Raw genomic sequence first — 57,671 nt, forward strand, 5'->3', positions numbered from 1 at the left:
TCTGACCCCTACTTAGACGAAACAAACTATAGGCGCAAAGAAAAAGGCAAACCATGCTTATCTGATTAAGATGGTTTGCCTTTTACACTTACATTAGCTCTCTTGTGCATCGTATGCTCTTATTATTTTCCCAACAAGGGGATGTCTTACTACATCTGTTTCAGACATATAACTGAAGGTTATCCCTGAAACATTATTTAATATATGCTCTGCTGCCACTAAACCGGACTTAACACCCTTCGGCAAATCAATTTGAGTACGGTCACCAGTAATAACCATTTTTGAGCCGAATCCAAGTCTCGTTAGAAACATCTTCATTTGTGCTTGTGTCGTATTTTGGGCCTCGTCCAAAATAACAAACGCATCATCCAATGTTCGTCCCCTCATATATGCGAGCGGAGCAATTTCAATTGTATTTCTCTCAATCAAACGCTGAGTATGCTCCATTCCAAGTACATCATGCAAAGCATCATATAAAGGGCGGAGATACGGGTCGACTTTTTCCTTCAAGTCACCTGGCAAAAAACCAAGACTTTCCCCCGCTTCAACAGCAGGCCTTGTCAGGATGATTCGGTTCACCTTGCCGCTTTTAAGGGCGCTGACCGCCATTACAACAGCTAAATACGTTTTACCCGTACCAGCTGGTCCGATCCCGAAAACTAAGTCATTTTTTTTAATGGAACGGATATATTCACTTTGTCCAATTGTTTTAACCCTGATAGATTTTCCCTTAATTGTTTTCGCAATTTCTTCATCATAAAGTGCTCCAAAATACTCCAAGGTTCCTTTTCTGGCCATTTCAATTGCATAACTGACATCGCGCTGGCTAACGGAAATACCTTTCCGTATTACCTGCAAAAGTTTTTCAACAATGTCTCCAACCAATTCAATGCTGTCTGGGTTTGTAGAGGAAACATGCAAAGTTTCGCCTCTTGTAACAATTTGGCAATCTAATTCCTTTTCGAGGATTTCCAGATTGCGATCCCCTGTTCCAAGCAAGGCTACTGCCTCTTCTGGGCCATTTAATTTTACATTCATTGTCTTTAAATCTTCTGTCATTCCAAGTCTCCTTGAGTTATAGGTTGTACTTCTGCAATATTTTCAATTGTTGTGAAATCTATATTCAGTATTACTTTACCATTCTTTACCGATTGTCGCAAAATTTTTTCTTTCTTAATTTTTCCGTCTTCGCCAATTTCCTTTTGCACATCCTTACGGGCTTTTTCCTTGCCTGCTTTAATGGCTTCTTTTTCCGTATAGCTTCTCGTCACTTCTTCCTTTTCCCTGTATGTCTTATTTGTAACCTTTATTGGCAGTTCCCATTTCAAGAACTTAAGATTTTTTTCGTTTTCCTCTTTTTCATATTCCTTGTACTCTACCTTCCCAAAACCCCAAACAGGAATTTCAAAACCGCCTACTTTAAGGTAATGCTTTTGCTTTTCATTGCCATTAAAAACTTGGAAGGTACTTTCTAAAGGAATTGTCACAGTGGAGCTGTACCAGGTTTCTCCCCATATCTCCCCTCTGGCTGAGACGGTTTTTGTATCTTTATCTTTCCCATATGTTCCGGTTACTAATAATTGACCTTTTTTTACCACATCATGAACGCTGAAAACTTGGTCTCCTTCTTCAATGAAGTAATCTACAATGGTTGCTTTTTTAGCCGCGATAAGATTTTGCGGTTTTTCCTCTTCTACTTTATCAGGCTCATTCTTTTCCACTACTTGAAAGTGGTAAGTTGTCCCTTTTAACTCCACGCCAATCCAGGTGATTGCGTCAATATTATTGGTCAGTTCAGCTTGTATCTCGTCCAATTCTTTTGCGAAAAATTGAAATTCCCCAATTTTAATATCCATTTTATCCAGTTGCTTGCGGATTTGATATTCAGTTGCAGGATTAGCTCCCTTAATCTCAATGCCCCATACCATATTGGAAAGGGTGAGAACTAGTCCTAAGAATAAAAAGACACCAATCGCAAAGCCGCTGTTTTTCAGTATTCTTTTATAAAGAAAGGGAGCTCCAGCGCCACGCTGAAACTCTATTTTGATGCCACTCCCTCTTACAACCTCTCGGAACTTATGGATGCTTTTTAAGCCCATTTGAAACGTGATAGAGTGAGGGCCGTGTTTTTTAACACTCCAGACAGCAATCTTCTTTCTCAGCAGATTATTTAAAAAACGCTCCAGCCCTTTCCCTGTTGCTTTAACTGTTACAATCCCAGTAAAAAATTCTATCCAATGATTTTTCATAGCTTCCTCCCATGTTATTCGTTTATGTACATCACCTGATCTATTTTTCCTTCCAGCAGTATTTCCTCTGGCAAGATCGTCTTTATGACAAAGCCTTTGCCCTTTATTAAAAGCTGTCCCTGTTTTAAGAGCAGCCTTAGCTCTTTGTCTGAAAAAGTCAGCAAACCACGGTGGTTCTCAATATAAATATGGATTTGGCCAATCATTGTGATCCTGGGTAAGTCCATCATGACATCTTGAGGAAGCTCTAGGTTTTTAATCATCCAGTTCCGTACCGTATTTCCCCATTTTTTAGCCATAAAAAAAGAACCCCCTTTCATCTCATGTGTATGAGAAAAAGGAAGGTTCTAGCACCTATTTTTTAGGAAAATTCAGCATTGCTGCTAAATATTTTTACTGTTTAATCATTTGCTTCTTGCGGGTTGCAGGATGGGGCCGTTTAGCCCTTGGAGGCCCAATAATTTCCGAAAGAATGACCGCCTCAGCAAGATTTGAACCGTTAAGCAGGTCTTTTGATTCTATTGGCAGAATCTCCTGCTGTTTGTGCTCGTGCTGGCTTCGTGCGATATTTCTTTCCATCAGCTTCAGCCTCTTTTTGAGGGCATCTCTTTCTTTTTTAATGGCATCCAATTCATTCGGCACTGGCACTGTTTCTTTTCTCACAGGTTCTTCCAATGCCTGCTCCACTCTTTTCATTACTTGCTTCTTAATATCAGGCATATTAACAGGCGCGGTTTTCTTCTTCGCCTTTTTGCCATTATCCTCCTGTTTTTCTTTCTCTTTTTGGAATAAGGAGAACAGGAAGCCTACTATCACGATAATAATTGAAATATATTCCAAGAGAGACTACTCCCTTCAGCGTGCCTTACTTTTTATCTTCATCTTTATTTTCATTATTTACTTTGCCGATTGAACCTCTCATTTCCGTATCTGCGGTAATGTTCTGCAAGTTCATATAATCCATAACACCCATATTTCCAGAACGAAGAGCGTCAGACATCGCCATTGGAACTTCTGCTTCTGCCTCGACAACCTTCGCGCGCATTTCCTGAACTTTGGCTTTCATCTCTTGTTCTTGTGCAACAGCCATTGCTCGGCGTTCTTCCGCTTTCGCTTGTGCTATCTTCTTATCAGCTTCTGCCTGTTCTGTCTGTAATTCAGCTCCGATGTTTTTGCCTATATCCACATCCGCAATATCAATGGATAAGATTTCAAACGCTGTTCCAGCATCTAGACCTTTTGACAATACAGTCTGTGAAATCATGTCTGGGTTTTCGAGGACCTTCTTATGATTATTCGATGAACCGATTGTTGAGACAATTCCTTCACCGACACGAGCTACAACTGTTTCTTCTCCAGCTCCCCCTACAAGGCGCTCAATATTTGCGCGAACAGTAATTCTAGCTTTTGCTTTTACTTCAATTCCATCCATTGCTACACCGGCAATAAATGGCGTTTCAATAACTTTCGGGTTAACACTCATCTGTACCGCTTCGAGAACGTCACGGCCAGCCAAATCGATTGCAGCACAGCGTTCAAACGAAAGCTCAATATTTGCCCTGTGTGCAGCTATCAATGCATTGACAACTCTGTCGACATTACCACCAGCCAAGTAATGGCTTTCCAATTGATTGATTGTTACATTAATTCCAGCTTTATGCGCCTTGATTAACGGATTAACAACACGGCTAGGAATTACCCTTCTCAACCTCATCCCAATCAATGTAAATATGCTGATTCTTACGCCTGCTGCTAATGCTGAAATCCACAGCATAACTGGGACGAATGTCAACAGGATTCCAAGCAAGATAATTCCAATCACTACTACTGCAACCCAAAAGATTGTCGTTGCGCTTAATGCTTCCATTAATTTTCCTCCTTGTGCAGATCAATATCGGTGAATTCTCTAACGACAATTCTTGATCCTTCTGCTTTTACAATTTTAACTTTTACATCTTTTCCAATAAAGTTACCTTCACTGACCACATCAATTCGTTCGTCTCCAATAACAACCGTTCCTGAAGGACGAAGCGCAGTCATAGTTATACCTGTCTTGCCAACAAGATCATTTCTTGTTTTATTGGAAACATATCCTTCTTCCGTACTCGTAGAGTCTCTCAGCACAATTTTTTTGAAGAATTTCATTTTTCTACCAAACACCTTTACTAAAAGAATAGTGGCGATAATCGATACAGCTATCGCAATACAAATGCTAATGGCAATATGATAAGCATTCCCTCCGGCAAGAAAGATACTGCCTATAATTGCAACAATGCCCAATGTTCCAGCTATTCCGCCGACTATAAAGAACTCCAGCAGAACAAGAAGTATCCCTACAGCAAACAGAATGATTGTTTCATATCCTGCAAGCCCTGAAACAAGGTGGCCATAGAAGAACAAAAGCAGAGAAGAGATTCCCACAAAGCCAGGAACACCAAAACCTGGAGAAAACAACTCAAATATCAAACCAAGACTGCCAATTGATAACAAAATCGGAATAATGAGCGGATTTGTCACAAAGCGTGCCACTTTGTCGGCAAAGCTTTCATCCATTCTTTCGACTTTTGCATTTTCCATGCCCAGCTCACCAAGCAGTTCATCCAAATTAGAGACTGTTCCATTTGAATAATCAACGTGAAGACTTTCTGCAGCTGTCAATGTAAGAAACTCATTCTCATCATCACCGAGCTCTGGTATGGCAATCGATTTATCAGCCATAGCCATCGCATAACGAGGGTCTTTGCCTCCTTTTTCAGCGGCTCCTCTCATCGCAGACAGCCAGTATGATTGCGCTTTTTCGCCGGCAGTGTTTCCTTGTCCATCTATGATACCAGCTGCCCCGAATCTTCCGCCCTCATCCATATAAATCATATCTGTATTTAAGGCAATATAAGAGCCTGCAGAGATAGCATCCTGATTGATATATGTGACTGTCTTTATCTTTGTTTCAGAAATCATCTTTCCGATCGCAGCAGCTGCATCAACTGCTCCCCCAGGTGTATCCATGTCAAAGATAATAACGTCTGCCTTTTTTTCTTCTGCCGTTTTGATCCCCCTGTCGATAAACTCACTCAGGCCTTTTTCCACTGTATTCTTTATTGGAATGATATAGACTAATGATTGGTCGTTAGCAAAACTGACTACAGGAAAAAAGGATAATAATAAACTAAAAAGAAAAGGCAAAATCAATATTTTTTTCCTATTCAAGTTCCTCCTCCTTTCCTGAACATCGTGGCTATAGTAAATATACGATTAACTTTTAAAAAAGTTTCATACATTTATTATTATTATAGACTTCTTCATAACTTTCCAACACAATGTAAAAAGGCTGCAGTCTGAGACTGCAGCCTTTAAAACAATTTCATTTATGAAAGGTGTTGTTGTACAAGTTTATTTACTAGTGAACCATCTGCTTTACCTTTAACCTTTGGCATTAAAGCAGCCATCACTTTTCCCATATCTTTCTTTGAAGAAGCTCCAGTTTCTGCAATTACAGAAGTAACGATTTCTGTTAACTCCTCTTCTGAAAGCTGTTCAGGCATATATATTTCAACATGCTTTAACTCCGCACGTACTTTGTCAACAAGATCTTGGCGACCTGCTTTTTCAAACTCATGGAGGGAGTCCTTGCGTTGTTTCACTTCGCGAGAAAGGACAGTTAACTCATCCTCTTCAGAAAGATCTCCGCCAATCTTAATGCTTTCATTTTGAATGGCAGCTTTCAGCATTCTGATATTAGTGAGTTTATCTTTATCTTTGTTTTTCATCGCTTGCTTCATATCATTGTTTAAGCGTTCGAGAAGACTCAATTAATACACCCTCTCTTAGAACTTACGTTTTCTTGCTGCTTCTGATTTCTTCTTACGTTTAACACTAGGCTTTTCATAGAATTCGCGCTTTCTAGCTTCCTGCAAAGTACCAGTTTTTGATACTGAACGTTTGAAGCGACGAAGAGCATCTTCAAGCGATTCGTTTTTACGAACGACGGTTTTAGACATTCTCTTTCCCTCCCTCCGAAACACAACACACTAACATCAACATGGATTCCATGTACCTTGACATTATAATATATCAAGGAAGCAAGGTCAACTGTATTTAGCCTTGTACCGAAAATTGTTTTCATTTTTTTTGTGATTTCTAAACAAGTATCCCTCATTGTCCATCCTCACACTTATATATTACCACAAAATAGAACTTTAAATCTTGTATATTTCTATCATTTTGCATTTTTAGCATGTCCATTTCCTTTCTTTCATATATTTTTTTGAAGGAGTGAACATTCATGCTTTATATTGGACTATTTATCATCATGATATTGTTATTTATTTATGGAATGACGTTGCTGCGGACAGGCCTTTTCAACCTCTCTTCCCATTCACTTAAAGCCTTATTAGAGAAGCTTACCAATAAGCCTTGGAAGGGCATGGTTGCTGCAATAATCATCACTGCTGTCCTGCAAAGCAGCTCTGCTGTTATGGTGCTGACAATCGGATTAATTGCTGCACGGGTATTGACCTTTCCTCAGTCAATCGGCATCATTCTCGGAACAAATATCGGCACGACCTTTACGACGGAATTTATCACCTATGATATTAGTGACTTTTTGCTTCCATTAGCAATAATCGGAGCTGTTTTCATACTAGTCAACAAACATAAACTAAGAAGTATCGGGTTTGTATTATTCGGGATAGCGATTGTCTTTACGGCAATGAAAGGATTTAAACATTTTGCGTCCATCATTCAAGACAACCCTTTTATGCAGACCTTCCTCGCTCATTTATCTGACCGGATTATTTTGGCTTTAGCTGTCGGAATTCTCCTGACAGCATTAATTCAGTCAAGCACCGCAACAATCGGAATTATCATGGGCTTTTTGACTGCTGATATGCTGAGTATTGAAGCCGGAATTGCAATTATGCTTGGCTCTAATATCGGCACCTGTATAACCTCCTATCTTGCATCTATCGGCGCCGAAAAGCAGGCAAAGCTTTGTGCATATGCTCATATTTGGCTTAATGTCGGCGGGGTGCTTCTGTTCTACCCGTTCATTGGCCAATTAACAGATGCTGTGGAATATATGACGAGTGCTAAGGACGTTCAGCTTGCACATGCAAGCCTTTTATTCAATGTGCTGTCCTCTATCCTTGTCCTGCCGTTTGCTGAACAGTTCGGGAAATGGATTATGAAGCTGCATAAGGTTTAGACGCAATAAAAAAAGGATGGACCCTAATGGGTACCATCCTTCTTCTTAGTAGTCGCTGTTGCTTGTTAGTCCGTTAACAATCGTAACACCAGAACTTGCGCCAATGCGAGTAGCTCCAGCAGCAATCATTTTCTCCGTATCTTCACTGCTTCTTACACCACCGGAAGCCTTAACACCGATATCTGGTCCAACTGTTTTTCTCATAAGAGCAATATCTTCAACCGTTGCTCCACCTGTTGAAAATCCAGTAGATGTTTTCACAAAGTCAGTTCCTGCTTCGACTGCTAAAACACATGCTTTTTCTTTCTCTTCATCAGTCAGCAGACTAGTTTCAATAATTACCTTTGTAAGTGCTTTGCCTTTTGCTGCATCCACTACTGCTTTAATGTCTTCTTTCACAAGGTCATAGTTCTTGTCTTTAAGTGCACCAATATTAATAACCATATCAACTTCCGTTGCTCCATTTTCAATAGCATTCGTTGTTTCAAACGCTTTTGTTGCAGAAGTAGTTGCGCCTAATGGGAAACCGATAACAGTGCACACTTTTACTTCCGTGCCTGCCAATAGCTCACTAGCATATTGAACCCAAGTTGGGTTTACGCATACTGAAGCAAAGCTGTATTGTTTTGCTTCCTCACATAATGTTTTAACCTGTTCTTTTGTTGCGTCTGCTTTCAATAAAGTGTGATCGATCATTTTTGCAATTTGGCTGCTCATCATTAATGGCTCCTTTTACATGGTATGTATGATTTTTGTCATTAGAAAAGCATCGCTTCAGATGCTTTTCCACTCTTTGAAACTGTTGTACTGCTGCTAATTATACAATCGCTTTTTCTGTTTCTGTATATTCTTCCAATAATCGGACGAATTGACCTTCGTTAACTGGATAGCCTGCTTTAGTAATTTTCACTTTTACGATTTGGCCAACCATCTCTTCTGTTGCCGGAAATACTACTTTCAGATAGTTATCTGTATAGCCGACATACAAATCGCCGTTTCCAGATTCCTTATATACTTCCTCTGGAATCACTTCCACGACTTCGCCTTCGTAATTAGAAGCATATTCTTTAGCAAGCTGGTCTGAAAGGGCAATCAGTCGATGAACTCGTTCGTTTTTCACATCTTCATCAATCTGGTCTTCCATTCTAGCTGCAGGAGTACCCGTTCTTTTTGAGTAAGGGAAAACATGAAGCTCAGAAAACTTATGCTCTTTAATGAAGTTGTAAGTTTCCATAAATTCTTCTTCTGTCTCTCCTGGGAAGCCGACAATTACATCAGATGTGACAGCGAGACCAGGAAGCGCCTCTTTAAGACGAGTGATTCTTTCTGCGAAGAACTCCATTGTATACTTTCTTCTCATTCTCTTCAATACAGTATCAGAACCGGATTGAATCGGAATATGAAGATGATTTACAATTATTTTCGAATCATTAAGAACCTCAATGACCTCGTCCGTAATTTGGCTTGCTTCAATGGAAGAGATACGAAGTCTCTTTAATCCTTTTACTTGTGATTCTAAATCACGAAGCAATCTTGCAAGATTATAGTCTTTCATATCCTCGCCGTAACCGCCTGTGTGGATACCTGTAAGAACAATCTCCTTATAGCCTGCATGTACAAGCTGTTGAGCTTGTCTGATTACTTCCTGCGGATCTCTTGAGCGCATTAAACCTCTAGCCCATGGGATGATACAGAATGTGCAGAAATTATTACAGCCCTCTTGGATTTTCAAAGATGCTCTCGTTCTGTCCGTGAAAGCTGGAACGTCTAATTCCTCATACACTCTGTTTTTCATAATATTGCCGACTGCATTAATCGGCTGGCGTTCTTCTTTATATTGCGTGATGTAATCAAGCATTTTCACACGATCCTGTGTTCCAACAACGATATCTACACCAGGAATAGCCATGATTTCTGCCGGCGATGTTTGCGCATAGCAACCAGTAACACAAATGACTGCGTCGGGATTTTTGCGAACAGCCCGTCTGATTACTTGACGACTTTTTTTGTCTCCTGTGTTTGTAACCGTACATGTATTAATGACATAAACGTCAGACATGTTCTCATAATCTACTCTTTCGTATCCTTGCTCTTTAAATAATTGCCATATAGCTTCTGTTTCATAATGATTTACTTTACAACCTAATGTGTGAAAAGCAACTGTTGGCATTATATTTCACCTCATCCATTCATTAATTCAAAATGATAGGAAACAGCGGAAAGCAAATACAATGGTGCTGTTTCCGTCCTTAATATTCTTGGTCCGAGTCCACAGGCAATAAAGCCGTTGTCTGTCAGAAGCTCGACTTCCGTATCTGTAAGGCCGCCTTCTGGGCCAAATACAGCAAGAATCGACTGCCCCTTCTTCATAGAGGAAAGCGCTCTCGCTAGATTAGCTGATTCTAAAGCCTTAGCTTCTTCCTCATAGGCAATGATTAATACATCATAATCAGCGGCCATCTTTATTAACTCTTTTGGCGAAACCGGGGCTATTACATTGGGAATCGCAGCGCGGTGTGACTGTTCTGCCGCTTCTTTTGCAATCTTGTTCCAGCGGCTGATTTTTTTATCGGACTTTTTTGCGTCCCATTTAACAATCGAGCGAGATGCAATAAAAGGGATAAACTCGTGCGCACCTAATTCTGTGCCTTTTTGGATAATCCATTCTAGCTTATCCCCTTTTGGCAGGCCGCTTACTATTGTTACCTTGACAGGGAGTTCAATGTCTTCCTCTACCCATTGTATCACCTTTGCCACTACTTCGTTTTCGGTAATATTTTCAATTTTACAGCGGGCGGTTTGCTGATTTGAATTGACACAATAGATTTCTTCATCAGGCTTCATGCGCATGACCCTTGTAATATGATGGAAGTCATCTTCTTTTATTAGGAATGTGTCCTCTACATTTTCCGCAAAATAACGTTGCAATGCATAAAACCTGCCTTTACATATAATCAGGAATAATTTGACAAAGCACTACTTAAGCATTATAAGCATGCTAAAAGAAGTTTGCAGTGTATCAAACAAACTTCTTTTTTACCTTACTTTCCTTTTTTCGCTGTGATGCTGATCCAATCTTCCATTTGAACCGTTTCAACAATTTCAAGACCTGATGCTATAATCGCTGCTTTCACTTCTTCTTTTTTCTGAAGAATGATTCCTGATGCGATAAAATAGCCATCCTGTTTTAATAAACGGTAAACATCATCCGTAAAGCGGACTATCACCTCAGCAAGGATGTTCGCCACAATGACGTCTGCCTCCTCGCTGATACCGTCAAGCAAATTATTCTGCTGAACATGAGCCGTTTCATGCACTTTGTTCAGTTTAAGATTAAGTTTTGCTGACTGAACAGCCACTTCGTCTAAATCAAGGGCAAGAACAGATTTAGCTTTAAGCATAGCTGCTGCAATGCTCAGAACACCTGAACCTGTGCCGACATCAATGACAGCATCCCCTTTTTTTACTATTCTCTCCAAAGCCTGGATACATAATACAGTCGTTGGATGTGTCCCCGTACCAAATGCCATGCCTGGATCCAATTCAATGATTAGTTCATCACTGTGAACTGGTGAATAATCTTCCCAAGTTGGCACAATAGTGAATTTCTCCGAAATCTTAACAGGATGGTAATATTTCTTCCATGCTGTTGCCCATTCTTCTTCATTCACTTCCATAATGGAAACTTTATTTAAACCAATATCAATATTAAAAAGGATCAAATTATTGATTGCCTCTTTAATTTCCTCTACCGTTTCTCCCAAAAAGCTGTTGATGGGAAGATAAGCTTTTACCAATACGCCTTCTTCTGGATAATCGTCAGGATTGAGTTGGTAGATTTCGCCAAAACGGTCTTCTCTTTCTTTAATCAAATCGAAGGGATCTTCAATTACCACCCCGCTTGCACCTGCTTCATGCAATATGTTTGAAATAGGTTCAATCGCTTCATTTGTTGTATGAATTGTGATTTCAGACCATTTCATTTTCTACCAACTCCAATCAATCTTTATTCACCTTTAAAGGCTCTTTTAACTTTTGAAAAAAAGCTTTCTTCTTCTTCCCCTTGAGGAGCATTTCCTGTTACCTCTGCAAATTCCTGCAGCAATTGTTTCTGTTTATCGGATAGTTTTGTCGGCGTAATCAAGCGGACAATAACATGCTGATCCCCTGTACCGTAGCCGCGCACATTGGCAATACCTTTACCTTTTAGACGGAATTTCGTTCCTGTCTGTGTTCCTGCCGGCACTTTCAATTTCACTTTACCGTGCAGTGTTGGTACTTCCACTTCATCACCAAGAGCTGCTTGTGCAAACGTAATAGGCATTTCGCAGTATACGTCCTCTCCATCACGCTCAAAGAACTCATGTGTTCTAACATGGAACACCACATATAAGTCCCCTGCAGGTCCGCCATTAACGCCTGGTTCCCCTTGGCCGCTGACGCGAAGCTGTTGACCGTCATCAATTCCAGCAGGAATTTTCACTTTAATCTTACGGCGTTTTTTCACTTTACCTGTTCCGCCGCATGTTCCGCATTTATGTTTAATTTCTTTACCAGTACCATTACAATGCTGACAAGTTCTTCTGTTAACAATTTTTCCGAATGGCGTATTTTGCTCCACATTCAATTGCCCTGTACCACTGCAATGTTTACATGTTACAGGTTTTGTTCCAGGCTTAGCACCTGTTCCGCTGCATGTTTCACAAGTTTCCTCACGCGGAATTTCAATTTCTGTTTCTTTTCCAAAAGCTGCTTCCTCAAAGGACAGAGTCATTGTGTACTGCAGGTCTGCTCCTTGTCTTGGTGCATTCGGATCACGTCGGCGTCCGCCGCCACCAAAGAAACTGCTGAAAATATCTTCAAAGCCAAAGCCGCCGAAGTCTCCAGCTCCACCACCAAAGCCTTGGTTAGGATCTGTGTGGCCAAATTGATCATAATGGGCACGTTTTTGATCATCGCTAAGTACTTCATACGCTTCTTTTACTTCTTTAAACTGATCATCTGCTCCCGGATCTTTATTAATATCCGGATGATACTTTTTTGACAGCTTACGATATGCTTTTTTGATTTCATCCTTGGAAGCCGTTTTTGCAACTCCAAGGACTTCGTAGTAATCTCGCTTATCCATTTATGATTGCCACTCCCCGATTCTTTTCACATAGATGATATTGTATCATTTTGCATTTCTAATGTACAATAGTTTATTCTAAACGATTAAAAAAAGCCTTTACTTTTATAGGTTAGAAAGGAACGCTAAAAATTAGCTCTCATAAAGAAAAAGCCAAAGCCAAGGATAACCTGACTTTGACTTTTCGAAAATTAGTGCTTATTTGTTGTCGTCATTAACCTCTTCGAATTCTGCATCAACTGCATCATCGTTTTTGCCAGCAGATTGACCTTCAGCACCTTGTGCTGCTTGTGCTTGTTTAGCTGCTTCTTCATAAAGCTTTGCAGAAAGGTTTTGAACGATTTCTTGAAGCGCATCTTTTTTCGCACGAATTTCTTCTAATTCGTTTTTCTCGATTGCTTCTTTAAGCGCATCTTTCGCTTCGTTCGCTTTTGCAACTTCGCTTTCGTCCACTTTGCCTTCCAAGTCTTTTAGTGTTTTTTCTGTTGTGAACACTAATTGGTCAGCTTCATTGCGCAATTCTACTTCTTCTTTGCGCTTTTTATCAGCTTCTGCGTTTTCTTCTGCTTCTCTAACCATTTTATCGATTTCTTCATCAGATAATCCTGTTGAAGACTTGATTGTGATAGTTTGCTCTTTGTTTGTTCCAAGATCTTTCGCACGAACATTCACAATACCGTTTTTATCGATATCGAAGCTAACTTCGATTTGTGGAATTCCACGTGGTGCTGGCGGAATGTCAGTCAATTGGAATCTACCTAATGTCTTGTTATCTGCAGACATTGGGCGCTCCCCTTGAAGAACATGAATGTCAACAGCTGTTTGGCTGTCAGCAGCAGTAGAGAACACTTGTGATTTAGATGTCGGAATTGTTGTATTGCGTTCAATAAGCTTTGTGAATACGCCGCCCATTGTCTCAATTCCCAATGAAAGTGGTGTTACGTCAAGAAGAACTACGTCTTTAACATCACCAGTGATAACTCCACCTTGAATAGCTGCACCCATTGCAACTACTTCATCAGGGTTAACGCCTTTATGCGGCTCTTTACCGATTTCTTTTTTGATTGCTTCTTGTACAGCAGGAATACGAGTAGAACCACCGACAAGAATTACTTTATCGATTTCAGAAGCGCTTAAACCAGCATCTTTCAACGCTTGACGAGTAGGACCCATCGTGCGTTCAACTAGATCAGAAGAAATTTCTTCGAATTTAGCGCGGGACAATGTTACTTCCAAGTGAAGCGGTCCAGCTTCACCAGCAGTGATGAATGGAAGCGAAATTTGTGTAGATGCTACACCAGACAGATCTTTTTTCGCTTTTTCTGCTGCATCTTTCAAACGTTGAAGCGCCATTTTATCCTTGCTTAAGTCAATTCCGTTTTCTTTTTTGAATTGATCTACTAGATAGTCAATGATTACTTGGTCAAAGTCATCTCCGCCAAGACGGTTGTCACCAGCTGTAGATTTAACTTCGAATACGCCGTCACCCAATTCAAGGATGGAAACGTCGAAAGTACCGCCACCAAGATCGTATACTAGGATTGTTTGATCTTCATCTGTTTTGTCTAGACCATATGCAAGTGCTGCTGCAGTAGGCTCGTTAATGATACGCTCTACTTCAAGTCCAGCGATTTTACCTGCATCTTTGGTTGCTTGACGCTCAGCATCGTTGAAATAAGCAGGAACTGTGATAACAGCTTTTGTTACCTTTTCACCAAGATACTCTTCTGCATAGCCTTTCAAGTATTGAAGGATAATCGCAGAAACTTCTTGAGGTGAATAGTTTTTGCCTTCAACTTCCACTTTATAGTCTGTCCCCATATGACGTTTGATGGACATGATTGTGTTAGGGTTTGTAATAGATTGGCGCTTTGCCACTTCCCCAACTTGACGCTCTCCATTTTTAAATGCAACTACGGATGGAGCAGTGCGGTTACCTTCTGGATTCGGGATAACTTTTGGTTCTCCGCCTTCCAATACAGCAACACATGAGTTTGTTGTACCTAAATCGATTCCAATAATTTTACTCATGGAAAAATTCCCTCCAATTCATTTATGTAGACCTTACTGGCTAACCTTAACCATGGCTGGTCTGATTACTCTGTCTTTTAATTTGTAGCCTTTTTGGAACTCTTCTACTACAATATTAGGTTCTGTATCTTCCACTTCTACTTGCATTACTGCTTGATGAAGATGAGGATCAAATTCAGTTCCGACAGACTTGATTGTTTCAACACCCTCTTTTTCAAGTGCATCCAACAATCCTCTGTAAACCATTTCCATGCCTGTATATAGGCTTTTCGCTTGTTCTTCTGTTGCTTCTACCTTCAAAGCTCTCTCAAAGTTATCGATAGCTGGTAGCAAATCCAAAACTAGGCTTTGTGCTCTATATGTTTGCGCCGCTTCCATATCAAGCTTCGCTCTGCGGCGGGAATTATCAAAGTCTGCTTGCAGACGCAAATATCGGTTTGTTTCACTCTCTATTTTCGCCTCTAGCTCAGCAATTTTAGCATTTGCTGCTTCGAGATCCTCAGCAAGTGAGTTTGTGTTTTGAGCATCAGCAGTTGTTTCATCTTGCTGAACTTCTTCAAAGACCGCTTCCGTATTCTCTTCAGCATTGTCCTCTTGAATCTCTTCATTCATTGTTGTTTTATCTTCTGCCAACTTGTTCACCTCCCTCAAATGAATTAAATCTTTGTAAATAGTCTTCACAGTGAACTATTATACATAATCAACTTATATAAAGCTTCCAATAACTATCATTTTTTTTAAATGGTTTCCCTACTACCGTTTATCACTGATAATAGGGAGTTACTACATATTAACTATATCCTTCGCTGCTAGTTTTGATACAGCTTTGTCAACACTTTTGTGAGATCATGCGCCATCAGATTTAGCAGGCTGACTACCCGTGAATATTCCATTCTCGTTGGTCCCAATATGGCAATGGACCCTAGCTGCTTTTCCCCTAATGCATAAGAAGCGGAAATAACACTGCAATTATCCATTGCGGTAATATTGTTTTCTGTCCCAATCTTAATGTTGATGTCTGTTGTGTTATTACGGATTAAGTCATGGATGCCTTCCTCTTTTTCAATCATATTGAGCAAATCGCGAATTTTGCTGACATCATGAAATTCCGGCTGACTCAGCATATTCGTCTTGCCGCCGAAGAAAAGCTTCTCATGTGTGTCGATTTTAACAGCATCATAGATTGAATTCAAAAACAAATCATAATGGTTAATATGACGTTTTAAGAGTGTGGCAACTTCCTTATATATTTTGTTGTGCAGCTTCTCAAGAGAGACTCCTGCGAGCCTTTCATTAAGAATATTCACAAGCTTTTCAATTTCGTTTGCATCTGTCGATTCCGGCAAATGAAACATTTTATTTTCGACATGCCCAGTATCTGTGATGATAATGGCAATGGCTGTCTGGGCATTTAATGGCACAATCTGAATTCTTTTCAGTTTGTTTTCCTTTACAGCTGGCCCCAGCACTATTGTCGTATAGTTCGTTAACTCTGAGAGTATTTTTGCTGATTTTTGGACGATGTTCTCCAACTCATAAATCTTCTCAGCAAAAACAGAATTCAGTGTTAACACCTCTTCTTTACGAAGCTTTTGCGGCAATAATAAGTGATCGACATAAAATCGATAGCCCTTTTCGCTTGGAATTCGTCCAGATGAAGAATGGGTCTTTTCCAGATATCCCGATTCCTCCAAATCCGCCATTTCATTTCTAATTGTGGCAGAGCTAAAGGATATTTCCGGTTTTTTCGACAAGCTTCTAGAACCAACCGGCTGAGCAGATGCTATAAAATCATCAATAATCACTTGCAATATCAATAATTGACGATCTGTTAACACATTCATCACCTCTGTTAGCACTCATTAGCACCGAGTGCTAATTCTACTTATAAATTATCAAATAAAAGGGGAGTGTGTCAATAATTTGGTTTTTATTTCGCAAAAGAAATTCTTTCCTAATTAAACAGACAACCTCCCCCTATTTTAGGAGGAGGTATTGTTAAAGAATTCCGATGAAAGATTGAAATACTTCATTTCCTAAAAAACGGCCATTATATGTGAGTTTTAAATTCCCATCCTCAATGGAAATTAATCCTCTTTCCAATAATTTCTCCAGTTCAGCAGCAAACAGCGTCTCAATGTCTTGCTTATACTTTTCCTTAAACACAGCGAGACTGACGCCACTGTTTTTTCTCAGCCCTAAAAACAGCTCCTCTTCCATCATTTCTGCTAAAGTAACCTGATGATTGTCGAGAAGAGGCAGACTTCCTGCAGCCAAAGGCTCCATGTATTTTTTTAATGGGCCGAAGTTAGAGCGGCGGTAGCCATTAACGTAACCATGTGCTCCTGCACCAAATCCGTAATATTCTTCATTATTCCAATACGTTATGTTATGGATGCTTTCATAGCCCTCTTTTGCGAAATTACTAATTTCATACTGCTTGTAACCATGCTGTGCCATCTCCTCCATAAGCAGGCGGTACATGCTTGCTTCTGCATCTTCACCAGGTGTAAGCAGTTTGCCCTTGCGGAGAAGATTATAAAATACTGTCTTTGGCTCAATGATCAGCGAATAACCAGAAAAATGCTGGATATCTAAAGTAAAGGCCTGCTTTAAGGTAGCGGCAAAATCGTCTAATGTCTGACCTGGCAGACTGTACATTAAATCGATGCTAATATTGTCAAACCCGATCTTTTTGGCAGCCTCTACCGATGTGAAGACATCTTTAGCTCTGTGCGTTCTGCCTATCCTTTGCAATAGGTCATCATTAAATGATTGCACACCGAAGCTCAAGCGGTTGACTCCACCTTCATACAAGGCTTTCAGTTTATCTGGTGACAAGTCTCCAGGGTTTGCCTCAAATGTATATTCAGCATTTTCTGCTAAGTGCAGATTTTCACTGATAATCGCACATAACCTCTCCAGCTGCTTAGCATTAAGGCTTGTTGGTGTTCCGCCTCCGACAAAAACGGTTTTAAGCGGGGCATTATTTTTACTTGCCGTCAGCTTTATTTCCTGTTCCAGTGCATCCAAATATTCGTCCACAGGCTGGCCTTTTAAAAACACTTTATTAAAATCACAATAATGACATATATGTTCACAAAATGGGATATGGATATATGCTGCTTTAATCAATATGTCACAGTCCTTTCTCTTTGCAAAAAATAAGAAAAGAGGTTAGCACTGCTCTAAAGCTGCAGCCTAACCCCGATTTTAGCTCATTAATTATTTTTCGTCGTGTTATTGTCATCCATGCGCAGTACAGCCATGAACGCCTCTTGCGGTACTTCTACGGAACCGACTTGCTTCATCCGCTTCTTACCTTCTTTTTGCTTTTCAAGCAATTTACGTTTACGGGAAATGTCACCGCCATAACATTTTGCCAATACGTTTTTACGCATAGCTTTAATCGTTGAACGGGCAACAATCTTTTGGCCGACAGCAGCTTGGATAGGCACTTCAAACTGTTGGCGCGGAATAAGTTCCTTCAGCTTTTCAACAATGATTTTTCCTCGTTCATAAGCAAAGTCCTTATGGACAATAAAGCTTAATGCATCGACTTTTTCTGCGTTAAGGAGAATATCCATTTTTACAAGCGTCGACGTTTTGTAGCCGATTAGCTCATAATCAAAGGATGCATAGCCTCTTGTATTTGATTTCAGCTGGTCAAAGAAATCATATACAATTTCAGACAGCGGAATTTCATAAATTATTTTAACGCGCGTCTCGTCCATATATTGCATATCAATGAACACACCGCGTTTTAGCTGGCAAAGCTCCATGATTGCACCGACATATTCGTTTGGCGCCATCATTGTTGCTTTTACATACGGTTCTTCAATATGATCAATTTTTTGCGGATCTGGCATTGCCGATGGGTTATCCACCTTCAATTCCGTTCCGTCTGTCATAATTACATCATAAATAACACTTGGAGCTGTCGTGATTAAATCGATTTTGAACTCTCTTTCAATTCTCTCTTGGATAATTTCCATGTGCAGAAGTCCTAAGAAACCACAGCGGAAACCAAACCCTAACGCCTGCGACGTCTCTGGTTCAAATTGAAGGGCAGAATCGTTCAGCTCTAATTTTTCTAATGCTTCGCGAAGGTCATTAAATTTCGCACTGTCGATTGGATACAATCCGCAATATACCATCGGATTCAGCTTGCGGTATCCAGGCAGCGCTTCTACCGCTCCGTTCTTCGCACTTGTAATTGTGTCCCCGACACGTGTATCGCCAACGTTTTTAATTGCTGCTGTAAGGTATCCAACATCACCAACAGACAGCTGATCTGTATTGACAGCCTTTGGCGTGAAAACACCGACCTCAATTACTTCAAACTCTTTGCCTGTTGCCATCATTTTAATCTTATCCCCAGGTTTAACTGTACCTTCGACTACACGAATATAAGTAACAACACCTCTATAAGCATCATAAAGGCTGTCAAAAATAAGCGCTTTAAGCGGCGCTTCCGGATCTCCTTGAGGAGCAGGAACCTTTTCAACCACTTGTTCAAGGATATCTTCGATTCCAATACCAGCTTTCGCAGAAGCTAGGACTGCTTCAGAAGCGTCTAATCCAATAACATCTTCAATTTCATTGCGGACACGTTCTGGATCTGCACTTGGCAAATCAATTTTGTTAATAACAGGAACGATCTCCAAGTCATTGTCAATTGCTAAATATACATTCGCAAGTGTTTGTGCTTCAATTCCTTGAGCAGCATCGACAACTAGCACAGCTCCTTCACAAGCTGCTAAACTGCGGGATACTTCATAGGTGAAATCGACATGTCCCGGTGTGTCAATCAAGTGCAGTGTATAAATTTCACCGTCTTTTGCTTTATATTTAAGCTGGACAGAATTCAGCTTGATTGTAATTCCGCGCTCTCTTTCTAAATCCATCGAATCAAGGAGCTGGTCCTTCATTTCACGGGCTGTCAGCGCATTTGTCTTTTCTAATATTCTATCTGCTAAGGTAGATTTTCCATGATCAATATGAGCGATGATGGAAAAATTACGGATTTTTGATTGTCTTTTAAGCATTTCTTCTCTGTTCATCTAGTTCACTCCTACAATAATCGCGCATATACACTATTTCTGATTATAGCAGTGTGATGGGTAAGATTCAATGAAATTATCTGCAAGAAAAAGCATTCATAGACACTTTGTCAGCATTCAATGGATTTTTCGCACCTGCTATTATGGCTGTTCACCGCTGTCTTGGCCCTTATTCATAAAACCGCCCACCAAATCAACCCCTTTTTGCGCAAGGGAAGAAACACCGTCAGCGACTCCCTTCCCAATCCCTGAAAGAAGATTAAAGGTTTTCATCTCCTCCATCTGCTCTTTCTTCTTTTGCAGATCATGGCTTGTTACATCCGTCCCTAGTATCGACGCCTCTAACCCGCCCTGCTCATTGCTGATTGATAGTGCACTGTTAAAGTTTTTATCTTCATATCCTTTCAAGCTTAGGATACCCCCATTTGCCTGCTGCATGCCGAATAACACACACGCAAACATTAATAGCGCAATCCCAACTGCCCGCAAAGTAAACATCTTCACGTATTAACACCTCTTTCTAAAACGCAAGTTTAGCCGCCGTTCACACTTTCTGCTTTCCAATAGTACTCACTGAAAGCATCAGCTAACGCCTTCGATGTTCGATTTAATTCTTCAAATGTATTATCAACACCGCCGATTTCGACCAACATGCTGTTCTCTGATAAATCCTGATTAAATTTTCCGTTTGTATAAGCACCTTTTTTTAGAATGACTCCTCGAGACAGAGATTTATATTTTTTCTTTAAAATAGAGTGGAGCTCTTCAGCGAGCTGCTGATTTTTTTCAAAATTATTATTGTTTCCGCCGATGACGAAGGCGATTTTCGCATAATCTTTTCCGTCTATTGTCGTCGTTGTGTTTTTTCGTCTCTGGGAATCACGGTGCACATCTATTAGGTAGCTTAAATCCTTATTGTCAGTCATCGCCGCTGTTACTACTTCTCTTGAACCTTGATAGGATTGAGTATAAGTCCAGCCTTTTTTATCTAGCAGTTTTTGAATATCCTGTTTTTCGACTGTTGTGCCAATCCCCTTCATTTCCAGTTCTTCCTTGATGACATCCCCTAATTTTGTAATGTTAATTTTAGAATGCTGAGCTAAGTTAGGATCTGTGACTCCTTTGAGGTACGGCAAAAATGATTCTCGGTTATGGGAAAAGTATAGATAGACAATTTTTTTGTCGCCAGTTGTAGGAGCGGCCGCAGGTTTTTGTTTCTCTTGCTCTTCCAGTCTTTTAATTTCATCTGTCCGCTGCAATGCCGCTTCTTTTCCAGCCTCAATAAATGGCTGAGGAGGTGCTGATTCTAGAGGCAGGTTCGTATAATTGGTTCCATCCCCAGCTACTAGTATTTCACTGTCATATAAGGAAAAGGCGGGAAGCTCTCTTCCTAATAAACTGCGGGGATCATCCAAATTTATATTTGTTGCTAGTTTTATAAACACTTGGCTGAAGCTTGTATTTCTCTGTTCTTCTGACAGTACGGACAAAAAGTGATGATTTTCTGCACCAAGCAGAGAATAAAAGAAGCTCCCATCTATTTCGCTAGGCGATTTCTCAAGTAAGGTTGAACTCATATTCATTTCCTGCTTTACAGAAGAAATAGCAATTACTGAAATAAAAATTAAAATAAAAAGGATAAATAATACTGGCAGGATGTTCAGCGCATTAGCATTCCATATATAAACTTCTGGTTTTTTTCGTAGTGGTTTCATATTCACCTCTCCTAGCAAGTCTATTAATAACTATGTAAATGCTAGGAGAGATAGAACTAGTAATTTAAATAGGAATGCTAGATTTCTCTATTAAACGAACAAGCTTTCCTTATTAATGTGTATTAAATCCGGCATTATCTTGATTGATTGCACTGTGCAGTGCTGCATTCAGTCCGCTTGCGATGAGATTGGACATGTCTTCAATAAAAACATCGACTTCTTTCGGCGTGACCATCAAATTATGGCCAATTGGCGAAAGAACTTCATGAATAAGGCGGCGCTTCTCCTCTTCCGGCAGTGTGCCGATAATCCCTAAAAATGTTTTCCGATGGTGCTCCTCTGGTAAATCTTCGTCTGTCAGCACTCTTTTCTCCCCAAAGCTCAAACCAGCAGGCGCAAGTGCTCTGGACGGCCTGTCTCCTTCTCTAAGCTCCTTCCCAAAATGCTTCAGGATATAATCTATCGTGTCACTAGTAATGGAAACTGCATCAACTACTGTCGGAACGCCGATTGCTATTACAGGCCTGCCTAATGTATCTTCACTTAGCTCTTTCCGTTTATTTCCTACACCAGATCCAGGATGGATGCCTGTATCAGAAATTTGGATAGTAGAATTCACTCTATCAATACTTCTGGATGCAAGTGCATCTATTACGAGGACAAAGTCAGGATTTGTCTTTTCCACTACTCCTCTAATAATGTCACTTGTTTCAATTCCAGTCAGTCCCATGACTCCAGGAGAAAGTGCACTGACAGGTCTGTAGCCTTCTTCTACATTTTGCGGTTGCAATTCGAATAAATGCCTTGTAACAAGAATATTTTCGCAAACTTGCGGACCGAGTGCATCAGGGGTCACATTCCAGTTCCCTAAACCAACGACAAGACAGGAGGCATCAGCGGGAATATTGCTAGTAACAAGAAATTGAGAAAACTCTTTAGCAAACACTTTTTCTACTTCTGCTTGAAGCTTGCTATCCTGCTGGCGAATACCTTGAACTTCTAAAGTTAAGTATCTGCCTTTTTTCTTTCCAATCAGCTCCTCGCCTTTTTCCGTCACTTCCACATAAGAAACTTTTATCCCTTTTTCTTCTTTTTCTTTAATAATGACACCATCTAGTTGTGATTGATTTGGTTCTGTTTCAATAAGGGATTTCTGTGCTAGCGCCATGTCTGTTGCTTCAATGGCCAAATCTGTTCGGACGGCATACTTGCTTAAATCCAGCTGTTCACTCATACAGTTTCTCCCTTCATAGAAAGTAATATATTCTTATCATGCCCGTGCAGCAGCCAAAAAATTCATGGAGAAACAGACAGAAAAGGGAGGTTTTTTAACAGTTACAACAAAAAAATAGCTGTTAACGGTTCAAATTAAGTGGAGAGTATTGCATTATTAGAAACGGTTTGATAAAATATCATTTGTTCTTTAAGTTTTTTAGGAATGTAAAAATCGAGTTTATATATGATTCTCGATGCTTCTTTTTAGGAGGTGAACGTAAATGCCAAATATTAAATCTGCTATCAAACGCGTAAAAACTAGCAATGCTCGTAACGCTCAAAACACTACAGTGAAATCAGCAATGCGTACTGCTGTTAAAAAAGCTGAGGCTGCTATTGCTTCTGAAGATAAAAATGCTGCGAACGAAAGCTTTGCAGTAGCTGCTAGCAACCTAGACAAGGCTGCTGCTAAAGGTCTTATCCATAAAAATGCTGCTGCTCGTAAAAAATCTCGTCTAGCTAAGAGAAACAACGCGATCAACGCATAATAAGCACAAGCACAAACAAAATTGGCTATCCATTCGGTAGCCTTTTTTATTGCCGCAAATTAAAAACGCTGCCATCAAGGCAGCGTTTTTTTAGGTTTATTTAGCCTGTCCCAATTTAAATAGAATCATCTCAATAATCATTGTTTTATTCGCAGCGCCCGTCTTCATCTGGTAGTCGGCTTCAGCAAACATGCTGATACACCTTGTTAGCTCTTCATCAGTAAAGCGGTTAGCTTGGCCTGCAGCGAGCTTGACACGAAATGGGTGAACTTTTAAAACAGACGCAATTTGCTGTTGTCCGTAACCCGTTTTCGATAGTGCTTTAACTTGATAAATAAGTCGGAATTGGTTTGTGATAATTGCTAGCATTTTTAACGGCTCTTCATTTTGTTTCAATAAATCATAATAAATTCTTAATGCCTCATCAATTCGTTTGTTAATGATTTTTTCCACAAGCGCAAAAATATTTTGTTCCAATGATTTAGAAGCGAGTTCTTCCACTATTTCCTTGGTAATCAATTTAGAATCCTGTACATACAGCGCCATCTTATCTACTTCACTTGTTAAAAGGAACAAATTTGTTCCAGCAATGCTGAGCAAAGCTTCGAGGGCATCATTGTCCAGTTCGACTTTATTGTAGGATGCTCTTTGTTTCATCCAGTTTTTTAATTCCTGTTCATTTAATTTCTTAGCTTCTAAAATTTCTGCGGTTTTTTTTAGTTCTTTCGTAATTTTCTTCCGCTCATCAAGCTTTTCATAACTGCCTGTAAAGACAACAATCGTATAAGGAGAGGGCTCCTTTAAATAAGCTTCAAGTCTCTTTACATCATGTTCCACTTTCGATTTTGTCTTTTCACTTGTTAGAAAAAACGGGTTCTGCAGAATAACAACCTTTCTGTCTCCAAAAAACGGAATTGTTTCCGCATCTTCTATTGCCAGTTCAATACTGACTTCCTCTAAGTCGTATACAGACAGGTTAAAATCTTCTTCATCAGGATTTAAAGCTGTTTGAACCAATAATGTTCTTGTTTCATTTATTAGAAATGATTCCGGCCCATACATTAAATAAACAGGCGCAAATTCTTGCCTTTTAATTTTTTTCCAAATTTCTTGCATCAAAATTCTTCTCTCCGATCATGTCCTTTTACTTGCAAGGACAGCCTGATATTACATATCAAGCATGTTTTTAGCATCTATATTATATCGTAAAGAAGCATTTCTATTTTGACAAGCGTTAAACTAAAAAGCGGACAACTGTTTTTACGAAAAGCTCCAGCCTTCTTTGAAAAACTGGGAAGATGCTTTTCAAAGAAGGCATTCGCTTTTATAACAGCTGCCCGCTTTCAATCTATAATGAACGCAGCATATTAAGGCCTAGGATACTTAACATGCTCCGGTACACTAAGGTTAGTTTTTACACTCACCTATAGCTTTATATATGAAACTCAAATCCAAAACAGGAAAATTTCCGCTTTTGCATGGTAATCGAAATGTAAGTATTGCCCTAGGGATATTCACTATTTATTGCAGCTAATTTCCTCTGTTTTGTTATATGTTATGGCTGTTGCAAAAAAAAGGTGCCTTTTTTTTGAGAAAATTTAAAAGAAATGGTTCCATTCACATCTGTTCTCCACACAGTTATCTTTTTTGCTTGTAAACGTTTAAGCACCCCCTTATCCGGATGGCCGTAACGGTTGTTTTTTCCTGCTGAGATAATGGCAATATCAGGATTCACTTCTTCCAGAAATGCTTCTGTAGTGGAGGTTTTGCTGCCATGATGGGCTACTTTAAGTACATCTGTTTCTAGATTGGATTGTGCGGCAAGGAGCATTTCCTCCCCATTTTCTTCTATATCCCCTGTAAACAGCCATGACAGCCCTCCAATTTGTGCAGAAATGACAATTGATCCATCGTTCTCACCACTGCTGTTCACAGTATTCCTACCTGGTGCAATAATTTGAAAAACGGAATTTCCATTTGTCCAGCCATCTCCCTCTCCTACAAAAAAGACAGGAATATTTTTCTGCCTTGCCAGCTCCCATATTTCCTTTTCCTTATCATTTGGTTGGTTACTAGATTTAGGCATAAGAATCTGTTTAACTGGAATGCTCTTTATTAGCGCAACACTTCCGCCAATATGATCCATATCACCATGGGTAAGAACTAGCTTGTCAATTTTGGTAATTCCTTTGCTTTTTAAGTACGGAACTAGAGTATCTTCACCGACCTCATAACTATTCTCTCTTTCCTGCCATTCTTCTTTTTGATATTCCATTGTACCGCCTGTATCAATTATATATGTCCCCCTATTGAACGGCTCATTAATAAGAATACTATCTCCTTGTCCAACATTAATAAAAGTAACTTCCCCATATTTACTCCAAAATTCTCCTGTGTATTGAAATAAGAGCAAGCAAAAGGGGATTAAAAATGCACGTTTTCTCAAATGGGGCAATGCTTCATAAAGGCAGAAAAACACTGGTATGAAACAAAAATACAGTATCAATTCAAGATTGTTCGGTTTACCGAAAATAATCGTAATATAGGGAATGTCTGCTGTTTTTGTTACAAGCCAGTCTGACAGCTGACATATTTTGTCTATGGGGTAAAGAAAAGCTATGGTGACTTTAGGTAAAAGGAACGATAGAAAAAATACAAGGATGAAGTATGGGAGCAGAATCGAAAAAAGGGGGATATATACAAGGTTTGCAAAGAGTGACAAAGCAGGAAGCTCATAAAAATAACTCAATAGAAAGGGCAGCACAGAAAGCTCGCAAAAATAAGCAGTAAGCAGATATATTTTCACCGGCTGCTTTTCGCCTTTAAGAATAGACGTACTCAGCAATAAAAACAAGCTGACGATAAAGGACAATTGGAAGCCGATATCAGTCACAATTTTCGGAAACAGAAAAAGATAACCGAGGAACGCGATACTCAGCAAATCGATCGAGGAGTAACTCGATAGCCGCCACCTCCTCTGGAGAAGCATTAGGCTGGCAGTAGAGACCGCTCGGATAACAGAAGGACTTAAACCAGTCAAAACCGTATAGGCAGGCAATATAAGCAATATTATCGTGATGCTTTTCTCTTTCGTCATACCAACTCTCAACAGGAAATAATAACCTAATCCAATCAAAAGCAGGACATGAGAACCTGAGATGGCCAGCAAATGTACAATCCCTAATTTTTGATAGGCGTTTTGAATAGCACTTGCTATATAAACCCTGTCACCAAACAATAAAGCAATGGCAACTGGTGCCGTATTTTCGGAAAAAACGGCTTCAATCCAAGCGATTCCCTGCTCTCGTAATACTTTAATGGCAGACAGCAAATCGAAGCTAAGCTCTTTGCAGGAGGTGATATCCTTCACTTGTAATACCCAATGAATGGACTGCCTTTTTAAATAAAGCTGATAATCAAACATTCCTTCATTGGCAGCTGCTGCCGGCTGCGCTAATTGCCCTGATACCACACATGTTTTTCCAAGGAAAGACTGTTCCGTAACATCTAGCTTCTCTTGAAAAGTGTTTAATTGGTAATGAAGCAGCAGCTTCTCATCAGACTGATTGTCTTTTGCAACGGCTGTCCACTTGTCACCATCGATTTTAGTTGTTTCCATTATTGTCAGTGAAAAGTTTGTTTGGGTACTTTTTAAGGAGGAGAAATTATTTTTGACATCTAAATGGGCCCTGTAAAAAAAGATAGCACCTATAAAAACTAGTAATAATAATAAGGGGATTGTCCATTTCTTTACAATAATCAGGAAGAATATGAACACAATTAAAGCAAGAAGGAAGATAAGAGAGGAGAAATTCGCTAAAAGAACAGCCAGAAGTGCGGCTACGGCAAAATAGAGGATATTATTATAAAGAAAATTCATGATTATTTAGGGAGAAACTTCTTCTTTAAACAGAAGAAGTTTCTGTAGGTATGATGGAGAACAGTTCTTCTGCTTGCTTTTCTAATTCCTCAATTCCCTCGCTGTCTTCCCCGCTCTCTTTCAACTGATTCAGCAATTGCTTTACAAGCAGTTTCTTTTCCTTATGCTTCTCATCAAAAATAACCTGCTGTGCTTCTACCTTTTCAACATGCACATTTGCCTGTTGAAACAACTCTAGCGCATATGGATGGTTTTTATAGTCATGAGCATAATAAACAGTTTTTATGCCAGCCTGTACAATTGCCTTACAGCATTGCAGGCACGGAAAATGCGTAACATAAATATCTGCCATGGATGTCGCCACACCGAATTTAGCGCATTGTAATATCGCATTCATTTCTGCGTGAATGGTGCGAACACAATGATGATCAATGACATAACAGCCTTCATCAATACAGTGCACGCCTCCGGCAATGCTGCCATTATAGCCCCCGGCGATAATCCGCTTATCTCTTACAATCGTTGCACCAACAGCAAGCCTTGTGCATGTGCTTCTTAAGGCAAGCAATTCGCTCTGTGCCATAAAATATTCATTCCATGATAATCTATCCATTTAATACATTCACTCCTAGTAAAAGTTTAAAAAGTATCCTTATTAGTTTATATGCAAGAAACCATGGCGTCAATTTCACCTATCATACTAGTTCACTCTTATTAAATCCAATAACTTCTCCAACATCTTTTCTCCAATGCCGCTTATTTCCTTTAATTCCTCCTTCTCCTTAAAGCCGCCATTTTGCTCTCTGTATTCAATAATGGCTGCAGCCTTTGCTTCTCCGATCCCAGGCAATGTCATTAACTCCATGGCTGACGCCTCATTGATGTTTATCAAGCCGCCTTGCTCGTTTCCCCCACCAGCTGGAGTGTGAAGCTGCTCTTCCCCTTCTGTCGGAACGTAAACGACCATTTCATCTTTCAATCGCTCTGCAAGATTTACAGCATCACTTTCTGCATTCTCCGCGAACCCGTTTGCCCTTGCAATAATATCCATCACCCGTTCCCCAAGTTGCGCTTCATACAGACCTGGGTTATTTACAGCACCCTTTACATCGACAAAAATTTCTGTCTCATCCCCCGATTTCTCCTTATCCTCCACATCTGATACAGGCAACTCCTTTGCTGCTATTCCTAAGTTTTCTGTCTTATTGGCTGAAGTGATAAAGTGAAATACTAGCAGTGTGATAATTGCTGCACTAAGCAGCAGAACAAGTTTATGTTCTGTAATCCATTTCATTTCATTAATCCTCCTTTACAGGTATATTCTATTTGCAACTGTCATATCGTTATATGAGAAACCGCTCATTATAGGGGGGAAATAAACCGTGAAAATAGGAATGATTGGAACAGGTAATATGGGGAAGATTCTTATTGAAGCATTGCTTGACAGTAAGGCTATTTCTCCTGAAGATATGCTGATTCAAAACCGGACACTCGCAAAAGCATTTCAGATCAAAGAGGCATATCCGGCTGTCACAGTTTTAAAAACTGCCAAAAAAATTGCGGAAAGTGCTGATCTTATTTTTTTATGCGTCAAACCGCATGACATCTTTAGTGTAGCAGCAGAAATTACTCCACATATTTCATCCGATAAATGTGTTGTTTCGATTACTAGTCCTATCAACACAGAGCAGCTTGAATATATGCTGCCATGCTCTGTTGCCCGGATTATTCCGAGCATCACCAACAGGGCGCAATGTGGTGTGGCGTTATTTTCATACGGAAGCAAGTGCACACAAGAATGGAAGCAAGGATTAAATACACTGTTTAGTCACTTTTCCACTCCAATTGAGATTGAGGAGAATATTACAAGAGTTGCATCCGATATCGTAAGCTGCGGACCTGCTTTCTTCAGCTACTTGACACAGCGTTTTATAGACGGAGCTGTCGAGGAAACAGATATCGATGCGGAAACTGCCACAAAGCTAGCAAGTGAAATGTTAATTGGACTCGGTCAGCTGTTAAATAAAGGCTATTACACCTTGCCGACACTGCAGGCGAAAGTAAGTGTAAAAGGCGGAGTTACGGGAGAAGGCATCAATGTGTTAGAGAGAGAACTCGGAGATACGTTTAACCAGTTGTTTCAGGCGACACAACATAAGTTCGAAGAGGATTTAAAGATGGTGAAAAATTCGTTATTGATCAATAAACACCGATAGTTTCTTAGTTTGTATTTTCGAGATATAAAAGGATTTTCCTGCTTTTTTTTGTTTTTTTCCAGCCATGGATTTATACTTCATGGCTTCTTCACACTTAGATGTACATAAGAAAACACACCTATTAACTTTTAGGTGTGTTTTCCGCTTACTTCCGGCAATAAAAGAAGATTCTTTCCGCATCTTCCCCTAATTCTCCATCATGGAAATCTGCTGTTACCTTCAAAATAGAAAAGCCGGCATTTATTAGCCAACTGCTATATTGCTCAACAGAATAAGTCCGCTGAAAATGCAGTTCATCATAACGATCATATTTTTGGGAAGCCTCGTCAAGCTGGAAAAAAGATAAATCATGTTCCACACTGTCAGGATACTCCCCTTCATAACACAACCAGATGAGACTGACATCTTCATCATTTAGTGCGTATGTTTGGTTTTTGAACAAATGGTTCATTTTATATAAAGAATGAACATCGAACAAAAATAACCCGCCTTCATCTAAATGCTCATACACCCCTTTAAAGGTGTTTACCACTTGTTCTTCTGTTTGCAAATAGTTCAATGAGTCGCAAAATATACCGATAATATCAAATAAAGGCAGGTCTTCAAGCTCAGACATATCCTGCTCCATAAAAAACACGGAAAGTCCTTGTTCTGCAGCTTTGTTTTGGGCAACACTGAGCATATCAGAAGAGAGATCTGCTCCTGTTACCGTAAAGCCCTTTTCCGCCAGCCTGACAGACAGCTCCCCTGTTCCGCACGCTAGGTCCAGAAGCTTGCTGCCTTCAATTTGGTATTCCTCTTTTGCAGCTATCAGAATCTCAACCCACTTATCGTATGGAACGTCATCCATCAACCTGTCATATAGATAAGCGAATTTCTGATAACTCATTGTCCGATCTCGCTTTGAATATTTTCAGCCGGCGCATCGCCCCATAATCTTTCCAAGTTATAATATGTTCTTTCATCACGGTGGAACACATGGACAACAATATCCCCAAGATCTACAAGAATCCATTTTGCTTCTTGGTATCCTTCTAGTCGTTTTACAGGAACACCGATTTCTTCACATTTATCTTTAATTTCGCTGGCAATTGCTTGTACCTGCTTATCGGAATTACCATGGCAAATCACGAAATAATCCGAAACAAGAGAGATACCTTTCATATTTAATGCCACTATATTTTCTGCTCTTTTATCATCTGCTGCTTTAACTGCAGTCAGAAGCAAATTGCGTTCATCCATTTATTCAACCTCCGTTTTCATTACAATACTATTATACATCTCGAATGTCGCAGGAAAAACCGGCTGTCTGCGGCTCATTAAAAATGCTATTGTGTTGGTTACTGATTTCAAAAAAGCCTCATCCAAGCTAATCATCGCTAATTCCCTTACTTCATCCACTCCTGGAAAAACTCTTCCCGGTTCGATATAATCAGCTAAGTAAATGATTTTTTCAAGCTTGTTCATTCCAGGTCTTCCAGAAGTATGGTACTTAATCGCATTAAGCACTGCTTCATCTTTTATGCCCGCTTCCTTTTCCACTAAATAAGCTCCAACAGGTGCATGCCACAGCTCTGAATGGAAGGAAAGCAATCGATTATCCATATTCTGCTCTAAAATGATTTGTTTCATTTCTTCTTTAGGGCGAAATTTCGCATAGTCATGAAAAATAGCGGCTAATTCTGCCTTGGCCGTATCTTCATCATACCGGTTAGCCAGCTCAATCGCTGTTCCCATAACACCCATTGTGTGTACATAACGCTGTTCCGTCAATTGTTCCTTCACTATAAGAAGCGCTTGTTCACGATTCATATAATCTATTCTCCTTAATGTATCGTTCCACTTCATCCTTAACTAGAAACGATATTGTTTCTCCCTGTAAAAGGCGGCCTCTGATTAGTTTAGAGGAAATGTTGACATCCGGTACAGCTACATAAGTGACAGGATAATTTGTATCATTACTGTAATTCGGTCTGTTCACACTTATAAATCTAACCAGTTTAAGCAATTCTTCTATCATATACCATTTTGGCAAATATTCAACCATATCTGCTCCGATAATAAAATGAAAGTCAAAATCCGGATACATCTCTTTTAATATCGTCATCGTATCAAATGTATAGGACTTGCCTTCCCTGTCCATCTCGATCGTCTGGACATGGAAACCTTCCTTGTCTTGAATAGCCAGCTCAAGCATCTTAAGACGGTCTTCATTTGATACGCTCCCTGATTTCAGTTTATGCGGAGGCTCATGATTTGGCATAAACCATATCTCATCTAAACTTTCATGATGCATGACTTCATTTGCAATGATAAGATGACCAATATGGGGAGGATCAAAAGTGCCTCCCAATATTCCAATCTTTTTTTTCAAGATTATCGCCTCTTCTAACCCATTATGATGGTAAGTTAATGGTTTTGTTCTCTTTTGATTCCTTGTAAAGAACAATTGTTGAACCGATCAGCTGAACAAGCTCAGCCCCAGTTCCTTCTGCAAGCTCACTAGCCACAACATTCTTATCTTCTTCACAGTTTTGAAGGACACTCACCTTAAGAAGCTCTCTTACCTCAAGCGCCTCTGCGATTTGTTTAATCATGTTTTCATTGACTCCGCCTTTTCCAACTTGAAAAATTGGATTCAAGTGATGTGCCATTGCACGTAGATATCTTTTTTGTTTTCCTTTTAGCATTTAATTGCCTCCTAGTTGTTTCCATACATTTTTTCTCATTCTGTCTGTGTCCGGCATAAGACCGATCCACTTCTCAAAGGCTAATGCTCCTTGATATACAAACATCTCAATTCCATTTTGAACAATCGCCCCGCGCCTACTGCCTTCTGTCAGAATCTTAGGCTCTAGAGGGTTATATATTATATCACTTATAAGAGCATTTTCTTTTATATTTTCAACATTTAACGGGGTTTCATCAACATTTGGAGACATGCCGATAGAAGTTGTCTGGATAATTAAGTCGTATTCACCAAGCTGCCTTTCTGCTTCTTCCCGTTCAAGTATTGCTGTCTTAACCGGAAACGGACAAGAGCTTTTCAAGCTTTGCGCATTTCCAACAGTCCGATTTGTGATATCAATCGTTTCTACTCCATAATGGGCCAGCGTAAAATAAATGGCTCTTGCTGCACCGCCAGCTCCTATCATCAATGTTTTTTTATCCTTAATGTCAGGCATGACCTTAAGAATACCAGTAAGATATCCAGATCCGTCTGTATTATAACCAATCCATCTCCCCTGCTCGTTCACAACCGTGTTAACAGCACCAATTGCTTTACAAAGTGGGTCGAGTTCATCCAAAAAAGGGAGGATATCCGTCTTATGGGGAACGGTCACGTTAAAACCTGAGACACCGTCTTTCTTAAGCAGTTCAAGCCCTTTTTCAAGCTTTCCCTTTTCTATATGAACCCTATCATATTGGGCATCGATTTGATAGTGCTGGAACAAGTCGTTATGCATAAATGGTGACATGGAATGTTTAATTGGATCACCAATAACCGCAAACCTCTTCATATCCACTCTCTCCCGTATTTTCTCTTCTCTTTATTTAAATAAGCGACTTTCTAATCATTGCATGTACACCTTGGGGAACATGCACGGAAACTTTAATGTTTGGTTCGTTGACAGTGATCCAGCCTAAGCCAGAAAATACGATATCTGTTTTTGCTTCCCTAATAGTGAAATCATGCTTCACAAGCTTAGGAAAATGGTCCATTTCGTCTCGCTTCGGCGGTGTCAGCATTTCACCGGCATGTTTTTCATAGAGAGCATCTGCATTTTCCGTCTTTGTGCGGTGTATGTCAAGCTCATTAGAGAAATAACAAACAAATGAATTCCGATCTCCGCTTGTGAAATCAAAGCGCGCCAAACCGCCAAAAAACAAAGTTTGTCCTTCATTAAGCTGAAATACTTTTGATTTTATTTCTTTTTTCGGTGTAATGACTTTTAAGTCCCGCTTATCGACAAAATGGGCCATTTGGTGATGGTTGATAATCCCAGGAGTATCAACCAGCGCCTTGCCGTCTGCTAAAGGAATCTCGATAATATCGAGAGTTGTCCCTGGAAAATGGGATGTTGTGATAACATTTTCTTCTCCTGACACCTCTTTCAGAACAGAGTTTATAAACGTAGATTTGCCGACATTCGTACAGCCCACCACGTAAACGTCTTTTCCTTCGCGATGAGATTCAATAGCTTCCAGTACCTCTTTAATACTTTGCCCTTTTTGTGCGCTTACTAAAAAGACATCCGCAGGTCTTAACCCCAGATCTTTTGCTTCTTTTTTCATCCAGTTGATCACTTTTTGCTTGTTAACAGACTTTGGAAGTAAATCAACCTTGTTCCCTATTAATAATACTTTATTCTTTCCTGTAAATCGATGAAGTCCTGGAAGCCAGCTTCCATTAAAATCAAAGATATCAACAATCTTTACAATCAGGCTGTCGCTTCTGCCAATTTCGTTTAAAATTTTCAAGAAATCATCATCTGTTAATGATACATCCTGAACTTCATTATAATGCTTTAAGCGGAAACAGCGCTGGCAAATAACCGTCTCTTTCTGCAAAGAAGAGGCAGGTGCATACCCAAGTTCTTCTTTATTTTCTGTTTGAATGGAAACTCCGCATCCAAAGCAATGTATTCTTTCAGTCACTTATTAATCCTCCCATGTCAATTTTCCTTTTCTCCGGAACCAATTCAATATTCTTCTTTCAATTTTTCTGTTTATCCTTGTCGCAAAACCATCTGTTTGGGCAACAGGCACAACTAGAATAGTATGAAAGCCGCTGCGGTTCCCGCCAAGAACATCTGTAAGAAGCTGATCTCCTATTACGACTGCTTCTTCTTTACTTAACTTCATTTCTAAAAGCGCTCTGCGAAAGGCTTTCCCCATCGGTTTTCTGGCCGCAAAGATAAAAGGAATGTTTAAAGGATCAGAAAAAGACTTTACTCTTCCTTCCTTATTATTTGATACGATTGTAACTTTTATATTGTTTTTCTTCATATCTTCGAACCACTCTATTATCTTTGGTGTCGCCAAAGGGCGGTCCCATTCAACAAGCGTGTTGTCAAGATCTGTAATAATTCCCTTTACTCCCTTTTCTTTCAGAAGTTCTGGTGTTATTTCGAATATATTTTTGACAAACTGATCAGGCAAAAAATTATTTAACAATGATTGACACCTCTTTTATCTACTAGTTGATCAGAAATTATTTGCATTTAAGGTTTTTCACGTTGTATGTATGTCACACTGATTATTTTCCATCCGAAAAACAATTTTAATGAAAGTAATATTATACCTTTTTCTACCCGTGAAAAGAAGTTTATGTCTGTTTTTTTTTATATTCTAAAAATATTTTTCGACAAAAATCGCAAAATTCCGCATTTGTGGATAACCTTATTCACATTATACCCTTTGTTATAATAAACATCTTTATACTTACAAACAACTTAACCACAGGTTATCCACCATAGATTGTGGATAAGAGAACAGTTGTTCTAAATGTTTATTTTTGTTAAAGTTAGGTTACTAGATAATATATTCACTAACCGTTTACAGAATTTACAAAATATGGATTGGAGGTGATTTCCTGACATGCGCAAACTGTCAGATGAATTGTTGATTGAGTCATATCATAAGGCTAGGGAATTGGATTTAAGCCCTGAATTTATACGTCTCATTGAAACAGAAATCCACCGACGTTCATTAAGCAATAAGATAAAAGTTTCCTCCTAACCCGCCTATCGCGGGTTTTTTTTATTCTGTGCATTTAGCTTTTTAATTCGCCGATAAGCTCTCCCATTTTAACTTGGAAAGGTGCTTTTATATCTTCCCGAAGTTGAAATGCATCTTTTTCAAACAACAGAATAACGGTTGATCCAAAAGAAAAATAAGCAATTTCCTCACCCATATCAACCATATTTTGCTGATGACTTAAAATAATAGAGTTGATGAACATTGCTCCTACCTTAACGACCGCAACATTATGGCTACTATTTGTTTTCACTTCCGAAATTGTTCGGTAGTTTTTAGAAAGAGGATTTTTTCCGTATTTTAAGCCATATTTATTAACAGGGTATGATTTTTCTCCTGCAGTCCATTGCTTAACTATTTCTCCGGCAACAGGACTGTGAATGCGATGATAATCACTTGGGCTCAAATAGAAGATCAAATAAGTACCGTCCTCATAATCTCCTATTGTGTCGTCTTTGTCCAGCATCTCTTCAATGGAGTATATCTTGCCTTTCACTGTAATTGTTTTGTCTTTTTTAATTTTGCCGATGTCTTCAATAACAGCATCAACAGGACTTATTACACCATTATGCTTGTTATGTATTGCCCTGACGCCAGATTTTAACTTTCTAACAAAAAATTCATGAAGATTCGAAAACGATTCAACACTTTCTTCCGCTTCCCCAAGGTTTATTTGGTATACTTTGGAAAAGGAAGGGATCACCTTGGTGCTGATTTTTGAATGAGCAAATTTTTTTATCAGCATAGAACTCCACCTGCTGTTAGTCAGTTCTATTAATAATCGGTAAAAAAACTGTTTCAACGAAGAATCCTCCAGTAAATTGTAAATTTTTCTTTACGAACAATCATATATTACATTAAAATTAAATATTATTATATAAAAAATAAAGTTTGTATGAAATAAATTTCATACGAGGAGTGAATGGGATGTTTCTACATGAAGTGATAGAACAAACCGCAAAAAAGCTAAAGGCACAGATTGCCAATTTCCTTACCCTGACAAATCTAGGTCTTGGCGGGTTTTCCATTATTTTCAGCTTAAAGGGCCAAATTCAGCTTAGTCTTTTATTAATATTTATCGCTGCATTAGCAGACAGGTTGGACGGAATGGCTGCACGCAAGTTCCAAATCGAATCAGAATTAGGAAAGCAGCTGGATTCTATGAGCGATATCATTTCTTTTGGAGTTGCTCCAGCATTGTTGATTTACCAGGCAGTTTTGTTTGAATTTAATGCAGTCGGTTCTTTCTTTGCCGTCTTGTATATTTGCTGTGGCGCATTTCGTTTGGCGCGATTCAACATTACAGAAAACAACGGCTTTTTCACTGGTTTGCCGATTACAGCAGCTGGGTGCATCATCACCTTCTTCAGCCTGGGTATAAACTATGTTCCGCCTCAAATGTATTTGTTTCTTCTTCTGATTTTATCTGTTTTAATGATCGCTAATTTCAAATGGAGAAAAATATAAAAGGATGCCTGCAGGCATCCTTTTTCCATTTACCTAGTTAACTCCATAAATTCTTCCACATCTTCTATGCATACTTTTATGGCGCTTTCCCAAAAAGCATCATCTGTTAAATCCACATTTAAATGCTTTTTCGCAAGCTCCTCAACAGACATGCTTGCCGTGTCTTTCAATAGGGCAATATATTTCCTTTCATATCCTTTTCCTTCTTGAATGGCTTTGGCGTAAATGCCAAGAGAAAATAAATAGCCGAATGTATATGGGAAGTTATAAAAAGGAACTCCTGTGATATAAAAATGCAGCTTAGAGCCCCAGAAGGACGGATGATATTCTGCCAATGCATCTCCGAAAGCTTCTTTTTGCGCATCTGTCATAAGCTCATTTAGTCTTTCCTTGCTTACAAGCCCTTTGCGTCTTTCCTCATAAAATCTGGTCTCAAAGAGAAAGCGTGCATGTATATTCATTAACAAGGCAACAGACCGCTGAATTTTATCCTCTAACAGACTGATTTTCTCTTCTTTAGTCTTAGCGTTTTTCACAGCAGCATCTGCGACAATCATCTCAGCAAGCGTAGAAGCTGTTTCTGCCACATTCATCGCATAATTGCGGTTCAGTGTATGCATATCCCTCATTGCATATGTATGGAAGCCGTGCCCCAGCTCATGTGCTAATGTGGATACGTTAGACGGCGTCCCAGAGTATGTCATAAAAATTCTTGATTGCCCGCTTTCAGGAAAGTAAGTATGGAAGCCTCCTGGTCTTTTTCCGTGTCTGTCTTCTGCTTCAATCCATGCGTTCTCAAAAGCCTTCTTAGCAAAACCAGTCATTTCCTCCCCAAACTTCTCAAAGTGATTGAGAATGAATTCTGCACCCTCCTGATAACTCATCTTTGATTCAGTCTTGCCAATCGGAGCATCAACATCATACCAAGTCAGCTTATCTATGCCGAGCATCTGGGCTTTCCTATTTAGGAATTCAACGAAAGGCTTCTTATTATTGCTGATTACCCTCCACATTGCTTCAAGCGTTTTTTCTTCCATTCTGTTATATTCAAGAGGCTCTTTGAGCACATTATCCCAATTTCTCATTTCATATGTATTTAACCGGAATCCAGCAAGATGGTTTAATGTCTTCGCCAATACAGCACCTTTCTCATCCCAGGCCTTTTCCCATTCAGCAAAAACCTTCTTGCGCACTTTTCGATCTGGATTGGAGAATTTATTCGCTGCCTGCCCTACAGACAGAAACGTTACTTCACCATTTTCTTCAAATGGGATTTGTATACTGCCCACAACTGTATCATACATTTGTCCCCAGCCGTGATAGCCGTCAATACTAAGCTTATTGATTAGCATTTCTTCTTTTTCGGAGAGCTTCTGCCTGGCATTTGTTCTTCTTTCTGTAAGAACGAAAGACAGTTCTTTCAGCTCTTCATCTTTAAGCAGAATCGCCCATTGCTTTTCCTCATATTGCGATAATTTTCCGTCAAATATGGTTAAAACATTCTGAAACTTGGCACTAAGCTCCGTTACCTTCCCCCTTAGGGCATCTGCCTCTTTATCATTCATGTTTTGCGCCTGCAGACAGCTGACGAATGCGCCTGCTTGACGGATTTTTTTGACAGTTCCTTCAAACAGGAAAATAATATGCCGCACCGTCTCCCTTTCGGCTGCTCCATCCATTGGAACATATTTACCTACAGCCCTTGCAAATTCTTCTATATTACTTCCAGTTTCATCAAGATGTTGTACAAATGTTTGCGAACTGCTTCCTCCAGGAAAAAAAACATCCAAATCCCATACATCAGAAAACGTTTTGTTTGTCAAAGTTATGCGCCCCCTTTATTACTTCTTATATTATTATAGTTTTATTATTAAAAAATTTCTATCTATTATAATAGAAGAAAGCAAAAACGATACTAACCAAAATATGTTTTCAGCAAAAAAAATCATTTGCCTAAAGGATGGCAAATGATGAATAATCACGCTTAATAGAAACAGTTGCCAAATGCCCAAATTCCCCAAAACAAAATAATGATAATAAACAGAACAATCAATAATGCATACCATGCTCCGTATCCTTGCTGTGCACCATAGCCGTATCCAGCTTGAGGCGGGTAGCCACCAGCTAAAAACGGTGCCCCTGGCACGGATTGATATGGGTAGCCGAATGCTGTCATAATGAAACCTCCCCTCCCTATTAACCTATTCGGCAGATAGCCTGGTGGGTTAGGCGCCAGTCCTATTTTTTATTGATTTTCTATGCTCATAAAAAAACTTGAGTCTTTATAAAAGACCCAAGCACTGTAGTTTTATGATTCTGTTAAAATGATGGTTGCATAGCCTGCATCCTTGGCTCTGTCTTCCATCGCTTCCGCATTTGCACGATTTGCAAAAGCTCCGATTTGGACTTTATACAGATTGTCCCTAAACAATACTGCTGCCTCAAGCCCATCTCGTCTTGCTTGTTCTGCTAAGCTGTCTGCATTTTCTTTATTCCTGAAGGCTCCGATTTGCACCTTATATAGATCTCCAGAACCGCCGCCGCCTGTATCTTTTTTGTTTAGGTTAAAGGCATCGGCTATGCCTTCTGCATGTCCTCTTGCCAATGTGGAAAGGAAAGAAGCGCTTTTCAGTTTATTTGCATCCGTTGCATTGTCAATAAATCCGTTTTCTGTCAAGATAGCCGGCATATTAGTTTCTCTTAGCACATGGAAATTCGCCTTTTTCTTACCGCGGTCGCTCCAGTTAGATAGGTTGATTATACGATTATGAATTGCCGTCTGGTATGTCGTTGTTGGAGCACCAACTCCAGTGTAAACATAGCTTTCAAATCCTACCCCCCCGCCTGCATTTACATGAACAGATACAAAATAGTCAGCTCCCCATGCGTTGGCAGCATTAGATCTTTCTGAAAGGCTGACCGTTTCATCAGAGGTTCTGCTCATCCTTACTGTTACATCTTCGTATTCACTGACAAGCATATCTCTAATCATTGTCGCAATTCGCAATGTGATATCCTTCTCCTGAATTCCATTTCCCACAGCTCCTGGATCAGAGCCGCCATGGCCTGGATCAATAAATATTTTCGCCATTATAATTCACCACCTTACTATTATTATAGAAAGGCGGTGAATCATTGCTTGTACGTATGACTAATTTGTAATTAAAACAAGATCCTTTTCCATCCTGTCACTAAACAGAACGGTTTCCCTAATACTTCCGTCATCCGCTTTGTAGTACATTGATTTTCTAATGATGTTACTCTCTGAGAAGCTTATAAAAATAATTCTTTCAACTGAATCTTCCGTAAGACCATTTATATCGACAGCATCCATTTCGGCTGGATAGCTGTAATGGTTGACTGTACACAAATCAAAACGCCACACTTCATTTCCATTCATAGCGTCTGTCATTGACTTGTAATCCCCTAACTGCAACGCCTCTATATCAGCTTTATTATGAAGGTTTTTCAGTGTTGCTTTCCACTCATTATCACTGCGTTCACATGTATCCTCAATGCCTGCCTTCACGTCTTTCGCCTCCTGTAAAGGCGAGATGATGGCAGTAATTAACACGGATAAAAAAAGCAGCTGTTTCAATAGCATTTAGTCTTCATCCTCCTACTGGGTAGTTCTTACATATCCGCTTATACGCTTATTTATATTTCAAAAACATTACTATTATTATATTTTATTTACAAATTGCGAATTTTTTTCAGGAGGGAAAATCAGCTGAAGTGTAGGGCATGTACTTTTTAAAGAATATGTGTTTACGAACCAATAAATGATAATATTTTCCTTTTCATCAAACTATCCTACCATTCCTGCCACATAGTAAGAATATGTAGGAAGGACATGCATAAATATGTAAGGAAGGAGGAGAGAAAATGAAGAAACGCCTTGCAGCAATCGTTGTAATTGTTCTGCTTGCCTTTATTGCATATGTGGAGACACCTACTGCGAAGATTAATGAGGATTATGTTTATTTTTATGGTGAGACAACGGAAAGTGAACCGGCAAGCACGTCTTCGGAGGTGTATGGAGCGCCAGAATTAGAATATAAATTAGAAGATACGCAGGTAGAGGATGGATTTGTTGTAGAAACATACAGAGAATACGAGATTTATAAGAATCGTGAGGGTGAAGTTGTTAAAAATGTTCCTACTTCTAATCGGGAATATTTAAGATACAAGCAATAGAAGTTTCGTTGTGACAAAAAAGAGGGCTGCACGAAAGACAGCCCTTTGTTTAGAGGCTAATCCTGCCCCTTTCTCCGTTTTTCCTTTTCCGCCCTGTAAAATTCATGGAACATCTTCATTAGCGCTCTTTTTTCAATACGGGAAACATAGCTTCTTGAAATACCAAGCTCTTTAGCAATTTCCCTTTGGGTTTTTTCCTTTTTTAAGTCTAGCCCGAATCTGCCGACAATAACTTCTTTTTCCCGTTCATCCAACACATCGATATACTCTTTCACCTTTTCCAGCTCCATATTCAATTGAATCGTATTCACTACATCTTCGGATTCCGACTTTAATACATCGATTAAGCTGATTTCATTTCCTTCCTTATCCTGACCAATCGGATCATGCAAGGATACATCTTTTTTTGTTTTTTTCAGTGCTCTTAAATGCATAAGTATTTCGTTCTCAATACATCTTGCTGCATATGTGGCAAGCTTCGTTCCTTTCCCTTCCGAAAAGCTTTCTATTCCCTTTATCAACCCAATTGTTCCGATAGAGATTAAGTCTTCCGAATCCTCGCCTGTGTTTTCAAACTTCTTCACAATATGTGCAACAAGCCGCAAATTATGTTCTATCAACATATTCCGTGCATGTGAATCTCCCTCTGCCATCAGTCTTAAGTACTTCTTTTCATCTGATGCAGACAACGGCTGGGGAAAGGCGTTATTTTTTACATAGGACACAAGAAATAACAGTTCTTTTACTAAAAGCCCGAGTGAATAAATTATCCCAGACATATTTCCACCTCCACTTTTGCCTATACTCCATTACTATGTAAAGGTCGAGGATGTCTTGCATGTCCTCGCTCGAATATTAATAGGAAAATATCCATTAATTATGTTTACGATAATCTGCCGCAGGGTATAAAGGACATCCTAAAAAAGTATAAGCAGTCATTAAAGCGGAATTATATTTTTAGAAAAAAGGTAAATTAAAAGAGGATTTTTCTTTCCTTGGCTGGAAAATAGGAATAAAATGGGCTTATGCGTTTTTTTAACAATAATTGGACAACTTTTCGATAGGAGAGGTGCAGATGGATACAAAATATTTAGACCTGCTAACAGAAAAATACGATAGTGAAGAAAAAGTAGTGACAGAAATAATAAATTTGGATGCCATTTTAAACCTGCCAAAAGGGACTGAGCATTTTGTCAGTGACCTGCATGGGGAATTCCATGCGTTCCAGCACGTCTTGAGAAACGGCTCTGGAAATGTAAAGGAAAAGATTAAAGAATTGTTTCATGAAGAGCTTTCCAAAAAAGAGATGGACGAGTTTGCTACACTTGTTTACTATCCTGAGGAAAAGCTCCAGCTTGTTATCAACTCATTCGAGTCAGACCAATTATTGTACGAATGGTATGTGGAAACGATTGAAAAGATGGTTCGCCTAGTTTCCTATGCTTCTTCCAAATATACTCGTTCTAAGGTTCGCAAGGAGCTGCCGAAGCAATTCGTGTATATTATTGAAGAGCTGCTGTATAAAAAAGACGAACTCGACAATAAAAAAGAATACTACTCAAAAATCCTCCAAAGAATCATCTCCCTTGGTCAAGCAAGCAAGCTTATTACAGGGTTAGCATATACGATTCAAAGACTGGTAGTGGACCATTTGCATGTAGTTGGCGATATATACGACAGAGGCCCTCATCCTGATAAAATTATGGAAACCTTAATGGACTATCATTCTGTTGACATTCAGTGGGGAAATCATGATGTTTTATGGATTGGTGCATTTGCCGGCTCTAAAGTATGCCTTGCCAATATTATCCGCATATGTGCACGCTATGACAACCTTGATATTATTGAAGATGCTTATGGCATTAATTTAAGACCATTGTTAAATCTTGCAGAGAAATATTATGAAGATAACCAAGCCTTCCGTCCGAAGCTGAATGCTAAAAGGGAAGAAATTGGCGAAGAGAATATCCTGCAAATCACTAAAATCCACCAGGCTATCAGCATGATACAATTTAAATTAGAGCAGCCGATTATTAAAAGAAGACCAGATTTTAAGATGGAGCACCGTCTCCTTTTAGATAAAATCGATTTCAAATCAAATACGATTGTTTTGCATGGTAATACCTATCAACTTGAAAACACTTGTTTTTCAACCATTGATCCATCTGATCCGGCAAAGCTTTTGCCTGAAGAAGAACAAGTTTTAGAAAAGCTGCTTTTTTCGATTCAACATTCTGAGAAGCTTGCAAGACATATGACTTTCTTAATGAAAAAAGGCAGCCTTTATTTAAAATACAACGGCAACTTACTGATCCATGGCTGTATTCCGTTAAATCAAGATGGCAGTATGAAAACAATGGAGCTAAACGGCAAAGAGTACAGCGGCAAAAAGCTGCTTGATGTGTTTGAGAAATACTTGCGCGAAAGTTTCTCTCATCCTGAAATAACGGATGACCTGGCAACAGATATGATTTGGTATTTATGGACAGGCGAAAATTCCTCGCTGTTTGGAAAGAAAGACATGACTACCTTTGAGCGCTATTTCATCAAGGAAAAAGCGATACATAAAGAGCAGAAAAATCCTTACTATCAGTTAAGGGAAGAAGAAGCAACTTGCAGAAGAATCCTTGAGGAATTCAACATGAATCCTGATCACGGCCATATTATCAACGGGCATACGCCTGTTGAAGAAATAAACGGAGAAAATCCGATTAAGGCTAATGGAAGGATGATTGTTATTGACGGCGGCTTTTCCAAAGCATATCAATCTAAAACAGGGATAGCAGGCTACACCCTTCTTTACAACTCATATGGCATGCAGCTAGTGGCACATAAACGTTTTATTAGCAAAGAAGATGTTCTTCAGACAGGAACAGACGTCCTTTCTGTCAAAAGAGTTGTAGACCGAGAGCTGAAGCGAAAACGAGTTATGGAAACAAACATAGGAGAGAAATTGCTCGAGCAAAGAGACGACCTCCAGCATCTTCTCGAATACAGGTACAAAGTGAGATAATTAGAAGCTCATGCATCACTATGATGCATGAGCTTTTTTCATTGAGATTTCTTGCCGATTCTTTCTAACCACCACTTAAATTCTGCCGAAAGCAACAAAATAAATATATGCATATAGCCTTCTCCTTTTAAGTTTCGTTAGGTGGAGTCCTTCTCCACCCACAGGATTGATTGACGCCTTTGCAAAATGATAATCATATTTGTTCACCCTTTCTTTTTTCTTTTATTAAACATTATAAATATCGATGATGTGACATATGTTTGTCTTTCTGCTCTTCCATTAACTTTTCAATTCTTGCTTGATGCAAATGTTCCTCTGTACTTACTTTCCGCTTGCGAATAATGAGGGTAAAAAACAATAGATTCAGTGTCATTTATACCACCTCCTTCTTAGTCGTACTTTTCTTACTTAAAACATATTTCTGGGAAAATCACCTAACAGCAATTGCTTTTGGTTGTTTTCTTCTATTAATTGCTCCATTAGCAAATCATGCATATGTTGCTCATGCGATTTTTGATTTTTTTTAATCGTTATCGACATAAATAGAATATTCAGTGTCATTCGCTCACCCCCTTTACGTTGCCATCTCCATTATTTAACTAAAATGTAAATTTTTAATTAAAAAGGCGCAAAAAAAACCGCAGTTAATCTAGGCTCCTGCGGCACGTTTTAAAAAAAGGCATATAAAAAACCGCAGGGACAGAATTCACCTGCGGTTGGATAGGCTATTATAATGAATTAGCTATTCCAAATTATCACTGGTTGAATTCGTGCATAAACATATTGAGTTGTCATTTTGCCTGCTGCTCCGATAAATACGTTTTGCATATCATTCAACCTCCTTTTGAAATAGTTTTTACATTGGCAATTATATCCTCGATTTCCAGTTTTGTAAACCCCTTTTTCCAGATATGGGTTTTTTATATTAAAGTTTTTGAATAATAGGTTTAATGCTTGTATTTAAAGGGCATAAAAAAAAGAGCATGATTTTCTCATCCTCTTTGTAGCATATATATTTTATTACATATCGTTATCTGTCATATCACTGATCATTTTTTTGTATTTCTTTACTTTAGCGAAAAAGAAAATAGATGTACCTAATGTTAAGACTGAAGTAATTGCCATCGCTTCATCATGCCATTTCACTTCATGAACAGCCGGAACGATAACCCCTAAATAAAAAAAGACTCCAACAGCTAGCAAAACAATGGCAAATCGTTTGTAGTCTGCCAATTTACCCGACAAGTCCTTCAACGTTTTCTCCATTTTTATCCCTGCTTTCTACTTTTCTATAACTCTACTGTACCATAAGCATGGTCGTCTTTTCTTTAGCAATTGATAGCATGTTAGGAAAATAATAACAAGAAAAAAACTGCCTTCTATAAAAGGCAGTTTTCTTCTTATTTTAAGCCTTGTTCCAAATCCTCTAACAAGTCCTCTACGTCTTCTAAACCTACTGAAATGCGGACAAGTCCATCGGTAATGCCAAGTTCTGCTCTTCTTTCTGCTGGAATAGATGCATGCGTCATTTTTGCTGGTACAGATATTAGACTTTCCACTGCCCCAAGACTTTCTGCTAAAGTAAAATACTTTACTTTGCTAAGAAGCTTATCGGCATTTTCTGCACTGCCAACATCAAAGCTGATCATTCCGCCAAAACCTGACGCTTGTTTTTTACTGATTTCATGATTTGGGTGTGTTTCCAGTCCTGGATAGTACACTTTAGATACAGCAGGATGCTTTTCAAGGAATGTGACGATTTCGCTGGCGCTTTTTTCATGTTCCTCCATTCGAATACCTAACGTTTTCATTCCGCGGATTAACAGCCATGAATCATGCGGTCCAAGCACTCCTCCAGTGGAATTCTGAATAAAATGCAAATCTTCTCCTAGTTTCTCATTCTTAACTGCAACAAGACCTGAGACAACATCGCTATGGCCGCCTAAGTACTTTGTAGCACTGTGTAAGACGATATCTGCACCGAGTGTTAATGGTGTTTGCCAATATGGTGTGGAGAAGGTATTATCAACAATCGTTACTAATCCAAGCTCCTTCGCTGCAAAGGAAGCTGCTTGAATATCAGTGATTTTCAGCAACGGATTTGTCGGTGTTTCGATATAAAGTGCCACGGTATTTTCTTTTACTGCTTCTTTTATATTGTCGATATCGCTCGTATCAATAAAGGTAGCTTCTATTCCAAATTTATTAAGCACCTTTGTTATTACCCGAAATGTGCCACCATAAACATCATCTGTTATTAAAATATGATCGCCTTGTTTAAACAGCATTATAACCGCCGTAATAGCTGCCATTCCGGAGCTAAATGCAAATCCCCTAGTTCCGTGCTCTAAATCCTTTATAAGCTCCTCCAGGGCGTGGCGGGTAGGATTGCCTGTTCGTGAATATTCAAACCCTTTATGATTGCCTACTCCTTCTTGCTTATAAGTGCTGACTTGATAAATTGGAACATTGACAGCACCTGTATGCGGATCTCCTGGTATTCCTCCGTGAATGAGCATCGTTTTGCGTTTCATTTAAATTCCTCCTTCAAAAATCTTTTTACTTATATAGCGGTCGCTGCTGTCCGGTAGGATTACAACTATATTGGTGCCTGGTGCAGCTAGTTTCGCTTCTGCCAAGGCGGCATATAGGGCTGCCCCTGAGGAGCTTCCCACAAGCAGGCCTTCCTTAAGCGCTGCCTCATTCACCTTTAAAAAGGCATCGCTATCACTGACTGTATAAATTTTATCAAAGTAAGCTGGGTCCATATAAGGTGGCAGAAACTCCATCCCAATCCCTTCTGTTTTATGAGGGCCAGACTTCCCGCCATTTAGGATCGATCCTTCTGGCTCGACAATAACCGTTTTTATTGAATGTTTTTGTTCTTTCAAATATCGGGCGGTACCCATAAATGTACCGCCCGTACCTGCACCTGCAATAAAAACGTCAATATTGCCTTCGAGCTGTTCCCAAATCTCCGGTCCAAGTGTCTGGTAATAGGTGTCTGGGTTTGCTTCGTTTTCGAATTGGCCTGGAATAAAGGAATCGGGAATGCTTTTTTGCAGCTCTTTCGCCTTTTCAATCGCACCAGCCATTCCTTTTGCTGTTGGGGTATGGACAATTTCTGCTCCTAATGCCTTCATAACTTGCTGTTTTTCCAAGCTGAATTTTTCTGGCACACAGACGATTACTTTCACATCTTGATTTAATGCTGCAAGAGCCAAGCCGATTCCTGTATTCCCTGCAGTCGGTTCAATAACCGTTCCGCCTTTCTTCAGCTTCCCTGTCTCAAAAGCATCTTGGATCAACTTGATTCCCAGTCTGTCTTTAATACTTCCTCCTGGATTATAATACTCAAGCTTTGCAAATATACGAACTTCATTGGGCAAAGGAAAATGGGTAATCTCAACCATTGGTGTATTGCCAATAAGCTGATGCACATTGTTGTAAACTCTCATGATCATTTCCCTCCTTCTATATATCATTGCCTGTTTTGCTTCTAACTCTGTTTGCAATTTATACCGATTATCGCTTATCACAGCTATTCCCATTTGAATAGTCAGAATTAAATGTTAGAATCGGGGAAGTTCCTATTATTAGGACTTCCCGCTATAATCAGTTCATTTTTTGAACGATTCCCACTACTAAGTTCGCCGAATGGACTGCTGCCTTTTCTAAGTATTGATCAAAGGAAAGATGTGATTCTTTTCCAGCTATATCCGATAGAGAACGAATGATAACAAATGGAATTTCATGCTGATAGGCAACTTGAGCTATTGCAGCTGCTTCCATTTCCACAGCCTGTAATCCAGTGAATTTCGTCTTGATGAAGGCTGCCCTTTCCGGATCATTAATAAAGGAATCACCTGTTGTAATAAGGCCTCTGACAACAGCATACTCCCCTATTTCCTTCGCGCTTGATTCAGCTATCTGGATTAGACCATTATCTGCTGCAAAACTCGCAGGCATTTGCGGTACTTGACCGTATTCATAACCAAATATAGTCGCATCCACATCATGATGTCTCACTTCGTCTGAGATGACAACATCGCCGACATTCAAGTCAGGGTTTAATCCTCCAGCAGAGCCTGTATTGATTAAATAGTCCGGTTTGAACGTTTGCAGCAGAATAGTCGTGCTCATCGCAGCATTAACTTTGCCTATGCCTGAGCGAAGCAGCACAACATCCTTCCCAGCAAGATTACCTTCAATAAATTGAAATCCGGCAATTGTCTGCTCTTTTTTATTGTCCATTTGTTCTCTGAGTATGGCAACTTCTTCTTCCATTGCACCGATTATTGCTATTTTCATGTACTTCCCTCTTTCTAAGCTACACTTTTGTTCCTTCCATGATCCAAACAAACTCATTTAAGCGGGTGAATGCGGCAGTAAAGCCTGCTTCCTCTAACATCCTCTGTAATACGGGAATAGTGGAATAGTATTCACGAGCTAAGTCTTCAGCCAGGTTATGGAAACCACTTTTTGCAGCGGCATCTTTTGCTTTTTCATAGTCTTCTTCGGAACGAAACATCGTATCCGCAAAAACTATTTTACCAGATGAAGGCAGTAAATTACTATAAAGAGTAATTGCTTCTGCTTTTTCTTCATCTGTTAAATGATGAAAAGCATAGGTGCTCACGAAAACATCTGGCGCACTCTCTGTTGAGAAGTTAAGAAAATCTCCATCCTTCACCACTGCTTTTTCATTCAGCTTCTCCTCTGCTAATTTCCGCATAGCTTTGGAAGGCTCTATACCTGTAACAAACAATCCTTTATCTGCAAGCTTTAAAGTCAAGTTGCCAGTGCCTGGGCCAAATTCGACTACTGTGCCGTAAGCCCGGTTTGCCACTTCATCTAATATCTGTTCGTAGTTTCGGAACACTTCTTTGTATTCTATATCTTTTGTTAAACTTTCATCATAAGTGTCAGCCCATTTTTCAAAGATCTCCATAAATTCTTTACCCATTTCTCATGCCCCTTTCATAGCAAACAATTCCAATATACATACTATGAATTAGACAAGAGTCATGTTCATAATTTACCACATCCCCTATGCCTTTTTCAATAATTGTGTTGAAGACAATGTCTCCTTGTTTCATGACATATGATAAAATAGGAAAAGAGACTATTTTATTTATTGAAAGGAAGTAAAGGATGAATTTCCAGCTAGATATTATAAAGGATAAAGTAGAGTTCTTTGAAGGTGATTCTTTAAGTACTATCGAAAAAAAAATTACAGAACAAATTGAAATTAACAAAGCAATCCTGCTTGAGGTCCATTCTGTCAATCACCAAACAACACTCCAAGAAAACGGCAGACCTTATCATACGGTTATGGTTCATTTTAAAATAAAAAAATAACAAAAAAGAAACTGCTTATAAGATTATAAGCAGTTTCACTCATTTAACGTATATTTAAATCATTAATTTCCTCTACTTTTGTCGGTTTCCAGCCGCTGCCGTCCACCCACTCAATATAAACGCGATATTTTTCGCTTTTATCCTTTGTAGAAACAGTGCCGATTGATTTATTCTGATCTTTATTATTGTTCCCTAAAAACCAAACAACCATATTGCCTTCATCTATTCCTGTTCCGTATGCCAAAGCTTTTAACTGTTCATCCCAATCAACACCTGCTGAGTAGGAAGCTGTATGTTCACCTGACTGCGTTGTTCCAACAGGCTCCCATGAAGGATTCTCGATGGTTTTAATGACGTTTGAATCACTTCCGCCTTCGGTGATAATAGCCTCTCCATCTTTTTGTGTTTCCTGCTCTTCATCACTTTCAGAGTCGTCTGTACTTTTTGCAGCATCATTATCTGCTTGAGCGGAAGCTTGCTCGTCTTTTGTACTCTCTGTTTGGGCAGTTTTCTTATTTTCCTGATTATCTGTCTTATTATCACCATCACTGAAAATGGAATAAGAGACAAAAACAATTAATGCTATCACAAGAATGATTAAGGCATTAAGAATAATATTCGTTTTTTTCCTCTTTGAACGCTGTTCAGATCTGCTTCGAACATTATCGTTAGTGTCTGTGCTCAACTTGTTTCTCCTCCCTATTGTTCATACATTTGTATTTACTTTTAATTAATATCTGTATTTAAGCCAACAAAGGCTGTACATATTCTATCATGACTTTTGAATAGTGAAAAGGAAAATGGGTATTTTCTATTGAGCATGACTCTCTTCATGGTCATAAACCGCCTTTACCATATCAGCAAATAGCGGATTGACTCCTCCTTCATCTGCGAATACCTCAAGGTTGACTGCAACTAAGGCATATTTGGGTTTATCATATGGAAAATAGCCTGCAAACCACTTATTATGAAGCTGTTCCTCTCCCTTATAGATGCCAGTCTCTGCCGTACCGGATTTACCGGCAACTTCATACGGCAAGTCTTGAAACCATCTTCCTGTACCTTCTTTGTTCTCAACAACTTCTCTTAAGAGCTTCTGAAGTTCTTGTGCTGTATATGGCGAAATCGTTTCACCATCTAGCTTTTTCTGATCGAATTTCAACAATGTACTGCCATTTTTATATTCTATCTCAGAGGCCACTCTGACTGCCTGCTTTTCCCCGCCTCTGGCGATTGTAGCCATCATGTTGGCAACAGCTATTGGTGTAACCCTGACTTCATTCTGACCAATGCCTGTCAATGCTACATAATTCTTATCCTTTTTTGCATCCTCTGAAAGGAACACTCTGCCTTTTTCTTCATCTTGTATTTGCTTAAAGTCGCTTGAATGAAAAATAGTCCCTTCCCAGCCTGTCGTTGTTGTTAAAGACAGCTTCTTTGCGTAATCTTCTAAGATATTTTTGTCAATATCCTTTAACTCTTTGGCAATTGTTGCGAAAGTATTATTGCAGCTGACAGCAAAGCTGTTTGTGAAATTAAGCATACCATGCTGATAAACAGGGTCTGGATCTCCATTTATTTTTTGGCTGCAGTTATAAATGGCATCATCATTATTCAATTTATTATCTATCGCAGCTGCTGCCACTACGGTTTTGAAAACAGAACCGACTATCTGCTGTTTAAGCATAAAATTATTAATACCATCTGTTTCATAAGGATTTTTATCAATAATAGGACGAGATACCATAGCGGCAACTGAATTTGTCTCTATATCTAAAAGCACAAGTCCGCCTTTTTTGATATTATGCTTGTCCACCAGCTCTTCTGCCACTTCTTGTAATTCTTTATCAATGGTCGTTTTAATATTTACAGGATAAAATGGATTGCCAGGCTCCACATATTTAACGTTCGTTCCAAACAACGGACCTCCTGTGGCATCGACATGATAGACAAGCTTAGATTCTCCATCTGGGAGAAGAAACTCATCAAAGCTTTTTTCTAGTCCCGTTAACCCGATTAATGTGTCATAAGACAGTTTTTTGTCAGGGTATCTTATTTCAAGCTCTGCTTCATTTTGACCGGTAATCCCTAACAGTTGTTCAGCTAACTCATTTTGGACCCTGAATTTTTTATTAACGGCAAATACACCGGGAATTTTCAAATTATTAATATCGGTCATTTGTTTTGCGGAAAGCTCTACCGGCTTGCTGCCACCAAGGACTACAGGCTCTTTTGCCTCCGCTATCGTTTTCGTTAAAGTATATTCAGTTGTCCCAATAATATCCGCAATTTTTCTACTGTCCCATTCCATATTTTTTAAAAACGGAAATAGAATAAGAACTGTTTTCGTTTGCTGTGTCAGCGACTCCCCATTTCTGTCCAAAAATCCCCCGCGGCCGTTATCCAGTACCATCTCCTGTGATCGTTGCTTCACACTAGCTTCCACTAAGTTAATATTATGTTTAGTAAAATGTTCTGTTTCCACAAGCTGTATCTGCACAAGTCTTGCAAGCAGCACAACAAGCATACAAATAAAAAATACACCGATAAATATTGCTCTCTTTCTCCACATAAAAAAACACCTCATCAAGAGTGTTGACGAGGTGTCCTTTTTTCAAACAATTACCGTGAAATTGTTATTTAATTGTAACGATTTCTACATTCATTTCTCCACCAGGTGTTTGAACAACTACTTTATCGCCGACTTTTTTGCCGATTAGGCTTTTTGCAATCGGTGAATCATTGGAGATTTTACCTTCGAACGGATCAGCTTCTGCACTGCCCACAATTGTGTATGTTTCTTCGTCACCATCAGGAAGCTCAATGAAAGTAACAGAACTACCTAGTGAAACAGTGTCACGATCTAATTCATCTTCTGAGATGATCTTCGCATTGCGGATCATGTTTTCAATTGTAGTGATGCGTCCTTCTACAAACGCTTGCTCTTCTTTTGCAGAATCATATTCCGAATTCTCTGATAAGTCTCCGAAGCTGCGCGCTATTTTAATACGTTCAACGACTTCTTTACGTTTAACCGTTTTTAATTGTTCTAGTTCTTGTTCCAGTTTCTCTTTACCAGCCAATGTCATTGGAAATTCTTTTTCGATAGCCAAAATGTTCACTCCTTAAAGTATCCAGCACAATCTATATATTTTGATTGTTGGTTTATGGTATGTATTAAAGTTGATGATGTAAACTCAAGCTAAATTACTAATAGGATGAGTTTAATACGTATTCCGAAAAAAAGAAAGCATTTTCTTTCAAAAAAAGAATAATTATTCCCTAAAATGCATTATTTTAGGGAAATAATAATGCCTCTAATCCTTTATATAAAAGGGGTTAAAAGGTAAAATCAAAGATTTTAAAAAACCTTATCATTTCTCTCGGGAAAAAATAAATTACAGAGCTTATAATAACGATTTTTGCTCAAGAATCGTCTGTATCTTCGTTACCATTAAGTCGATAGCAACGTGATTTTGACCGCCTTCTGGAATGATGATATCAGCATAGCGTTTTGTCGGCTCAATAAATTGATTATGCATCGGTCTTACAACACTCACATACTGATCAATAACAGAGTCCATTGTTCTACCTCTGTCTTGAATATCCCTAACAAGCCTTCTAATAATGCGCAAATCTGCATCTGTATCCACGTACAGCTTCATGTCCATTAGATTGCGAAGTCTTTCATCCTCTAAAATAAGAATGCCTTCCACAATAATAACATCACGAGGTTCGACAAGTATTGTCTCATCTGATCTCGTATGCATGGCGTAATTATATACAGGTTTATCGATTTTTTCATACTTAAGCAATGTTTGGATATGTTCAATTAATAATTCTGTATCAAATGCCAACGGATGATCATAATTTGTTTTTAGTCTTTCTTCAAATGGAAGATGTGATTGATCTTTATAATAATAATCCTGTTCAATCATCAGGATGGAATGTCCTTGAAAATGCTCAAAAATAGCTTTGGTCACGCTTGTTTTTCCTGATCCGGAGCCACCTGCGACACCAATTACAACTGGTTTGCGCTGCATGCTTTAGAGCTCCTTTCTCATCATGTTATTTGGAAATACAGGGTGATCCACTTTAAATTTAACAATTTGCAGCGGATGGCGGGCTGCATCAAGCTCATTGCCTTTTTCATCCCATATCGTATCAATAACTGTCGTAAAATTAGATATTTCTGGACCGAAGAATTCTACTTCCTGTCCTGGTTTAAAGAAGTTGCGCTGCTGCAGCGTTACAATCTTTTCCTCTTTGTCATAATCAAGAACAAGTCCAACAAAATCAAAAGTTGTCTTTTTGCTATGATTACCAAACATTTGCTCTTTATACCCTGGCTGCCCTTCAAAGAATGCTGGTGCTGTTTCTCTGTTTGCACATTTATCCAGCTCTTTCAGCCATTCTTCGTCAATAACAAAATTATCAGGATCAGCACAGTAAGCATCAATTACTTTACGGTACACGCTGACAACTGTTGCCACGTAGTGAATAGATTTCATACGACCTTCAATTTTCAGACTGTCAATGCCCAGTTCAATCATGCGGGGAATCGATTCAATGAGCTTAAGGTCTTTAGGACTCATCGCAAAAGGTGCATCCTCTTCAGAGAAAAGCGGCTTTTCTTCTGTGTTTTCCAGTCTGTACAGATCATAATCCCAACGGCATGATTGACAGCATCCGCCTCTGTTAGAATCCCTTGCTGTCATATGATTGCTTAGTGTGCATCTTCCAGAATACGCAATACACATTGCTCCATGAATGAATGTCTCGATTTCAATATCGACTTTTTCTTTCATTTCCTGGATTTCTTCTGCACTGGTTTCACGGGCAAGCACAACTCTTTCTAAGCCCTCTTCCTTCCAGTACTGAACAGCTTTCCAGTTGGAAAGAGACTGCTGTGTGCTTAAGTGTACTTCTATTTCAGGTGCTACTCTGCGGCATGTTTCAATAATGAGCGGATCAGCAACAATAATGCCGTGAATGCCTGCTTCTTTTAATCCAAGCAGATATTCTTCCAGTCCGTCGATATTTTCATTATGCGCAAAAATATTTGTTGTTACATATATTTTCGCATCATAGTTTTTTGCAAATTCCACTCCCTCTTTCATTTCCTCGAAAGTGAAATTTCCAGCGTTAGAACGGAGTCCATATTCTTGGCCTCCGATAAAAACCGCATCAGCTCCATAAGCAACGGCAATCTTCAATTTTTCAAGATTGCCTGCAGGCGCCAAAAGCTCCGGCTTTTTGACAATGATTCTTTTACCGTCTCGAATTTCAGAGATAGGTGTTTTCACTGCTGTCATCGTCTGTACTCCTCCTAATTATTAATACACTGTTTCTTTAAAGAAAAACCCTGTGTCCAACGGTCTATTTGCCGGCTGTATCTGTTCAATTTCTGCTAGTAGATTATCCTTTTCCTCATCGTACTGATCAGGATTATTTACAAACATCGTTATTGCTCGATGATAAATGCTCGTCACTTTTTGAATATAAGCAGAATCCTTTAAAATACCGTCTATCTTAAAAGAATCGATGCCTGCTTCTATCAATTCCTGCAATTCATCAACAATGCAAATATCATTAGGACTCATAATATGTGTGCCGTTTTCGTCTTCAAAGATCGGATACTTGTTCTCTCTCTCTTTATCATGGAGGAAGTAATCCCTGTCTTTCTGTTTATCGGCCATATCTTGCTCTTTGCCCTGATGTTGGAAGTAATGCCCTAAAAGGGTGCGCTTTGATTGGAACATTGTCGTCATGCCGTGAACTTGGATTTCCAATTCGACTTCTGCATTCTCTTTCATCTCAATGATTGCATCCATGCTCAGTTCCCGTGCGAGCACCGCTCGTTTAGCACCTTTTTTCCCCCAGTAATTGCAAGTATACCAGTTAGTTCCAGTGGTTTCTGTGTTCCAATGCAGTTTCATGTCTGGGGCAACTTCACGCGCCACCATAAGAACTGCCGGATCACCAAAAATAATGCTGTCCGCATTCACATCTCTTAAGAAAGCAATATAATCATAAAGGTCATCTATTTTTTCATTGTGAAAAAGACCGTTGACAGCTACATATACCTTCTTGTTTCGTCCATGGGCAAGTTCAATCGCTTTTTTTACATCATCGCGCTTAAATTCTCCTGCTAAACGCAATCCAAATTTCTGTTCACCGATCACAAAGGCATCTGCTCCGCTTTCGATCAGTGGAATAATGTCTTCAACCGTAATTGGTGTAACGAGCAATTCAGGTTTTTTCATTTTTTATCTCCTCTTTTTGCTAATTGCTAATCCATCACCAACAGGCAGTATTGCTGTATGGTAATCTGGATGCTGCATTAGCCATTGATTAAAATCCTTAATTTTTCGGACAAGCTGCCTTACATTCCGGCTGTCTATATTTTCCTCCACAACAAGCCCGTGGAATAAGATATTATCCGTAAAAATCACGCCTTCAGGGGAAAGCATCTTGGAGTATATATCAAAAAACTTCCGATATTGGCTTTTTGCAGCATCTATGAATAAGGCATCAAAAGGACCGTGCTCCTGCACAAGATTCTCCACTTCTAACGCATCACCCTTAATGAAGTGAACTTGTGAGCTTTTGTTCAATGTCTCCACATTGGATAAGGCCACATTATATCGGTCCTCATCACGCTCAATGGATACAATCTTGCATTCTGGCAAAGCGTCTGCCATCCGCAGTGCAGAATATCCTATCGCTGTCCCAATTTCGAGAATTTTTTTGGGCTGCTGCATTCTTAACAGCTGAAGCAATGTTTCAATGCCTACAAGCTCCATAATTGGGACTTCATTTTCCTCAGCATACTTTTCAATACCTAAAAAGGCTTCACTTCTATCTGGAATTAAATTCTCGATATATTTCAGCACTTGTTCTTCATTCTGCAACAGAATTCACCTCTATTTACATTTGCCAGACGTTACTGAATGTCTCTTTTTAAATGGCTAAATTTTCAGGAATTGTTTCCCTCCACCTGAAAAATGTTAGCTTCTTTTATTAAGAACCTAACTTTGCGGTGTATGCCAAATTTGTTAATTACGTATAACTTGTTCCTGTTTAAAAACACTTGTACTATTTTAACATAAAACGCTGGGGAAAGCTAATTAATCATGCTCTCCCCACATCGTTTTAATTATTTGTAATATATTTTGCCTTTAATGAGTTATGCTCATCAAGTGTGCTCGAAAAATATACAGTTCCATCACTGGATGCCAGGAAGTATAAAAAGTCGGTATCAGCTGGATGAAGCGCTGCTTCCATGGACATCGTACCTGAATTGGAGATAGGCCCTGGCGTCAACCCTTTATTTTTATACGTATTATACGGAGAATCTACTTCTAAATCCTTGTATGTGACTCTTGCTTTATGTTTGCCTTGTGCATACAGGACCGTCGGATCTGTTTGCAGCGGCATTCCTTCATCTATGCGGTTATAAAACACACTCGCAATTTTATCTCTGTCTGCCTTTTCTGTTGCTTCCTCTTCAATCAAGGATGACATAGTCAAGAATTGATGAACAGTCATATCTTCTCTTTCAATATCCTGCCTGTACTTCTCCACAACGCTTTGCGTCTTATCAAGCATGGTAGAAACAATCTCATCGAGGCTAGGGTCCTTTTTGTAGAAAGCATACGTAGCAGGGAAAAGATATCCTTCTAATGGATACTTAATATCTTTAGCCCAAACCTCTGTTGTCAAAATGGACGGATACTTTTCCATTAATGACTGAATGAACTTTTCATCATTTAAACTTTTGAAAACTTCCTTCTCAGGCTGCTTTGTCTTATCAGCTATCACAGCTGCTATCTCGTCAAGCTGTTTACCCTCCGGTATCGTCATAGTAAATACCGGCTCCTGCATGATTCTACCAGTCTTTAAGCTTTCGATGATTTCCTGGAAAGTCATCGAGGGATTCATATGATACTCCCCTGCCATGAACTCTGATTCGTTTTTAAACTTTACATAGTATTTAAATACTCGCGCGTTTTTAACAAGTCCGCTGTCCTCTAACGTCTGAGCTATATAGGAGACACTTGAACCGATTGGAATATCAACAATGATTTCTTTTTTGCTGCCAGGGTCCACTGGTTCTAAGCTTGATTTAATATAAAAATAACTGGTTAGTGACACAGCTGCAATTACGACAGCAAGTACGAGAATGGTTAAGCCAACGAATCTCCTGATTGTTTTTGCTTCATTTCGTCTTTCCGCTATCTTCTCAAAAAACATTTCTTTTTTATTTTTTCCTTCATTATTCCCCTCTTTTATTGACAATTATCTTTCCCTCCTAAAACCGGGTATGTATTACCTATAATAAAACCATATCTCGACTAATTATACTATATTCTAACAAAGAAAGTGAAAAAAATAGCGAATGAAGTCTATTTTACTATCGGAGAATAGTGTTTGGAAATAATATCCACAAACAAAACCCTCCATATTTATGCCATTGTCCACGACCGTTTTCAAGCATAAAAAAAGGGACAGCACCATTGCTGTCCCCCATCTGTTTCTTATTCTTCTTCTTCGTTAGCAAGGAATGTGTTAAGCATTTCCTCTACTAAATCCCACTCTTCATCTGTTTCGATAGGAGATAGC

Annotated in this window: 63 protein-coding genes (1 of these 63 only partly in view); 8 read left to right on the plus strand and 55 right to left on the minus strand. The window is 39.2% G+C overall.

Going from position 1 to position 57,671, the window contains the following annotated elements:
• Window positions 1–93: 93 nt before the first annotated feature.
• The 8 genes from ACLIJJ_RS03840 to rpsU all read right to left on the minus strand — a co-directional run bounded on the left by ACLIJJ_RS03840 (window position 94) and on the right by rpsU (window position 6,247).
• Complete coding sequence (locus tag ACLIJJ_RS03840; RefSeq protein WP_233313116.1) at window positions 94–1,059, minus strand: PhoH family protein; 966 nt, start codon at window positions 1,057–1,059, stop codon at window positions 94–96.
• Window positions 1,056–2,249, minus strand: coding sequence for a sporulation protein YqfD (gene yqfD, locus ACLIJJ_RS03845; RefSeq protein ID WP_233313115.1), 1,194 nt, complete (start codon window positions 2,247–2,249; stop codon window positions 1,056–1,058). The genes ACLIJJ_RS03840 and yqfD overlap by 4 nt, the downstream gene beginning before the upstream one ends.
• A gap of 14 nt (window positions 2,250–2,263) precedes the next feature.
• Complete coding sequence (yqfC, locus tag ACLIJJ_RS03850) at window positions 2,264–2,548, minus strand: sporulation protein YqfC (RefSeq protein ID WP_233313114.1); 285 nt, start codon at window positions 2,546–2,548, stop codon at window positions 2,264–2,266.
• A 94-nt stretch (window positions 2,549–2,642) separates the two neighbouring features.
• On the minus strand, window positions 2,643–3,089 hold the full coding sequence (locus tag ACLIJJ_RS03855; RefSeq protein ID WP_411410567.1) for a hypothetical protein: 447 nt from the start codon (window positions 3,087–3,089) through the stop codon (window positions 2,643–2,645).
• A 25-nt stretch (window positions 3,090–3,114) separates the two neighbouring features.
• Window positions 3,115–4,116, minus strand: coding sequence for a flotillin-like protein FloA (floA, locus tag ACLIJJ_RS03860; protein WP_233313112.1), 1,002 nt, complete (start codon window positions 4,114–4,116; stop codon window positions 3,115–3,117).
• Window positions 4,116–5,456: an NfeD family protein gene (locus ACLIJJ_RS03865; protein ID WP_411410568.1), complete on the minus strand. Its 1,341-nt coding sequence runs from the start codon at window positions 5,454–5,456 to the stop codon at window positions 4,116–4,118. Before ACLIJJ_RS03865 ends, floA begins: the two co-directional genes overlap by 1 nt.
• Before the next feature lie 158 nt (window positions 5,457–5,614).
• Window positions 5,615–6,058, minus strand: coding sequence for a GatB/YqeY domain-containing protein (locus ACLIJJ_RS03870; protein ID WP_233313110.1), 444 nt, complete (start codon window positions 6,056–6,058; stop codon window positions 5,615–5,617).
• Between the two features lie 15 nt (window positions 6,059–6,073).
• Window positions 6,074–6,247: a 30S ribosomal protein S21 gene (gene rpsU, locus ACLIJJ_RS03875; RefSeq protein ID WP_003152957.1), complete on the minus strand. Its 174-nt coding sequence runs from the start codon at window positions 6,245–6,247 to the stop codon at window positions 6,074–6,076.
• Window positions 6,248–6,531: 284 nt separating this feature from the next.
• Here rpsU and ACLIJJ_RS03880 point away from each other — a divergent pair, with 284 nt between their 5' ends.
• The gene (locus ACLIJJ_RS03880) at window positions 6,532–7,452 is read left to right on the plus strand and encodes a Na/Pi symporter (RefSeq protein ID WP_233313109.1); all 921 of its coding nucleotides are present in this window, start codon (window positions 6,532–6,534) and stop codon (window positions 7,450–7,452) included.
• A gap of 45 nt (window positions 7,453–7,497) precedes the next feature.
• On the opposite strand, the gene deoC is transcribed toward ACLIJJ_RS03880, so the two are convergent.
• The 13 genes from deoC to gpr form a co-directional block, all read right to left on the minus strand.
• Window positions 7,498–8,169, minus strand: a complete 672-nt coding sequence (gene deoC, locus ACLIJJ_RS03885; protein WP_411410631.1) for a deoxyribose-phosphate aldolase — start codon at window positions 8,167–8,169, stop codon at window positions 7,498–7,500.
• Between the two features lie 100 nt (window positions 8,170–8,269).
• A complete protein-coding gene (gene mtaB / locus ACLIJJ_RS03890; protein ID WP_233313108.1) occupies window positions 8,270–9,622 on the minus strand; it encodes a tRNA (N(6)-L-threonylcarbamoyladenosine(37)-C(2))-methylthiotransferase MtaB in 1,353 nt (450 codons plus the stop codon).
• A gap of 11 nt (window positions 9,623–9,633) precedes the next feature.
• Window positions 9,634–10,380 carry a 16S rRNA (uracil(1498)-N(3))-methyltransferase gene (locus ACLIJJ_RS03895; RefSeq protein ID WP_233313107.1) on the minus strand — a complete coding sequence of 249 codons (747 nt, stop codon included), beginning with the start codon at window positions 10,378–10,380 and terminating at the stop codon, window positions 9,634–9,636.
• Window positions 10,381–10,493: 113 nt separating this feature from the next.
• On the minus strand, window positions 10,494–11,435 hold the full coding sequence (prmA, locus tag ACLIJJ_RS03900) for a 50S ribosomal protein L11 methyltransferase (RefSeq protein WP_233313106.1): 942 nt from the start codon (window positions 11,433–11,435) through the stop codon (window positions 10,494–10,496).
• A gap of 23 nt (window positions 11,436–11,458) precedes the next feature.
• Window positions 11,459–12,580, minus strand: coding sequence for a molecular chaperone DnaJ (gene dnaJ, locus ACLIJJ_RS03905; protein WP_233313105.1), 1,122 nt, complete (start codon window positions 12,578–12,580; stop codon window positions 11,459–11,461).
• A gap of 198 nt (window positions 12,581–12,778) precedes the next feature.
• Window positions 12,779–14,611, minus strand: a complete 1,833-nt coding sequence (gene dnaK / locus ACLIJJ_RS03910; RefSeq protein WP_233313104.1) for a molecular chaperone DnaK — start codon at window positions 14,609–14,611, stop codon at window positions 12,779–12,781.
• Between the two features lie 33 nt (window positions 14,612–14,644).
• Window positions 14,645–15,244, minus strand: coding sequence for a nucleotide exchange factor GrpE (grpE, locus tag ACLIJJ_RS03915; RefSeq protein WP_411229262.1), 600 nt, complete (start codon window positions 15,242–15,244; stop codon window positions 14,645–14,647).
• A gap of 176 nt (window positions 15,245–15,420) precedes the next feature.
• Entirely contained in the window at window positions 15,421–16,449 is a 1,029-nt protein-coding gene (hrcA, locus tag ACLIJJ_RS03920) for a heat-inducible transcriptional repressor HrcA (RefSeq protein WP_233313103.1), read from the minus strand.
• A gap of 160 nt (window positions 16,450–16,609) precedes the next feature.
• The gene (gene hemW / locus ACLIJJ_RS03925; protein WP_233313102.1) at window positions 16,610–17,746 is read right to left on the minus strand and encodes a radical SAM family heme chaperone HemW; all 1,137 of its coding nucleotides are present in this window, start codon (window positions 17,744–17,746) and stop codon (window positions 16,610–16,612) included.
• An 86-nt stretch (window positions 17,747–17,832) separates the two neighbouring features.
• Window positions 17,833–19,674 (minus strand): translation elongation factor 4, encoded by a 1,842-nt coding sequence (gene lepA / locus ACLIJJ_RS03930; RefSeq protein ID WP_237941723.1) that lies wholly within the window; start codon window positions 19,672–19,674, stop codon window positions 17,833–17,835.
• 141 nt (window positions 19,675–19,815) lie between these two features.
• Window positions 19,816–20,172 carry a DUF3679 domain-containing protein gene (locus ACLIJJ_RS03935; protein ID WP_233314700.1) on the minus strand — a complete coding sequence of 119 codons (357 nt, stop codon included), beginning with the start codon at window positions 20,170–20,172 and terminating at the stop codon, window positions 19,816–19,818.
• A 35-nt stretch (window positions 20,173–20,207) separates the two neighbouring features.
• Window positions 20,208–21,389, minus strand: a complete 1,182-nt coding sequence (gene spoIIP / locus ACLIJJ_RS03940) for a stage II sporulation protein P (protein WP_411410569.1) — start codon at window positions 21,387–21,389, stop codon at window positions 20,208–20,210.
• 112 nt (window positions 21,390–21,501) lie between these two features.
• Window positions 21,502–22,623 (minus strand): GPR endopeptidase, encoded by a 1,122-nt coding sequence (gpr, locus tag ACLIJJ_RS03945; RefSeq protein ID WP_233313099.1) that lies wholly within the window; start codon window positions 22,621–22,623, stop codon window positions 21,502–21,504.
• A 262-nt stretch (window positions 22,624–22,885) separates the two neighbouring features.
• On the opposite strand from gpr, the gene rpsT reads away from it, so the two are divergent.
• Entirely contained in the window at window positions 22,886–23,152 is a 267-nt protein-coding gene (gene rpsT, locus ACLIJJ_RS03950) for a 30S ribosomal protein S20 (RefSeq protein WP_233313098.1), read from the plus strand.
• Between the two features lie 96 nt (window positions 23,153–23,248).
• Here rpsT and holA read toward each other — a convergent pair whose 3' ends face one another.
• The 4 genes from holA to ACLIJJ_RS03970 all read right to left on the minus strand — a co-directional run bounded on the left by holA (window position 23,249) and on the right by ACLIJJ_RS03970 (window position 28,326).
• Window positions 23,249–24,268 (minus strand): DNA polymerase III subunit delta, encoded by a 1,020-nt coding sequence (gene holA / locus ACLIJJ_RS03955; RefSeq protein WP_282581438.1) that lies wholly within the window; start codon window positions 24,266–24,268, stop codon window positions 23,249–23,251.
• A 439-nt stretch (window positions 24,269–24,707) separates the two neighbouring features.
• Window positions 24,708–27,032 (minus strand): DNA internalization-related competence protein ComEC/Rec2, encoded by a 2,325-nt coding sequence (locus tag ACLIJJ_RS03960; RefSeq protein ID WP_411410570.1) that lies wholly within the window; start codon window positions 27,030–27,032, stop codon window positions 24,708–24,710.
• Window positions 27,033–27,057: 25 nt separating this feature from the next.
• Window positions 27,058–27,645, minus strand: coding sequence for a ComE operon protein 2 (locus ACLIJJ_RS03965; RefSeq protein WP_233313095.1), 588 nt, complete (start codon window positions 27,643–27,645; stop codon window positions 27,058–27,060).
• Between the two features lie 87 nt (window positions 27,646–27,732).
• Window positions 27,733–28,326, minus strand: a complete 594-nt coding sequence (locus tag ACLIJJ_RS03970) for a helix-hairpin-helix domain-containing protein (RefSeq protein ID WP_411410571.1) — start codon at window positions 28,324–28,326, stop codon at window positions 27,733–27,735.
• Window positions 28,327–28,414: 88 nt separating this feature from the next.
• Between ACLIJJ_RS03970 and comER the strand changes: the two genes are divergently transcribed.
• Window positions 28,415–29,248 (plus strand): late competence protein ComER, encoded by an 834-nt coding sequence (gene comER, locus ACLIJJ_RS03975; protein WP_233313093.1) that lies wholly within the window; start codon window positions 28,415–28,417, stop codon window positions 29,246–29,248.
• Window positions 29,249–29,393: 145 nt separating this feature from the next.
• Here comER and ACLIJJ_RS03980 read toward each other — a convergent pair whose 3' ends face one another.
• The 8 genes from ACLIJJ_RS03980 to ACLIJJ_RS04015 are packed head-to-tail and all read right to left on the minus strand — an operon-like array spanning window position 29,394 to window position 34,426.
• On the minus strand, window positions 29,394–30,137 hold the full coding sequence (locus ACLIJJ_RS03980) for a class I SAM-dependent DNA methyltransferase (RefSeq protein WP_233313092.1): 744 nt from the start codon (window positions 30,135–30,137) through the stop codon (window positions 29,394–29,396).
• The gene (gene rsfS, locus ACLIJJ_RS03985; protein ID WP_233313091.1) at window positions 30,134–30,490 is read right to left on the minus strand and encodes a ribosome silencing factor; all 357 of its coding nucleotides are present in this window, start codon (window positions 30,488–30,490) and stop codon (window positions 30,134–30,136) included. The genes ACLIJJ_RS03980 and rsfS overlap by 4 nt, the downstream gene beginning before the upstream one ends.
• Window positions 30,491–31,060 (minus strand): bis(5'-nucleosyl)-tetraphosphatase (symmetrical) YqeK, encoded by a 570-nt coding sequence (gene yqeK, locus ACLIJJ_RS03990; protein WP_233313090.1) that lies wholly within the window; start codon window positions 31,058–31,060, stop codon window positions 30,491–30,493.
• Window positions 31,050–31,622 carry a nicotinate-nucleotide adenylyltransferase gene (locus ACLIJJ_RS03995; RefSeq protein ID WP_233313089.1) on the minus strand — a complete coding sequence of 191 codons (573 nt, stop codon included), beginning with the start codon at window positions 31,620–31,622 and terminating at the stop codon, window positions 31,050–31,052. Before ACLIJJ_RS03995 ends, yqeK begins: the two co-directional genes overlap by 11 nt.
• Before the next feature lie 22 nt (window positions 31,623–31,644).
• Complete coding sequence (yhbY, locus tag ACLIJJ_RS04000) at window positions 31,645–31,938, minus strand: ribosome assembly RNA-binding protein YhbY (protein WP_233313088.1); 294 nt, start codon at window positions 31,936–31,938, stop codon at window positions 31,645–31,647.
• On the minus strand, window positions 31,939–32,769 hold the full coding sequence (aroE, locus tag ACLIJJ_RS04005; protein ID WP_233313087.1) for a shikimate dehydrogenase: 831 nt from the start codon (window positions 32,767–32,769) through the stop codon (window positions 31,939–31,941). It lies immediately after the preceding gene.
• A gap of 34 nt (window positions 32,770–32,803) precedes the next feature.
• Complete coding sequence (gene yqeH, locus ACLIJJ_RS04010; RefSeq protein WP_411410572.1) at window positions 32,804–33,907, minus strand: ribosome biogenesis GTPase YqeH; 1,104 nt, start codon at window positions 33,905–33,907, stop codon at window positions 32,804–32,806.
• Window positions 33,908–33,910: 3 nt separating this feature from the next.
• Complete coding sequence (locus ACLIJJ_RS04015; RefSeq protein WP_233313085.1) at window positions 33,911–34,426, minus strand: YqeG family HAD IIIA-type phosphatase; 516 nt, start codon at window positions 34,424–34,426, stop codon at window positions 33,911–33,913.
• 423 nt (window positions 34,427–34,849) lie between these two features.
• Here ACLIJJ_RS04015 and ACLIJJ_RS04020 point away from each other — a divergent pair, with 423 nt between their 5' ends.
• Entirely contained in the window at window positions 34,850–34,990 is a 141-nt protein-coding gene (locus tag ACLIJJ_RS04020) for a sporulation histidine kinase inhibitor Sda (protein WP_233313084.1), read from the plus strand.
• Between the two features lie 34 nt (window positions 34,991–35,024).
• Here ACLIJJ_RS04020 and ACLIJJ_RS04025 read toward each other — a convergent pair whose 3' ends face one another.
• Complete coding sequence (locus tag ACLIJJ_RS04025; protein ID WP_237941728.1) at window positions 35,025–35,810, minus strand: phosphatidylserine decarboxylase; 786 nt, start codon at window positions 35,808–35,810, stop codon at window positions 35,025–35,027.
• 125 nt (window positions 35,811–35,935) lie between these two features.
• Here ACLIJJ_RS04025 and pssA point away from each other — a divergent pair, with 125 nt between their 5' ends.
• Window positions 35,936–36,475, plus strand: coding sequence for a CDP-diacylglycerol--serine O-phosphatidyltransferase (gene pssA, locus ACLIJJ_RS04030; protein ID WP_233313083.1), 540 nt, complete (start codon window positions 35,936–35,938; stop codon window positions 36,473–36,475).
• A gap of 29 nt (window positions 36,476–36,504) precedes the next feature.
• Here pssA and ACLIJJ_RS04035 read toward each other — a convergent pair whose 3' ends face one another.
• The 4 genes from ACLIJJ_RS04035 to ACLIJJ_RS04050 all read right to left on the minus strand — a co-directional run bounded on the left by ACLIJJ_RS04035 (window position 36,505) and on the right by ACLIJJ_RS04050 (window position 40,079).
• Window positions 36,505–38,298, minus strand: a complete 1,794-nt coding sequence (locus ACLIJJ_RS04035; protein ID WP_411410573.1) for a M3 family oligoendopeptidase — start codon at window positions 38,296–38,298, stop codon at window positions 36,505–36,507.
• A gap of 161 nt (window positions 38,299–38,459) precedes the next feature.
• Window positions 38,460–38,651, minus strand: coding sequence for a sporulation protein YjcZ (locus tag ACLIJJ_RS04040; RefSeq protein ID WP_233313081.1), 192 nt, complete (start codon window positions 38,649–38,651; stop codon window positions 38,460–38,462).
• A 132-nt stretch (window positions 38,652–38,783) separates the two neighbouring features.
• Window positions 38,784–39,566: an N-acetylmuramoyl-L-alanine amidase gene (locus tag ACLIJJ_RS04045; RefSeq protein WP_341077886.1), complete on the minus strand. Its 783-nt coding sequence runs from the start codon at window positions 39,564–39,566 to the stop codon at window positions 38,784–38,786.
• A gap of 60 nt (window positions 39,567–39,626) precedes the next feature.
• Window positions 39,627–40,079, minus strand: coding sequence for a hypothetical protein (locus tag ACLIJJ_RS04050; RefSeq protein ID WP_411229256.1), 453 nt, complete (start codon window positions 40,077–40,079; stop codon window positions 39,627–39,629).
• Between the two features lie 281 nt (window positions 40,080–40,360).
• Here ACLIJJ_RS04050 and ACLIJJ_RS04055 point away from each other — a divergent pair, with 281 nt between their 5' ends.
• The gene (locus ACLIJJ_RS04055) at window positions 40,361–40,672 is read left to right on the plus strand and encodes a hypothetical protein (protein ID WP_233313078.1); all 312 of its coding nucleotides are present in this window, start codon (window positions 40,361–40,363) and stop codon (window positions 40,670–40,672) included.
• 56 nt (window positions 40,673–40,728) lie between these two features.
• Here ACLIJJ_RS04055 and sigK read toward each other — a convergent pair whose 3' ends face one another.
• Window positions 40,729–41,451, minus strand: a complete 723-nt coding sequence (gene sigK, locus ACLIJJ_RS04060) for an RNA polymerase sporulation sigma factor SigK (protein WP_233313077.1) — start codon at window positions 41,449–41,451, stop codon at window positions 40,729–40,731.
• 296 nt (window positions 41,452–41,747) lie between these two features.
• Between sigK and ACLIJJ_RS04065 the strand changes: the two genes are divergently transcribed.
• Window positions 41,748–43,685: a fructose-1,6-bisphosphatase gene (locus ACLIJJ_RS04065; protein ID WP_237941731.1), complete on the plus strand. Its 1,938-nt coding sequence runs from the start codon at window positions 41,748–41,750 to the stop codon at window positions 43,683–43,685.
• A 232-nt stretch (window positions 43,686–43,917) separates the two neighbouring features.
• On the opposite strand, the gene ACLIJJ_RS04070 is transcribed toward ACLIJJ_RS04065, so the two are convergent.
• From ACLIJJ_RS04070 to ACLIJJ_RS04100, 7 genes are all read right to left on the minus strand, one after another.
• A complete protein-coding gene (locus tag ACLIJJ_RS04070; protein ID WP_233313075.1) occupies window positions 43,918–44,058 on the minus strand; it encodes a YrzI family small protein in 141 nt (46 codons plus the stop codon).
• A gap of 35 nt (window positions 44,059–44,093) precedes the next feature.
• Window positions 44,094–44,246 carry a YrzI family small protein gene (locus ACLIJJ_RS04075; protein WP_233313074.1) on the minus strand — a complete coding sequence of 51 codons (153 nt, stop codon included), beginning with the start codon at window positions 44,244–44,246 and terminating at the stop codon, window positions 44,094–44,096.
• Between the two features lie 459 nt (window positions 44,247–44,705).
• Entirely contained in the window at window positions 44,706–44,951 is a 246-nt protein-coding gene (locus ACLIJJ_RS04080) for a YrhC family protein (protein ID WP_233313073.1), read from the minus strand.
• 134 nt (window positions 44,952–45,085) lie between these two features.
• A complete protein-coding gene (locus ACLIJJ_RS04085) occupies window positions 45,086–46,219 on the minus strand; it encodes a bifunctional cystathionine gamma-lyase/homocysteine desulfhydrase (protein ID WP_411410574.1) in 1,134 nt (377 codons plus the stop codon).
• Complete coding sequence (locus ACLIJJ_RS04090; RefSeq protein WP_411410575.1) at window positions 46,220–47,143, minus strand: PLP-dependent cysteine synthase family protein; 924 nt, start codon at window positions 47,141–47,143, stop codon at window positions 46,220–46,222.
• A gap of 157 nt (window positions 47,144–47,300) precedes the next feature.
• Window positions 47,301–47,996, minus strand: coding sequence for a 5'-methylthioadenosine/S-adenosylhomocysteine nucleosidase (gene mtnN, locus ACLIJJ_RS04095; protein ID WP_233313070.1), 696 nt, complete (start codon window positions 47,994–47,996; stop codon window positions 47,301–47,303).
• A 19-nt stretch (window positions 47,997–48,015) separates the two neighbouring features.
• Complete coding sequence (locus ACLIJJ_RS04100; protein ID WP_233313069.1) at window positions 48,016–48,651, minus strand: class I SAM-dependent DNA methyltransferase; 636 nt, start codon at window positions 48,649–48,651, stop codon at window positions 48,016–48,018.
• 188 nt (window positions 48,652–48,839) lie between these two features.
• Between ACLIJJ_RS04100 and ACLIJJ_RS04105 the strand changes: the two genes are divergently transcribed.
• Complete coding sequence (locus ACLIJJ_RS04105) at window positions 48,840–49,046, plus strand: DUF2536 family protein (RefSeq protein WP_233313068.1); 207 nt, start codon at window positions 48,840–48,842, stop codon at window positions 49,044–49,046.
• A 43-nt stretch (window positions 49,047–49,089) separates the two neighbouring features.
• On the opposite strand, the gene ACLIJJ_RS04110 is transcribed toward ACLIJJ_RS04105, so the two are convergent.
• From ACLIJJ_RS04110 to ACLIJJ_RS04150, 9 genes are all read right to left on the minus strand, one after another.
• The gene (locus ACLIJJ_RS04110) at window positions 49,090–49,731 is read right to left on the minus strand and encodes a YrrS family protein (protein WP_233313067.1); all 642 of its coding nucleotides are present in this window, start codon (window positions 49,729–49,731) and stop codon (window positions 49,090–49,092) included.
• Window positions 49,732–49,857: 126 nt separating this feature from the next.
• Entirely contained in the window at window positions 49,858–51,618 is a 1,761-nt protein-coding gene (locus ACLIJJ_RS04115; protein WP_233313066.1) for a peptidoglycan D,D-transpeptidase FtsI family protein, read from the minus strand.
• Between the two features lie 64 nt (window positions 51,619–51,682).
• Window positions 51,683–52,159 (minus strand): transcription elongation factor GreA, encoded by a 477-nt coding sequence (greA, locus tag ACLIJJ_RS04120; protein WP_233313065.1) that lies wholly within the window; start codon window positions 52,157–52,159, stop codon window positions 51,683–51,685.
• Between the two features lie 294 nt (window positions 52,160–52,453).
• A complete protein-coding gene (gene udk, locus ACLIJJ_RS04125) occupies window positions 52,454–53,089 on the minus strand; it encodes a uridine kinase (protein WP_233313064.1) in 636 nt (211 codons plus the stop codon).
• Between the two features lie 3 nt (window positions 53,090–53,092).
• Complete coding sequence (locus tag ACLIJJ_RS04130; protein ID WP_233313063.1) at window positions 53,093–54,361, minus strand: peptidase U32 family protein; 1,269 nt, start codon at window positions 54,359–54,361, stop codon at window positions 53,093–53,095.
• A gap of 21 nt (window positions 54,362–54,382) precedes the next feature.
• Window positions 54,383–55,312: a peptidase U32 family protein gene (locus tag ACLIJJ_RS04135; RefSeq protein WP_233313062.1), complete on the minus strand. Its 930-nt coding sequence runs from the start codon at window positions 55,310–55,312 to the stop codon at window positions 54,383–54,385.
• Between the two features lie 3 nt (window positions 55,313–55,315).
• Entirely contained in the window at window positions 55,316–55,960 is a 645-nt protein-coding gene (locus ACLIJJ_RS04140) for an O-methyltransferase (RefSeq protein WP_233313061.1), read from the minus strand.
• A 241-nt stretch (window positions 55,961–56,201) separates the two neighbouring features.
• Window positions 56,202–57,302 (minus strand): endolytic transglycosylase MltG, encoded by a 1,101-nt coding sequence (gene mltG / locus ACLIJJ_RS04145; protein ID WP_233314699.1) that lies wholly within the window; start codon window positions 57,300–57,302, stop codon window positions 56,202–56,204.
• Window positions 57,303–57,586: 284 nt separating this feature from the next.
• On the minus strand, window positions 57,587–57,671 hold the end of the coding sequence (locus tag ACLIJJ_RS04150; RefSeq protein WP_233313060.1) for a DUF1292 domain-containing protein. The gene runs 206 nt beyond the window's last position; only the last 85 of its 291 coding nucleotides appear in the window; its start codon lies off the right edge, out of view; the stop codon is at window positions 57,587–57,589.

The organism is Niallia laureatilytica (assembly GCF_046613985.1).
GTDB lineage: Bacteria > Bacillota > Bacilli > Bacillales > Cytobacillaceae > Niallia.

Coding starts and splice junctions, on each gene's coding strand:
- ACLIJJ_RS03840 (WP_233313116.1), bottom strand. CDS start 1,059: ATGACAGAAGATTTAAAGACAATGAATGTAAAATTAAATGGCCCAGAA.
- yqfD (WP_233313115.1), bottom strand. CDS start 2,249: ATGAAAAATCATTGGATAGAATTTTTTACTGGGATTGTAACAGTTAAA.
- yqfC (WP_233313114.1), bottom strand. CDS start 2,548: ATGGCTAAAAAATGGGGAAATACGGTACGGAACTGGATGATTAAAAAC.
- floA (WP_233313112.1), bottom strand. CDS start 4,116: ATGGAAGCATTAAGCGCAACGACAATCTTTTGGGTTGCAGTAGTAGTG.
- rpsU (WP_003152957.1), bottom strand. CDS start 6,247: ATGTCTAAAACCGTCGTTCGTAAAAACGAATCGCTTGAAGATGCTCTT.
- ACLIJJ_RS03880 (WP_233313109.1), top strand. CDS start 6,532: ATGCTTTATATTGGACTATTTATCATCATGATATTGTTATTTATTTAT.
- deoC (WP_411410631.1), bottom strand. CDS start 8,169: ATGAGCAGCCAAATTGCAAAAATGATCGATCACACTTTATTGAAAGCA.
- mtaB (WP_233313108.1), bottom strand. CDS start 9,622: ATGCCAACAGTTGCTTTTCACACATTAGGTTGTAAAGTAAATCATTAT.
- prmA (WP_233313106.1), bottom strand. CDS start 11,435: ATGAAATGGTCTGAAATCACAATTCATACAACAAATGAAGCGATTGAA.
- dnaJ (WP_233313105.1), bottom strand. CDS start 12,580: ATGGATAAGCGAGATTACTACGAAGTCCTTGGAGTTGCAAAAACGGCT.
- dnaK (WP_233313104.1), bottom strand. CDS start 14,611: ATGAGTAAAATTATTGGAATCGATTTAGGTACAACAAACTCATGTGTT.
- lepA (WP_237941723.1), bottom strand. CDS start 19,674: ATGAACAGAGAAGAAATGCTTAAAAGACAATCAAAAATCCGTAATTTT.
- ACLIJJ_RS03935 (WP_233314700.1), bottom strand. CDS start 20,172: ATGTTTACTTTGCGGGCAGTTGGGATTGCGCTATTAATGTTTGCGTGT.
- spoIIP (WP_411410569.1), bottom strand. CDS start 21,389: ATGAAACCACTACGAAAAAAACCAGAAGTTTATATATGGAATGCTAAT.
- gpr (WP_233313099.1), bottom strand. CDS start 22,623: ATGAGTGAACAGCTGGATTTAAGCAAGTATGCCGTCCGAACAGATTTG.
- rpsT (WP_233313098.1), top strand. CDS start 22,886: ATGCCAAATATTAAATCTGCTATCAAACGCGTAAAAACTAGCAATGCT.
- holA (WP_282581438.1), bottom strand. CDS start 24,268: ATGCAAGAAATTTGGAAAAAAATTAAAAGGCAAGAATTTGCGCCTGTT.
- ACLIJJ_RS03960 (WP_411410570.1), bottom strand. CDS start 27,032: ATGAATTTTCTTTATAATAATATCCTCTATTTTGCCGTAGCCGCACTT.
- ACLIJJ_RS03965 (WP_233313095.1), bottom strand. CDS start 27,645: ATGGATAGATTATCATGGAATGAATATTTTATGGCACAGAGCGAATTG.
- ACLIJJ_RS03970 (WP_411410571.1), bottom strand. CDS start 28,326: ATGAAATGGATTACAGAACATAAACTTGTTCTGCTGCTTAGTGCAGCA.
- ACLIJJ_RS03980 (WP_233313092.1), bottom strand. CDS start 30,137: ATGAGTTATCAGAAATTCGCTTATCTATATGACAGGTTGATGGATGAC.
- rsfS (WP_233313091.1), bottom strand. CDS start 30,490: ATGGATGAACGCAATTTGCTTCTGACTGCAGTTAAAGCAGCAGATGAT.
- yqeK (WP_233313090.1), bottom strand. CDS start 31,060: ATGAATCGTGAACAAGCGCTTCTTATAGTGAAGGAACAATTGACGGAA.
- yhbY (WP_233313088.1), bottom strand. CDS start 31,938: ATGCTAAAAGGAAAACAAAAAAGATATCTACGTGCAATGGCACATCAC.
- aroE (WP_233313087.1), bottom strand. CDS start 32,769: ATGAAGAGGTTTGCGGTTATTGGTGATCCAATTAAACATTCCATGTCA.
- ACLIJJ_RS04020 (WP_233313084.1), top strand. CDS start 34,850: ATGCGCAAACTGTCAGATGAATTGTTGATTGAGTCATATCATAAGGCT.
- pssA (WP_233313083.1), top strand. CDS start 35,936: ATGTTTCTACATGAAGTGATAGAACAAACCGCAAAAAAGCTAAAGGCA.
- ACLIJJ_RS04040 (WP_233313081.1), bottom strand. CDS start 38,651: ATGACAGCATTCGGCTACCCATATCAATCCGTGCCAGGGGCACCGTTT.
- ACLIJJ_RS04045 (WP_341077886.1), bottom strand. CDS start 39,566: ATGGCGAAAATATTTATTGATCCAGGCCATGGCGGCTCTGATCCAGGA.
- ACLIJJ_RS04050 (WP_411229256.1), bottom strand. CDS start 40,079: ATGCTATTGAAACAGCTGCTTTTTTTATCCGTGTTAATTACTGCCATC.
- ACLIJJ_RS04055 (WP_233313078.1), top strand. CDS start 40,361: ATGAAGAAACGCCTTGCAGCAATCGTTGTAATTGTTCTGCTTGCCTTT.
- sigK (WP_233313077.1), bottom strand. CDS start 41,451: ATGTCTGGGATAATTTATTCACTCGGGCTTTTAGTAAAAGAACTGTTA.
- ACLIJJ_RS04065 (WP_237941731.1), top strand. CDS start 41,748: ATGGATACAAAATATTTAGACCTGCTAACAGAAAAATACGATAGTGAA.
- ACLIJJ_RS04070 (WP_233313075.1), bottom strand. CDS start 44,058: ATGACACTGAATCTATTGTTTTTTACCCTCATTATTCGCAAGCGGAAA.
- ACLIJJ_RS04075 (WP_233313074.1), bottom strand. CDS start 44,246: ATGACACTGAATATTCTATTTATGTCGATAACGATTAAAAAAAATCAA.
- ACLIJJ_RS04080 (WP_233313073.1), bottom strand. CDS start 44,951: ATGGAGAAAACGTTGAAGGACTTGTCGGGTAAATTGGCAGACTACAAA.
- ACLIJJ_RS04085 (WP_411410574.1), bottom strand. CDS start 46,219: ATGAAACGCAAAACGATGCTCATTCACGGAGGAATACCAGGAGATCCG.
- ACLIJJ_RS04090 (WP_411410575.1), bottom strand. CDS start 47,143: ATGAGAGTTTACAACAATGTGCATCAGCTTATTGGCAATACACCAATG.
- mtnN (WP_233313070.1), bottom strand. CDS start 47,996: ATGAAAATAGCAATAATCGGTGCAATGGAAGAAGAAGTTGCCATACTC.
- ACLIJJ_RS04100 (WP_233313069.1), bottom strand. CDS start 48,651: ATGGGTAAAGAATTTATGGAGATCTTTGAAAAATGGGCTGACACTTAT.
- ACLIJJ_RS04105 (WP_233313068.1), top strand. CDS start 48,840: ATGAATTTCCAGCTAGATATTATAAAGGATAAAGTAGAGTTCTTTGAA.
- ACLIJJ_RS04115 (WP_233313066.1), bottom strand. CDS start 51,618: ATGTGGAGAAAGAGAGCAATATTTATCGGTGTATTTTTTATTTGTATG.
- udk (WP_233313064.1), bottom strand. CDS start 53,089: ATGCAGCGCAAACCAGTTGTAATTGGTGTCGCAGGTGGCTCCGGATCA.
- ACLIJJ_RS04130 (WP_233313063.1), bottom strand. CDS start 54,361: ATGACAGCAGTGAAAACACCTATCTCTGAAATTCGAGACGGTAAAAGA.
- ACLIJJ_RS04135 (WP_233313062.1), bottom strand. CDS start 55,312: ATGAAAAAACCTGAATTGCTCGTTACACCAATTACGGTTGAAGACATT.
- mltG (WP_233314699.1), bottom strand. CDS start 57,302: ATGTTTTTTGAGAAGATAGCGGAAAGACGAAATGAAGCAAAAACAATC.